This window comes from uncultured Oscillibacter sp. (genome assembly GCF_900544955.1).
In the GTDB taxonomy this organism is placed as follows: domain Bacteria; phylum Bacillota; class Clostridia; order Oscillospirales; family Oscillospiraceae; genus Oscillibacter.
In genome coordinates, this window is the sequence record NZ_UQXD01000013.1 from 1 (window position 1) to 52,917 (window position 52,917).

Sequence of the window (52,917 nt, forward strand, 5' to 3'; positions counted from 1 at the left end):
TCGCCGCCATCAGCCTGCTGGTGGGCGGCATCGGCATCATGAACATCATGCTGGTCTCCGTCACGGAGCGGACGCGGGAGATCGGCATCCGCAAGTCTCTGGGCGCCAAGCGCCGGGACATCCGCAGCCAGTTCATCATTGAGGCGGGCACCACCTCCGCCATCGGCGGGCTGCTGGGCATCCTCTTCGGCTGTCTCTTGGCCACGGGCATCGGCACGCTGTTCGGCGGGGTGCTGGCGGCCCAGATGGGCGGCAACGTCACCTTCAACGCCACTCCCACCTTTGAGGCCGTGGCCGTCAGCTTCTGCGTCAGCGTGGGCATCGGGATTCTCTTCGGCTACCTTCCCGCCAACCGGGCGGCGAAGCTGAACCCCATCGACGCCCTGCGGTACGAATAAGCGGGAGCGATATCTCCGCGGGCAGTCTCTGCCCGCGGAGATTTTTTGCGGGAATCCAAACTTTTCGCCCTCCGGGGCCGTCTGTAAGACAGAAACCAACAGAAAGGAACCCGATGGAATGAAGAAGCAACGGGAAGAGGCGCTGACGGCCCTCCTGGTGGAGGAACAGGCCCGGTTCTACCGGCTGGCGTACAGCTATCTCCACAACCGGGAGGAGGCGCTGGACGCGGTGCAGACCGCCGTCTGCCGGGCGCTGGAAAAGCAGGAGGAGCTCCGGGCAGCGGAGGCCGCGCGGACCTGGTGTTACCGCATTTTGGTCAACGCCTGCATGGACCAGCTGCGCCAGCGGCAGCGGACGGTGTTCCTGCCGCCGGAGGATCTGGACGCCGGCAGCTACGAGGACCCCCTGCCCGGGGACGAGAGCCTGGCCCGGCGGGTGGACGCCCTGCCCCCGGAGGTGGGGACCGTCGTGAAGCTGCGGTTTTACGAGGACCTGACGCTCCGGGAGATCAGCGCCGTCACCGGCTGGAACCTGAGCACGGTGAAGACCCGGCTGTACGGTGGCCTGCGGAAATTGCGGGTGGACATGGAAGGAGTGGATCACGCATGAACGAGATGAGAGACGCGCGGAGGGAGTACGAGGAGATCCCCATCCCCGAAGAGCTGGAGGGTCGGGTCCGGGTGGGCATCCGCCAGGGGCGGGCCAAGCGGGCCAAGCGGGCCTGGCGGCGGGGCCTGGGCACGGCGGCGGCCTGCTTCGCGGTGCTGGTGGGCACCCTGAACCTCAGCCCCACGGTGGCGGCGGCCGCCGCCGATGTGCCGGTGCTGGGCGGGCTGTTTCAGATTCTGACGGTCCGCAGCTTCACCGACGAAACCGGCGACCGCACCGTGGAGGTGAACCAGCCCGGCCTCACCGGCACGGACTTCGCCCAGGAGATCGACCGGGAGATTCAAAGCCGGGTGGAGGAGCGGCTGGCCCAGGCGGAGCAGATCGTGGCGGACGCCAAGGCGGCCTTCCTGGCCACCGGCGGCACCGAGGAGGAGTGGGCCCGGCGGGACACCGCTGTTTCCGTGGACTATGAGGTGAAGTCCCGGACGGACACCACCGTGTCCTTCGTGGTGTCCTCTTACGTCTCCGTGGCCAGCGCCTACCAGGAGCAGGTGTTCTACAACCTGGATTTGGCGGCGGTCCGGGAACTGACGCTGGCGGACCTGCTGGGACCGGACTGGGTGACGGTCTGCAACGACAGCATCCGCGCCCAGATGGCCGCCGCGGAGGACCCCAGCGTGTACTTTGAGGCGTCCATGGGGGGCTTTTCCACGGTGGATGCGCAGACGGATTTCTATATCAGCGAGACTGGGAACCCGGTGGTGGTGTTCCCCCGGGCCACCGTGGCCATCGGCGCCCTGGGCGCGGTGGCGTTTGAGATCGGGGCGTAAGGCCCCTCGGCACCGGAAGGCCGGCCGCCCCTAGGGCGGCCGGCCTTCCGGCTTGCGCAAGGGCGTTGCGTCCGGGGGAGAATGGGTGTATGATGGAGGCAATTGGAGAGAGGGAGGACTGTTTATGAACATTGCCCGCAGTATGCAGGAGCTGATCGGCCGCACACCGCTTCTGGAGCTGACGCGTTACGAGGCCGCCCACGGCCTGGAGGCGGTGGTGCTGGCCAAGCTGGAGTGCAGGAACCCCGCCGGCAGCGCCAAGGACCGGGTGGCGGCCCACATGATCGCCCGGGCGGAGGCGGAGGGCCGCCTGGCCCCCGGCGGCACCATCATTGAGCCCACCTCCGGCAACACCGGCATCGGCCTGGCCGCGGTGGGGGCCTCCCGGGGCTACCGGGTCATCCTCACCATGCCGGACACCATGAGCGTGGAGCGTCGGCGGCTCATCGCCGCCTACGGCGCGGAGATCGTCCTCACCCCCGGCGCCCAGGGGATGGCCGGCGCGGTGGAGAAGGCGGAGGCGCTGCACCGGTCCATTCCCGGCAGCATCGTGGCGGGGCAGTTTGACAATCCCGCCAACCCGGAGGCCCACGCCCTGACCACCGGCCCGGAGATCTGGGCGGACACGGCGGGCCGGGTGGACCTCTTTGTGGCGGGCATCGGCACCGGCGGCACCATCAGCGGCACCGGCCGGTATCTGAAGGGGCAGAACCCCGCCGTGAAGGTGGTGGGGGTGGAGCCCGCCGCCTCGCCGCTGCTGACGGCGGGCCGTGCCGGCCCCCACGGCCTCCAGGGCATCGGCGCCAACTTTGTCCCCGGCAACCTGGACCGGAGCGTGGTGGACGAGATCATGACGGTGGCGGACGGCGACGCCTACGCCGTCGGGCGGGAGCTGGCCCGCCGGGAGGGCATCCTGGTGGGGATTACCTCCGGCGCCGCCGTCTGGGCGGCGGCGGAGCTGGCCCGGCGGCCGGAGAACCGGGGCAAGGTGATCGTCGCCCTCCTGCCGGACTCCGGCGAGCGCTATCTCTCCACCCCCATGTTTCAGGAGTGACGCCCGAACGGGACGGACCCCCCGCAGGGAAAGCCAAGGCTTTCCCTGCGGGGGCTTTTTTGGGCCGCAGACCCGGAGAAAGCGCCGGATACCCGGCATTTATCACAAAACAGAGGCGAAAAATCTGCTGTTTGGGAGAAAATGCGCGGATGGCGTCGCGGGTCCTTGACAAGGAAACCGGATTGCGATATGGTTTGTTCGTAACTTGTACTCTAGTATTCAAGAGTTCTAGGGGACAAGATAGAGCGCAAAGGCCCCAATATTGATGGAAAGAGAGTGATCAAAATGAAACGGACCCTTGGGATTCTACTGACGGCAGTGCTCATGGTAGGGCTGGTTTCCGGCTGCGGAGGCGACACGGACCCCGGCACTTCCGGCGACGGCGGCGGGGGCGGAGAGGCCAAGACCATCACCATCAAGCTGGCCAACATCTACGGCGAGGACATGACGGAGACCAAATCCATGTACGAGTTCAAAAAGGCGGTGGAGGAGCGGTCCGGGGGGAGCATCCAGGTGGATGTCTATCCCAACTGCCAGCTGGGCAGCGAGGAGGCCCTGGGCGACGGCATCCGCCAGGGGACCGTTGAGATGGCGATCCTGGGCGGCGCCCTGCAGACCCACATGCCCTACGTGGGCCTGGCGGAGTTCCCCTTCCTCTTCCGGGACTGGGACCACGCCAAGAAGGCCCTCCACGACCCGGACATCATGGCGGCGCTGTCCACCGGGGCCGAGGACATCGGCATCACGCCGCTGGGCATCTGCCCCAGTGGATTCCGAGCCATCTCCTCCAACCAGGCGTTCCACAGCCTCAGCGACATGAAGGGGATGCGCCTGCGGGTTCCCAACATCCCGCTGTATGTCACCATGGCGGAGAACCTGGGCGTGAACGTGGTGGCCCTGCCGATGACGGAGCTGTTCACGGCGCTGGAGCAGAAGGTCTGCGACGGCCAGGAGGTCTCCCCCTCCATCTGCCGGGCCAACAAGTATTACGAGGTGCAGAGCGCCTATCTGGTCTCGCGGCACATGTTCACCGTGCACACCTGGTACATCAACTCCAAGTTCTTTGCCTCCCTGACCGCCGACCAGCAGGCGATTCTCTCGGAGTGCGCGGCGGACGCCATCGCCTTTGACTGGGGCATCGCCGAGCAGGAGGAGAACGACAACCTGAAATTCTTTGAGGAATACGGCCTGGAAGTGGTGTATCCCGACGAGGCCTTTGTCCAGGAGATGCGCGATTCCCAGATTCCCACCCGCGCCTGGGCGGAGGAGCAGTGGCCCGGCTGCCTGGAGATCATCGAGAAGATCGAAGTCGTCCAGTGAGTGCGTCCGCGTCCGCCCGCCGCCGTCGGGGCGGCGGGGCGGAGCGCCTCCGGCAGATTACGAATAGGGAGGGAATGCCGTGAAACCATCCGGTGTGATTACGAAAATCATCAACGGCCTGATGTGCTTTGCACTCCTGGCCATGGTGGTGCTGACCTTCTACAACGCCGTTCTCCGCTATGTGTTCAACTCCAGCATGGTGAGCTCCGAGGAGCTCTCCCGCTTCTGCTTCATCTGGATCAGCTACCTGGGCATCATGATGGCCTACCGCTCCGGCGAGCACGTGTCCGTCACCATTTTTACGGACTGCCTGAAGGGCAGGTGGAAGCTGTTCTTTACGATTCTGCGGGATGTCTGCGTGTTTGTCATCATGGCGCTGATCGTTGTGGGCGGCATCCAAAATACGATCAATTCCAACTACCCCTCCGTGGCCACGGGAATCAACTTCGCCCTGGTGGCCGTGTCCCTGCCCATTGCGGCGGCCGGGATTCTGGTCTTCTGGGCCGTGGATGTGGTGCGGCGCTATTTCAGGAAGGAGGGTTGACGATGGGCCTGCTTGTGTTCCTGGCGGCGCTGTTTGTTCTCCTGCTGATCGGCGTGCCCATCGCCATCGCCCTGGGCGGCTGCGCCATTGTGCTGATGCTGTTTTTGAACCAGTTCAACCCGCTGCTCCTGGCACAGCAGATGGTGGTGGGCGTCAACAGCTTTCCCCTGATGGCCATTCCGTTTTTCATGCTGGCGGGAGAGATCATGTCCAAGGGCGGCCTCTCCAAACGGATCGTGGATTTCGCCAACGTCCTCATGGGCCGGATCCGGGGCGGCCTGGGCTATACGGCCATCGTCGCCAGCATCATCTTCGCCGGCCTCTCCGGCAGCGCGGTGGCGGACGCCGCGGCGCTGGGCGGGATTCTGCTGCCGCTGATGACGGTGCAGGGCTACCGGAAGGAGCGGGCCAGCGGCTTCATCTGCGCCGGCGCCATCATCGCCCCCATCATTCCCCCCAGCATTCCCATGATCGTCCTGGGGACCAGCGTGGGACTGTCCATCTCCCGGATGTTCATGTCCGGCATCGTCCCCGGCGTGATCCTGGGCATCGCGCTGATGGTGGTGTGGTACTTTGTGGTCCGGATCGACGACTACCACGACGTGGTCCGCTTTACCCGGGAGGAGGGGCTGCGGACAATCGCCTCCTCGCTGCCGGCGCTGTTCATGCCCATTTTGATCGTCGGCGGCATCCGCCTGGGCATTTTCACCCCCACAGAGGCGGGCGCCTTCGCCGTGGTGTATGCCATTTTGGTGTGCATGTTCGTCTATAAGGAGCTGACCTGGAAGGGGCTGATGGAGAGCCTGGTGGCCGCCTGCAAGAGCACCGCCACCGTCATGTTCATCTGTGCAACGGCCTCCGCCGTGGCCTGGCTCATCACCATTGCCCAGGTTCCCGCCATGGCGGTGCAGCTCTTTGGGAACCTCATTGGCCACCCCATGCTGCTGATGCTGGTCATCAATGTGTTCCTGTTCCTCATGGGCATGGTCATGGACCTGACGCCCAACATCCTGATCTTTGCCCCGGTTCTGTTCCCGGTGATCACCGCCGCGGGCATCGACCCCTATTACTTCGCGCTGATTATGACCTTGAACCTGTGCATCGGAATGATCAGTCCGCCGGTGGGCACGGTGCTGTATGTGGGCTGCGGCGTCGCCAAGATCAGCTTTACCCAGATTGTGAAGGGTGTGTTCCCCTTCCTGATGGTGGAGCTGGTGACGCTGATTCTGTTCATTGCGTTCCCGTCGCTGGTGACGGTTCCCCTGAATCTGATCATGGGCTGATCGAAGTTGAAAAAGGCGGTGTTTCCATATGAAATCTTTTGATGTCATTGTCATCGGCGCGGGCCTCGGCGGTGCCGCCGTGGCTCGGGAGATGACAAAGTACGACCTGTCCGTTGCCGTTTTGGAGAAAAACGCCGAGGTGGCCTGCGAGGTCACCAAGGGCACCCATGCCATTGTCCACGTGGGCCTTTCCACCAACCCCCTGACCCCGCTGAAAAACCGGGGCGAGCTGATGGGCGCCGCGATGATGGAGCAGCTGTGCGCGGACCTGGATGTGAAGTACAAGCGGATCGGCAAGCTGCTGGTGGCCTTTGACCAGGGGCAGCTGGAGAGCCTGAAGGGACTGATGCTGGCGGCCAGGCGGCTGGGCCTTCTGGACGTGGAGCTGATCGAGGACCGGGAGCGGCTGCACGAGATGGAGCCGAACCTGAGCGGGGACGTGATCGCCGCCCTGTACACCAAAAACACGGCCATTCTCTCCCCCTGGGGCCTGGTGTACGGCCTGCTGGAAAATGCCGGGGAAAACGGCGCGGCGGTCTTCACCTCCTGCGGCGTGCGGAGCATCCGGTGGGACGGGTCGGCGCAGCGGTTCACCCTGGAGACCGACCAGGGCGCCTTCGAGGCCCGGTATGTGGTCAACGCGGCGGGGCCCTATGCGGACAAGGTGGCGGCCATGGTGGGGGACGACTCCTTCCAACTGGCCCTGATCCGGCAGGAAAAGGTCATCATCGACAAGAACTATGAGGGCGCCGTCCGGCATGTGATCCGGATGCTGAACAACGTGGGCGCCCCGGGGGACTTCATCTGCCCCACCGTGTACGGCGATTTGATGGCGGGGGTGGAGATCAAGCCCACGGACGATTTCGAGGCCTGCCACACCACCCAGGAGGGCATCGAGGAGCACGTCTTGCAGAGCAGCGGCAAGCTGGTGCCCTCCGTTCCCGCGGCGGCGGTGATCCGCCCCTTCAGCGGGGTGATGAGCCAGTGCACGGGGAGCGGGGAATTTGTGATCCGCTCCGCGCAGGGAATGCCCCGTTTCCTCCACTTCGTGCTGGGCGGCTCCGGCCTCACGGCCTGCTATGCCATGGCCCAGTATCTGGCGCTGGAGGTCTTTCCCGGCGTTGCCGATGGGGAGGATCTGCGGCCCCGCGCCGGATTCAACCCCTGCCGCAGGGACATGCCCCATGTGCACGACATGGCGCCGGAGGACCTGGCGGCTCTCATTGAGCAGGACCCCCGCTACGGCCACGTGATCTGCCGCTGCGAGACCGTGACGGAGGGGGAGATCGTGGAGGCCATCCGTCGGGGCGCCCGCACGGTGGACGGCGTGAAATTCCGCACCAGGGCGGGCATGGGCCGCTGTCAGGGCGGCTTCTGCGGACCGCGCGTCATCGCCATTTTGGCCCGGGAGCTGAACATCCCTCCCGAGGAGGTTACAAAGAAGGGCGGAGCGTCCTATATGGTGACCGCATTCCGGGAAGCGCATGCTGAAAAGGGAGGGACGGAACATGTCTAACGTGATGGTGCACGAGACCGATCTGGCGGTCATCGGCGGCGGCCCGGCCGGATTGGGCGCCGCCATCCGGGCCAAGGAGCAGGGCGTGAAAAACGTGCTGCTGATCGAGCGGGCGGAGGAGCTGGGCGGCGTGCTGCCCCAGTGCATCCACAATGGCTTTGGCCTGCACTATTTCAAGGAGGCCCTCACCGGGCCGGCCTATACCTACAAGATGCTGCAGGACGCCCAGCGGGCGGGGGTGGATTTCATGACCAAGACCATGGCCATCCGGGTGGACCGGGAGAACCGGATCACCGCCCTGAGCCACAGCAAGCTCCTGGAGATCCGGCCCAAGGCCACCGTGCTGTGCATGGGCTGCCGGGAGCGCTCCTTCGGGGCGCTGCGGATTCCCGGCACCCGCCCCGCCGGAATCTACACCGCCGGCACGGCCCAGCGGCTGATTAACATCGAGGGCAGGCTGCCCGGCAGGCGGGTGGTGATTCTGGGCTCCGGCGACATCGGCATGATCATGGCCCGGCGGCTGACCCTGGAGGGCGCGAAGGTGCTGGCGGTGGTGGAGATCATGCCCTTCATCGGCGGCCTGATCCGCAACGAGGTGCAGTGCCTGCGGGACTTCAACATCCCGGTGTACGTCAGCCACACCATCAAGGAGGTGCGGGGCACCGACCGGGTGGAGAAGATCGTCATCACCCGGGTGGACCAGAACCGCCGGTACATCCCCGGCACGGAGGTCACCTTCGACGCCGACACCCTGCTGATCTCCGCCGGACTGATTCCGGAGAATGAGCTGTCCAGAATGGCGGGCATCGCCATGAACCCCATCACGGGCGGGCCCGTGGTGGACAACCTCTGGCAGACCAGCACCCCGGGCTTCTTCGCCGGCGGCAATGTGGTCCACGTCCACGACCTTGCGGACTACGCCTCGGAGTCCGCCGGCATGGCGGCCGTCAACGCCGCCCGGTACATCGACGGGGACCGGAGCCCGGATTTGAACATCACGGTGCGGGCCGGAGAGAACATCCGCTACGTGGTGCCCAACAAGATCAGCAAGCAGCAGGAGACGGTCAGCTTCTACATGCGGGTCACCTGGCCGCTGGCCGACGCCACGGTGCATATCGGAGACATCTATCACCGGCATTTCCAGTTCGCGCGGCCCAGCGAGCAGATTCGGATTGACCTCCCCACCGCGGACCTGGCGGGGGTGCAGGGGACGCTGGTGGTAAGCTGTGAAGGAGAGAGGGCGGTATGATGAAGACCAGAGAAGTGATTTGCGTGGAGTGCCCGCTTGCGTGCAAGATCCAGGTGACCATGGAGGACGACGGCCGGATTGTCCGGATCGAGAACAACCGCTGCAAGCGGGGGGCCGCGTATGCGGCCCAGGAGGTGACCAATCCGGTCCGGGTGCTGACCAGCACCGTCTCCATCGTCACGGAGGACCAGGAGCACCCCATGCTCCCCGTGCAGACCAGCGACGCCATTCCGAAGAAGCTGCTGCTGGAGGCCATGGGGGTCATCGCAAAGACCACGGTGCAGGCGCCGGTGCGGTACGGCCAGGTGCTGATTCCCAATCTGCTGGGGACCGGCGTGGACGTGGTCAGCACGGCGGAAGTGAACCATTGACGGATTGCTGAAAGGAGCTTTTTATGTACTATATTGACGCGCATGCGCATTTGACGGACCTCTCCATCTCCGGTTTGAAGGAGATGGCGCTCCACAACATCGGGGGAATCGTCTCCCCGGTCCATCTGGGCACGTTCAAGCCGGTGAGCCGGGATACGGTGGTGGACATGTGGGACGTCCAGGTGGAAAAGCAGCTGGGCCGGGCCAGGCAGAACCTCATCGACGCCTGGGCGATGATCGGCATCAGCATGGTTTCCACCCCCAGGGACGGCCTGGAGGACCTGCTGGCCCTGCTGCCCGGCTACCTGGCCCGGCCGGAGGTGGTGGCCGTGGGCGAAGTGGGCTTTGAGCCCGGCTCCAGGACCAACAGCGACCCCGCCTATCAGCAGATGCTGCTGGAGCGGCAGGCGGACATCGTGCGGGAGGCCGGCGTCGTCATCGACATCCACGTGCCCAATCCCCCGGACCGGAAGATCGAGGCCACGAAGCGCTCCCTGGAGATCTGCCGGGAGCGGGGCGTGGAGATGTCCAAGGTGGTGATTGACCACTGCACGGAGGCCAATATCGACCTGGTGCTGGAGGCGGGCGCCCATGCGGCGATCTCCGTGCAGCCCTGGCGGGTGATGACGCCGGAGAACACCGCGGAGCTGATTTTGAAGGGGTACAGCGAGCGGGTGATGGTGGACAGCGACAGCTCCGATCTGATCTCCGATCCCCTGGCGGTGGCGAAGGTGGCCTTTGCCCTGCGGACCCGGGGCGCCGACGAGGCGCTGATCGAGAAGGTCTGCTGCACGAACTGCCGGGCCGCCTACGGTATCTGAATATCCTGCCGTGAAATTTATGCTGCCGGTTCCGGCAGCATAAATTTTGTCCTTGTCCTTCTGGGAATTTGTGCTATAGTATAGTCATCACGTTTGAATCAGAGGAAATGTATGGGAAAATATGGAATATCTAGCTATACCTCGGAGGACATCTACCAGCTTTTGAAGGGAGAGATTTTGTCGCTCCACCTGCTGCCGGGACAGAGGATCAGCGAGAATGAATTGGCCCAGCGGTTCAACAGCTCCCGCACCCCGGTCCACAGCGCGTTTATGCGGCTGAAGAGCGACGGCCTGGTCAACATCTTTCCGCAGAAGGGCTCCTATGTCTCCCTGATTGACCGGGAGGGCATTCAGCAGATCATCTTTCTGCGGGTGCAGCTGGAGCGGGCGATCTATAAAGAGGCGGCCAACACGTGGACGGCGGATTTCCTGCGGGACCTGGACGAGAATTTGGAACAGCAGCAGCGGGAGGTGGACAGGGGCCCCTCTGCCAATGACTTTTTTATGATCAGCAACCAGTACCACAAGCTGTACTACGCCTTTACCGAGAAGGAGAAGCTCTGGCACAACATGGAGGCCATGCAGTCCGATTACATCCGCTACCGGAAGCTGACGTACTCCATCCCGGGGCACTGCGCGCTGAAGCTGGAGCAGCACCGGCTGCTGCGCCGGCTGGTGGAGGAGCGGGACATGGAGGGGATCGAGCAGTTTGTCCCCGACCATATCAGCGGCGAAATGGAGTCCCTCCAGCAGCAGTCGGAGGATTTTCTCGATTTTTTTGTGGAGTGACCGTTTTCCTATAAAAAAAGTCCGTTGCAGAGATCTGCAACGGACTTTTTTGGGTTCCAAACCCGGTAGAGTCAACGGAAGCCGGCGCTCACACCAGCCCCTGGGCCAGCATGGCGTCCACCACCTTCTTGAAGCCGGCGACGTTGGCGCCCACCACCAGGTCGCCGTCCGCGCCGCACTCCACGGAGGCGTCGTAGGCGTTGTGGAAGATGTTCACCATGATCTCCCGCAGCTTGGCGTCCACCTCGTCGAAGGTCCAGCCGTAGCGCATGCTGTTCTGGCTCATCTCCAGGGCGCTGGTGGCCACGCCGCCGGCGTTGGCCGCCTTGGCAGGGGCGAACAGGAGGCCCGCCTGCTGGAACACCTGGATGGCCTCGGGGGTGGAGGGCATGTTGGCGCCCTCCGCCACGGCGACGGCGCCGCCCGCGACGATGTTCTTGGCGGCCGCCTCGTCGATCTCATTCTGGGTGGCGCAGGGGAGGGCGATGTCGCAGGGGATGGTCCAGATACCGCGGAAGCCCTCGGTGTAGGTGCTGCCGGGGACCCGGTCGGCGTACTCCTGGATGCGGCCCCGGTGGCCCAGCTTGATGTCCTTGACCACGTCCAGCCGGATGCCGTTGGGATCGTGGATATAGCCGTTGGAGTCGCTGAGGGCCACCACCTTGCCGCCCAGGGCCGTGGCCTTTTCCGTGGCGAAGATGGCCACGTTGCCGGAGCCGGAGATGACCACGGTCTTCCCGGCGAAGCTCTCGTTTTTCATGCACTTGAGCATTTCCTCGGTCAGGTAGCACAGGCCGTAGCCGGTGGCCTCGGTGCGGGCCAGGGAGCCGCCGTAGGTCAGGCCCTTGCCGGTGAGGACGCCGGCCTCGTGGGCGTTGCGCAGGCGGCGGTACTGGCCGAACAGGTAGCCGATCTCCCGGGCGCCCACGCCGATGTCCCCGGCGGGGACGTCGGTGAACTGGCCGATGTGGCGGTACAGCTCCGTCATGAAGCTCTGGCAGAAGCGCATCACCTCGTTGTCGCTCTTGCCCTTGGGGTCGAAGTCACTGCCGCCCTTGCCGCCGCCGATGGGCAGTCCGGTGAGGCTGTTCTTCAGAATCTGCTCAAAGCCCAGGAACTTCAGGATGGACAGGTTCACGGACGGATGGAACCGCAGGCCGCCCTTGTACGGGCCGATGGCGGAGTTGAACTGGACCCGGTAGCCCCGGTTCACCTGGACCTTGCCCTGGTCGTCCATCCAGGGGACCCGGAAGGAGACGACGCGCTCCGGCTCCACGAAGGACTCGATGACGCCGCCCGCCTCGTACTCGGGGTGCTTCTCCACGATCCGGTCCAGGCTCTCCAGAACCTCCAACACGGCCTGGTGAAACTCTTTCTGGTCGGGGTCCCGGGTGACGACCTGATGGTAGACGCGCTGCAGGTACTCACTTTTCAACATAATTGTGTGCCCCTTTTCTTTCCTTTTCGAGTTTAACGCGATAAATTTTCCTACCTACTTAGGATAACGAACTTGCGGGAATTTGTACAGAATACAATATCACCAAAATCTCTTGGAAAAATACGGCGAAATGCTGGTATTCCGAACAAAAAACCGGCCAAATCGACACTTCACGGACGATTTGGCCGGTTTTTGATTGCGATTTCCGCTCCCTCAGTCCGGCTGCATGGCGCTGCGGAGCCGGTCGGTGACGGCGCCCTCGAACAGGCGGGTGCCGTGGGCGTGGAGGGTCTCCAGCCCGGCGGCGGACAGGGTGCAGGGCACGTTGCCGCTCATGGACAGGTCCATGTCGAAAATATACTTCACCTCCGGGTCCTCGGGGATGTTGGGGCCGGGCTTCAGGCGGCCGGGGCCGGCGTGGATCTTGGCCTGGCAGCTGGAGTCCAGCTTGAGCACCAGGTCGCAGCCGCAGTTGAGGACGTTCTCCTCCACGGCGTCCGGCTCCTGGAGGGGGCCGGTGTAGGCCGGGGCGATCAGCTCCGCCCAGGGCGTTCCCTCCAGCCCCAGCTTGGCCCGGGAGAAGAGGTTCAGGTACCGCAGGCCCACCCGCTGGAAGTAGGCGGGCTGGTAGAGGCGGATGAAGGCGGCCAGGGGCTTGTCCAGATGGTTGGCAAAGGTCTCCCACCCGGGATAGCGGAGGGTGGACAGGGCGATGAAGTCCCGGGTCAGGTTCAGCTTCCAGCGCCCGTCGGCGGAGAGGAAGGTGTAGTTGGAGATGGGGGGCTGCTGCTCCACCTGGGGGTTGGGCCCGCCCAGACCGGTGACCTTGGGGGGCACGGTGTCCTGGCGGCGGGCGTACTGGGGGAAGTCCTCCCGGATGGCCTCCTGAAAGTCGGCGGGCTCCGTGGTGTTGATGGAGAGGATGGTGGGAAAGCGCAGCTGGCAGATGACCTCATGCACCGGGGCGTTTTGATAGAGGCTTCTGGAATGATCGGAAAACAGCATGGTTTCAATGCTCCTTTGTCTGAAGGATACTGCTATTGTAGCCCCGGACGTGCAAAAAGTCAATCAGAGGTAGAAGCGGTGGCAGCCGATGGTGGTGAAATAGGGCCGGTTGGCGTTGATCCAGACGCCCTGGGAGAGGGCGGGGGCGTAAAAATACAGCGCGTCCGCCACGGTCTCCTCCCCGTCCAGCACCCGCTTGGCCGCCTCCACGGACTGGGCGGCGGGGGTGTTGTACACGGTGCCGTTGTCCACCGGCTCGAACTGGGTGGCGTAGGACTGGTCAAAGACGACGGCGGGGATGGTGTCCGGGAACTCGTCGCTGGCCACCCGGTTTAAAACCACGTTGCCCACGGCGATCTGGCCCTCCATGGGCTCGCCCCGGCTCTCGGCGCTGATGATCCGGGAGAGCCAGTACAGCTCCACCGCGTCGTAGTCCGCGCCGGCGGAGGTCACCGCCGCGCCGTCCAGATAGGGGTCCCATACCGCCGCGCCCCCCAGCAGGTTGGCTACCAGCCGCAGCGGCACGTAGGTCCGGCCGTCCGACACGTAGACCAGGCCCGGGTAGGCCATGCCGTCCAGGGTCACGGTGCCCGCCGCCGGGCTCGCCGTCAGACGGCGCTCGCCGGACTGGGCTACCGCCTGGGCGGAGGCGCTGTCCCAGTGCAGCTCCCAGCCGCCCAGGGTGTCCAGCAGGCTGCGCAGGGGGACGTATGTAACGCCCTGGTCCAGGTGGGCGGCGCCCGGCAGGAGGTCCCCGTCCACCTGGACCGGAACCGTCCTGGCCGCCTGGGCCGTCGCGGAGAGGGTGGCGGCGGCCAGCAGACCGCACAGAAGTGTTCGTTTCATGGTGTTTCTTCCTTTCTGTGGTGTAGATGCTATTCCAGCATACAAAAAACCAGGGAGAGGAAGCAACCCTCAAAACCTGCCAGGGCAGGAAACCCCTGGCTCCGCCAAAATCTGGGTTGACAATATCGTAAGACGATATTATACTGAGGACAGAGGATATCGCGTTTCGATATTGGAGGTGGCCGGATGGCGAGGGAACCGCTGAAAGTCCTGACGGAGAGCATGTTTTATGTGCTGCTGAGTCTGCTGCGCCGGGAGCGCTGCGGCACGGAGATCGTCCAGTATGTGGACGACACCACGGCGGGCCGGGTGGCCCTGGGGCCGGGGACGCTGTACACCATCCTGGCAAAATTTGAAGAGGAGGGCCTCATCCGGGAGACGGCGGTGGAGGGGCGGAAGCGGACCTACGCCATCACGGACCGGGGCCGGGGGCTGTACCGGCAGGAGTTGAGCCGCCTACGGCTGTGCGTGGCGGACGGAGAACGGGAGGCGCTGTTATGAACGAGGAGCGAAGGGATAGCCTGGAGACCTGCCCCGCCTTCCCCTACGATGTGGCGGCCACGGAGACCTGGCTGGAGGACCGGGCCCGGGAGGGCTGGCTGATGTCGGGCGTCCGCCGGGGGAAGGCGGTTTTCGAGCAGGGGGAGCCTGTGGCCTGCCGCTACCGGCTCCAGCCCCTGGCCCGGAGGAAGGAGACCCTGGACCCGGAGCGGGAGGCGCTGTACGGCGAGATGGGCTGGCGCTGCGCCGGGGTGCTGCGGGGAATATTTTGGGTGTGGCGGTGCGACGATCCCGCCGCGCCGGAGCTGGACACGGACCCGGTGGTGCAGGCGGAGGGCTACCGGTATTTGAAGCGGCGGATGGTCCGCTCCACGGCGGAGATGGCGCTGTTGCTGCCGGTGCTGCTGGGGCTGTCCGTCTGGAGCTGGCGCTGGAGCGGGACGCCCCTGATGGACCTCCTGGCGGACATGCCGGGGCGGCTGGCGGTGTGGCTGGCGCTGTTTCCGCTGCTGGCGGCGCTGGTGGTGCAGGACGTGCGCAGTATGCGGCGGCTGCTGCGGTCCCTGTCGGCGGGGGTGGCCCTGGAGCGGCCCCGGCCCTACCGGGGCCAGCTGTGGCTGGGGCGGCTGGTCACGGCGCTGGTGTGCGTCATGCTGGTGCTGCCGCTGCTGAATGGGCGGAACATCGAGGGCTCCAGCCTCTCCGGCGGCTGGCAGGCCCGGGACCGGCAGACGGGGGCGCCCCGGGCGGAGGCGGTCTATCTGGACCTGCGGGCGCTGGAGACGGGGGGCGGCGAGCCGGAGTATTTCCGCGTGAAGACCAAGGTCCACGAGCTGGCGCCCCGGATGTATGAGGTGCGGCAGTTCCTGCCCCTGCCGGATGGCGGCGGCGCCTGGGCCGGGAGCACCTACTACCGGATGCTGACGCCCACCCTGGCCCGCCGCCTGGCGGCGGAGCTATGCCTGTCCCGGCCCGGGTCCCTGGGGGTCTCGCCCCATGGGGCGCTGGAGCCGGTGGCCGCGCCGGAGCTGGATGCCCTCTGGTGGAGCCGGGAGGGCGGGGAGCGGCAGTACGCGGTGGCGGTGCTGGGGCGGCAGGTGCTGGCGGTGGAGTACGAGGGCCCCACGGACCTGCGGACCGCCGGGCGGGTCCTGGCGGACTGCCTGGGGGAGAAGTAGGGGCGCCGGTTTCGCGGCCCGCCCGCCGGGACAGCCCGCCCCGGCGGCGGATCGCTCCCGCCCCGCCGGATGTCCGGAATTGCGCAAGCCGTCCCCCGCCCCTGCATAGACTTGCAGGGAGAGGAGGGGGAGGCCGTGGATGCGCTGGAACAGAGCACGGGGGTCTATGCCCTGGCGGCGGCGATGGCAAAGTGCATGAAGCCGGAGGACCTGACCCGGGTGGCCCTGCTGTTCACTCAGCTGGGCACCACGCTGTCGGTCATCGCCGCGCTCCAGAATCTGGATTCCGGCAACGCGGCGGCCGCCGCCGATGATCTGACCGGCGCGGTGTGAAAAACCGTCCCGTGAGCGGCAGCTCACGGGACGGTTTTTTCTCGATCAGGCGCCTGCGCCCAGCTTTTCCGCCAGGCGATCCGCCACGGCGTCCAAAAACGCCTCACTGGTGACGGCGGTGGCGGGGAAGCCCGGCTCCACCAGGCCCACCAGGTCCTTGGTCATGATGCCGGCGTTCAGGGTGTCGAAGCAGGATTGCTCCAGCTTCTCGCCGAAGGCGGTCAAATCCGCCAGGCCGTCCAGCTGACCCCGCTTTTTTAGGGCGCCGGACCAGGCGAAGATGGTGGCCATGGGGTTGGTGGAGGTCTGTTCCCCCGCCTGGTAGCGGTAGTAGTGGCGGGTGACGGTACCGTGGGCGGCCTCGAACTCCGTGGTGCCGTCGGGGGCCACCAGCACGCTGGTCATCATGGCCAGGGAGCCGAAGGCGGTGGACACCATGTCGCTCATCACGTCGCCGTCGTAGTTCTTGCAGGCCCAGATATAGCCCCCCTCGCTGCGGATGACCCGGGCCACGGCGTCATCGATGAGGGTGTAGAAATAGGTGATGCCCAGCGCGTCGAACCGGTCCTTGTAGGACAGGTACTCCTCCTCGAAGATGCGCTTGAAGGCGCCGTCATAGACCTTGGAGATGGTGTCCTTGGTGGAAAACCACAGGTCCTGCTGGGTGTCTACGGCGTACTGGAAGCAGGCTCGGGCGAAGGAGCGGATGGAGGCGGCCTTGTTGTGGGCCCCCTGCCACACGGCGGGGCCGTCTACGGTCTGCACGGTGAGGGTCTGGGTCCGGCCGCTCTCCCCGGTGAAGGTCAGGGTGGCGGTGCCGGGCTCCGTGGTCTCCAGGTCCACCGCCTTGTAGACGTCGCCGTAGGCGTGGCGGGCGATGGTGATGGGCTTTTTCCAGTTCTTCACCACCGGCTTCACCGCGTCGATGCAGATGGGGGCGCGGAACACCGTGCCGTCCAGAATGGAGCGGATGGTGCCGTTGGGACTCTTCCACATCTCCGTCAGCTGGGGGTACTCCTCCATCCGCGCCCGGTTGGGGGTGATGGTGGCGCATTTCACCGCCACGCCCAGCCGCTTGGCGGCGTAGGCGGCGTCCACCGTCACCTGGTCCGCCGTCTCGTTGCGGTGCAGCAGGCCCAGGTCGTAGTACTCCGTTTTCAGCGCCACGAAGGGCAGCAGCAGCTTCTCCTTGATCATGGCCCACAGCACCCGGGTCATCTCGTCGCCGTCCATCTCCACCAGGGGCGTGGTCATCTGAATCTTTTCCATGTCAGTTCCCCCTCTTTGCATAGTAATTCATGAGGCAGCCGTCCAGAAGGATCTGCTTCTCGTCCTCCGTCAGGCCACGCACGTGGAGCAGCAGCTCCGACTGGCCGCCGTCGGCGCGGAGGACCGTGGCGGGGATGTCCTCCGTCCCGCGCCGGATGGCCTCGCGGATGCCGGGGATGAACAGGCAGTCGCCGTTCTGGCAGTCAAAGGGGGTGTCCGGGTCCAGGGTGAAGGGCAGGATGCCCCAGTTGATGCAGTTGGAGCGGTAGCGCTTGGTGGCGAAGGCGTAGCAGATGTTGGCCAGGCCCCCCAGCACCTTCTGGCAGGAGGCGGCCTGCTCCCGAGCGGAGCCGTCGCCGGGCTTGTTGGCGAAGATGCAGGAGCCGAACTGGGTGCGCTCCAGCAGCGCCTCGCCGCCCACCCGGCTCAGCAGGGCCTTCAGCGCCGCCGGGGCCCTGCCCGCCAGGCGCTCCGCCTCCAGGGCGGCGGCGGCCTTGGCCCGGCCCACGTAGGCGGGCTCCCGGCGGGAGAGGGTGAACTCCGCCAGGCGCAGGGGGTTGGAGCGGTAGGAGGAGGTCTCGCCGGAGGGGATCAGCTCGTCGGTGGTGGTCACGTCGTCCCGGAGTACCGCCGCCAGCTCCACCAGCAGATTCTCCGCCAGGGGCTGGACCTGGGGCCAGTCGGTGATGTTGGGGCCCATGATGAGAGCCGTCTCCGGCTCCGCCTTGCCGAAGCCGTTGTACACCCGCCGGCCGTAAATCCCGTCGTCAAAGTGGTACTCCCGCCGCACCGGATCGTAGTCGATGTCCGTGGCGGCGGTGATTCTGCCGCCGTTGCGGGCGGTGGCGGCAATGGACCGGGCGTCCATCAGGCACACCCCGGCAAACTGGCCCTCGGCGGGCTTGGAGCCCTCCCGGTTGGGGAAGTTCCGGGTGGTGTGCCGCAGGGAGAGGCCGTTGTTGGCGGGCACGTCCCCGGCGCCGAAGCAGGGGCCGCAGAAGCTGGGCTTGATGAGGGCGCCGCTCTCCAGCAGGGCCGCCGTGGCGCCGGTCTTCGTCAGCTCCAGGCTGACGGGCACGCTGGTGGGGTACACGTCCAGGGAGAAGTAGCCGTTGCCGCAGCTGCCCCCGGCGAGGATGTCCGCCGCCTCGGTGATGTTGTCGAAGAGGCCGCCGGCGCAGCCGGCGATCACGCCCTGGTCCGCCCACACGCCGCCGTCGTGGATTTTGTCGGTGAGGCGCACCTTCGCCTTGGGGAACCGGGCCTGGGCGTCCGCCTCCACCTGGGCCAGGATGTCCGGCGCGTTTGCCAGGAACTCCCGGATGGTCCAGGCGTTGGAGGGGTGGAAGGGCAGGGCGATCATGGGCTCCACCGCGCCCAGATCGATTTCGATGTACTTGTCGTAGTAGGCGCCGTCGCCGGGGTGCAGCGCCTGGTACTCGCTCCCCCGCCGGTGGGTCTCATAAAATGCCCGGGTCTCCCCGTCCGTCTCCCAGATAGAGGAGAGGCAGGTGGTCTCGGTGGTCATCACGTCGATGCCGTTGCGGAAGTCGATGGGCAGGGCGGCGATGCCGGGCCCGGCGAATTCCAACACGCAGTTGTTGACAAAGCCGCTTGCAAAGGTGGCCTTCACCAGGGCGATGGCCACGTCGTGGGGCCCCACGCCCCGCCGGGGGGCGCCGGTGAGATAGACCAGCACCACCTTGGGGTATTTGGCGTCCCAGGTGTTTTTCAGCAGCTGCTTGGCAAGCTCCGGCCCGCCCTCGCCCACGGCCATGGTGCCCAGGGCGCCGTAGCGGGTGTGGGAGTCGGAGCCCAGAATCATCTTTCCGCAGCCTGCCAGCTGCTCCCTTGCATAGGAGTGGATGACGCTCTGGTTGGCGGGGACGTAGATGCCGCCGTATTTTTTGGCGGCGGAGAGGCCGAACACGTGGTCGTCCTCGTTGATGGTGCCGCCCACGGCGCAGAGGCTGTTGTGGCAGTTGGTCAGGGCGTAGGGGAGGGGGAATTCCCGCATCCCGGAGGCCCGGGCCTGCTGGATGATGCCGACGTAGGTGATGTCGTGGGACACCATGGCGTCGAAGCGAATGTGCAGCTGCTCCGGGTCGCCGGAGACATTGTGGGCCTGGAGGATGTTCCAGGCCATGGTGCGCCGCCGGCCCTCCTCCGCAGAGAGGGGGGCGGCGCTGGGCGCGCCGTTTACCAGGAACACACCGCTGTCGTGGAGAGTGATCATAGGGGACCTCCTGCAATCCCGGCCGGGGGCCGGCGTTTCTTGCCCATCAATATAGCACAGATTTTCCCGCTTGCAAAGTCATTTTGCAAGAAAAGGAGGGTCAACTTGCAAATTTGGGAAACTCGCCCAGAAAGGGGCGGGAAAAGCCCCGCGGTTTTGCCGCGCCCGTATCAACGCAGCGTTGCTTGCAAACCCGCCGCCTGTGGGGTATCCTAGGGGAGAGGTGAGCGGGATGAACAGCAAGGAAATCGGCGCGCTGCTGCTGCGGCTGCGGCAGGAGCGGGACATGACCCAGCGTCAGGTGGCGGAGCACCTGTGCGTCAGCACCCAGGCGGTGAGCAAATGGGAGCGGGGGCAGGGGTGCCCGGACGTGAGCCTGCTGCCGTCGCTTGCCCGTCTGTTCGGCGTCAGCGTGGTGCGGCTGCTGGCCGGGGACCTGGCGCCGGAGAAAGCGGAGGTTGGAAATATGAAACGTGTCAAATTCTATGTGTGCCCGGACTGCGGCAACATCCTCACCGCCACGGGCGGCGGGGAGCTCCACTGCTGCGGCCGGAAGCTGGAGCCCCTGGTACCCCGCCCGGCGGACGGGGACCACGCCGCCTGCGTACAGGAGGTGGAGGAGGACTGGTATGTGACCTTCCGCCATCCGATGGAGAAGGGCCACTTCATCCGCTTTGCCGCCTGCACCGCCGCGGACCGGGTGGTGCTGGTGCGGCTGTATCCGGAGCAGGGCGGGGAATTCCGCATGCCCCAGCTCCGGGGCGGCGGGCGGCTCTATCTCTGCTGCAGCCGGGACGGGCTGTTTGAAGTGCCGCTGTAAGCGGCGCACGCAATCAAAAGAGGGGGACGAGTATTTCTCGTCCCCCTCTTTTTGCCCCTTTACGGCCGGCGTCTGGGTTTTACCTTTACCTGCACCTCGGTTTTGTACTCCTTGGAGTCGTTGGTCTCGTGGGCGTCGATGCGGTACAGCTCCAAGGGGGCGCCGTCGGTGCACAGCCCCTGCTCCTCCACAAATTGCAGCAGCCGCGGCAGCATCCGGGCCAGATTTTCGTATTCCCCGCTGTAGATGGTGGAGGCATAGCAGCCCCCCGGCAGAACGGCGTCGCACTGTTCCAGCTCGCTCACAATGAAAAACACGGAGGAGAAGTGGTTGTAGATGCCCTTTTGGACGTAGTTCATGTCCACCACGGCGCCGATCTGCTGGCTGCCGCCCACGATGTGGAGCACGTTCTCGTGCTTCTTTTCCAGTTTTTTCAAAATGAAATCGATTTCCTTCTCCAGGATCAGGTCCTCTTTGAGCACGAAGTAGGCGCGCGGGGGGAGCTGCAGCAGCTCGAAGGACTCCACCTGCCGGCGCAGCGTGGTCTGGATCTTTTTGGCCCGCTTGAGCACCTCTTTCCGCTGCTCCGTCAGATCGCTGATCCGCCTGTCGATGAGCGCCACCTCCATGTCCAGCAGCTGGAGGGTGGAGTCCACGGTTCGGGTGTTGATGTACCTGCTGATTTTCTCCATGGGCATGGCCAGATTCCGCAGGCTGCGGATGATGTTCAGGTTGCAGATGTCCTGAATGCTGTACATGCGGTAGTTGTTTTCCCCGCGCAGGGGATTGAGGGCCTTTTGCTCCTCGTAATAGCGCAGCGTGTCCGTGTGCAGGTTGTACAAGCGGGAGAGTTCGGAGATCTTGTAGAAATCTTTCAAAAAAATCGCCTCCGCCTATTGACATTCGGATTGTACGAGGGTTTATACTCGACTCACAAGTACAAAATATTCCAAAAACAAAGCTAATTTTTGTAGAAATTAGCTAATTTCGGCGAGGGAGGCGTCCTATGGAACAAGGGAAACAGTTTGTGAAGTTTGTCGTCCCCTCCATCGTCTCCATGTGGATTTTCTCGTTATACACCATTGTGGACGGCATTTTCGTGGCCCGCGGCGTGGGGGAGGCGGCCCTTGCCTCTGTGAACCTGTCCATCCCCTACGTGCAGTGCATTTTCGCGGTGGGCCTGCTGTTCGGCACCGGCACCTCCACGGTGGTGGCCATCTGCCTGGGGAGGGGAGAGCAGAAAAAGGCCCTTCAATATTTCAACCAGAACCTGTTTTTGCTGATCTGCTTCTCCCTCTGCCTGACGGCCTTCACGCTGCTGGAGCTGGAGCCCATCGCCCGGTTTCTGGGCGCCTCCGGCGACACCCTGAACTATACCATGGAGTACGTCCGCACCATCTCCGTCTTTGCCGTGTTTTTTATCGTCTCCTACAATCTGGAGGTGCTGGTCAAAACCAACGGCGCGCCCCATGTCTCTGCCATTGGGGTGGCCTCCTGCGGCATCATGAATGTCCTGCTGGACTACGTGTTTGTGATGCACTTTCACTGGGGGATCCGGGGGGCGGCGTTTGCCACCGGCCTCTCCCAGCTGACGTCCACGGCCGTGTTCGTGTGCTACTTTCTCCGCCACCGGGAAAAGCTGCACTTCGGCCGGTTCTCCTTCGACCTGTCCATCTACCGGCGGATTCTGCCCATCGGCCTGGCCGACGGCATGACGGAGCTCTCCGCGGGGATTACCACCTTTTTGTTCAACCAGATGATCCTCCGGGTCATCGGCTCGGTGGGCATTGTGAGCTACACCATCGTCTCCTACGTCAACACGCTGGTGCTCATGACCATGACGGGCCTCACCCAGGGGATGCAGCCGCTGGTGAGCTATCACTATGGACGGGAGCAGCCGCAGGTCTATCTCCGGTTTTTGCGGGACGGCCTGGTGGTCAGCAGCTGCCTTGCGGTGCTCTCCTTCGTCCTGGTGCTGCTGGGGGCGGACCGCATCACGGGCATTTTCATCAAAGACCCGGACAGTGCGCTGTTCCGCTACTCCGCCCATGCGCTGCGGGTGTACGCGAGGGCCTTTTTGCTCATGGGGGCGAATGTGGTGATGGCCGGCTTTTTCGCGGCGGTGGAGCGCCCCCGCTACTCCCTGGCCATCTCCCTTGGCCGGGGCCTGGTCATCATCACCCTCTCGCTTCTGCTCATGGCCGCGCTGTTCGGGGAGGCGGGCATCTGGAACAGCCCGCTGGTGTCGGAGGCGCTGTGCCTGGTGGTCACGGGCCTGCTGGCCCGCCGCCACTTCCGGCAGGAGCGCCTGCGCACCTGAGGGAGATTTTCTTCTACTTATAGAGCATCTCCGCGGAAAAAGCAAGGTTTTTGCACCTTTTTTGCGGAACTGTATGATACTGCCTTCAAAAGATACCGGTATTTTTGATATGGAGTCACAATGCGGCGGCGGGGCCGCCCAGTTCGATCGACAGGGGAGGGAGACGCGCATCGGAAACGGACGACAACGAGAGCAAACAAATGAATAGGAGGTAGTTATGGATCACTACGGTATCATTTCCTTGCTTCCCATGGCGGTGGTCATCATTCTCGCGCTGACCACCAAACGGACGCTGGAGAGCTTCATTTTCGGAAGCCTGCTGGGCTTCATCATCCTGGAGAAGGGGAACTTTTTCTTTGCCTGGTACGCTGCCTTGCAGGAGGTCATCGCGGAGCAGGTGTGGTTCATTCTGCTGCTGGCGGTCTTCGGCATCATCATCGCGCTGTTCGAGCGGTCGGGCGGCGCCATCGGGTTTTCCAACATTGGCACCAAGCTGGCAAATTCACGCACCAAATCGCTGCTGGTCACCTTCTTTTTGGGCGTTGTCATCTTTGTGGACGACTATTTGAACAACCTGGCCATCGGCGTCTCCATGCGCAACGTCACGGACAAGTTCAAGATCTCCCGGGAGTTTTTGGCCTACGTCATCAACACCACCGGCGCGGCAGTGTGCGTGCTGATCCCCATCTCCACCTGGGGCGTCTACATGACCCAGCTGGACGAGGCGGAGGGGTTGGTGGTCAACGGCAGCGCCATGAGCGCCTACATCCAGTCCATTCCCTACATGTTTTATCCCTGGTGCGCACTGATCTGCGTGCTGCTCACCATCTTCAAGGTCCTGCCCCTGTACGGGCCCATGAAAAAGGCGGAGCTGCGGGCACAGGGCGGCGACGTCTTCCCCGCCAGCTACCATCAAAAGGCGGAGGGCCAGTCCGCGGACCTGACCGCCAACGTCCCGGAGAATCCCCGCGCCATCAACTTTATCCTGCCCATCATGGTGCTGGTGGCGGTCACCATCATCAACGGCGACGTGATTGTGGCGGCCTTCGCCTGCATCGCGGTCTGCGCCGTCATGTACCTGCCCCAAAAGCTGATGAAGCCCAGCGAATTCGGCGACTGCATCGTGAAGGGCGTGGAGAGCATGGTGTTCATCACCATTCTGGTGCTGATCTGCTTCACCCTGCTGAAAGCCAACGAGCGCCTGGGCCTTGCAAACTTTGTGATTGAGACGGTGCAGCCCTACCTCAACCCCTCTTTGCTGCCGGTCATCACCTTTGCCATCGCCTGCTTCATCACCTATGCCACCGGCTCTCTCTGGCAGACGGCCGCCATCCTGTTTCCCATCGTGCTGCCGCTGGCCTTCGCCCTGGGGACCAACCCCTTCCTCACCAGCGCGGCGGTGGTCTCCGGCACGGTCTTCTCCAGCCATGTGTGCTTCTATGTGGATGCCGTGATCATGGCCTCCTCTGCAACGGATATCCAGACCATCGACTACGCGGAGACGGTCACGCCGCTGGCGGTGATCCCGGTGGTGCTTTCCGCGCTGCTGTATCTGGTGTTCGGCTTTATCGTCTAGTCCATCGCACCCAATCATCCTGGCCGCCGGGCCAATCAAAGGAGGAATTGCAAATGGCACAGACTGCAACGGTTATTTTGAAGAGCAACCATATTTTCGACTCGGTGAGAGACGAGCCCTTTGCCGGGTTTGTCGCAGTGGCGGGAGACACCATTCTGGCCGTGGGCGAGGGCGAGGCGTACGCCCAGTACGTGGGGCCGGACACCCGGGTGGCGGACTACGGCGACCGGATGATCATGCCCGGCTTCATCGACTCCCACGGGCACCTGTTCTTTACCATGCAGATTGACAACGGCGTGAACCTTATCTCCTCCCGATCGGAGGAGGAGGCGGCGCAGATGGTCTATGCGTATGCCAAGACCCTGCCGGCGGACATGCCCGTGGTGATGGGCTATGACTACGACCCGGCCCGGTGGCCCTACGTCTACCCCACCAAAGCCTCCCTGGACCGGCTGATCCCCGACCGGCCCGTGGTGATTCAGCGGATTGAGGGGCACGGCTGCTGGCTCAACTCCAAGGCGCTGGAGCTGTTCCACCTCAACCGGGACACGCCGGACCCCAAGGGCGGCAAGTACTTCAGGGACGAGCAGGGGGAGCTCACCGGCTACGTGGACGAGTACGGCCAGCACTACGTCAGCGCCATGACCACGGCGGCCCTGCTCAACTACGGGGACTTCGCAAAGAACTGGGTCAAGATGATGATCGAGCGGCTGAACGGCTGGGGTGTCACCAGCGTCAGCGACATGGCCTTTGATTACACGGACCCGCTCCGCATTCTGGAGGAAATCCGCGCCGAGGGCGGCCTGACCCTCAAGTTCTCCCTGGGGCTGTATGCCAGTTTGCTGAAGGGGGACTGGCGCATCGTGCATGAGCTGCAGGAGAAGTATACCGACCCCTATCTCAAGTACACCACCCTCAAGTTCATGTACGACGGCTCCATCATGAGCAACACCGCCGAGATGTGCGAGCCCTACCACGACATGCCCGAGACCTGCAATCTGCTGCCGGTGGACTATGAGGACATGAAGGCGCAGATGCTGCGGGCCAATGCGGAGGGCTTCCGCATCCGGGTCCACTGCATTGGGGACGGCGCGGTAAAAGCGTGTCTCAATATTGCGGAGGCGTGCCGCGAGAGCGGCGGAAACCAGGGCGCCCGGTTCGCCATCGCCCATATCGAGTGCATCCACCCCGAGGACATCCCCCGGTTCCGCGAGCTGGAGGTCATTGCGGACATCCACCCCGCCCACTGCACGCTGGGGTGCGACACCGCCGCGGACAACGTATACCCCAAGAAGGTGGGGCCGGAGCGGGAGAAGTACTGCTTCAACTACCGCTCCCTCTGGGAGAGCGGCGCAAGGCTGGCCGCCGGGTCCGACAGCCCCGCCGTCATCTACAACCCCATGCTGGGCGTATACCGCGGGGTGACCCGCCGCTTCGGCAACGACCAGCCGGCGGACGGCTGGATTCCGGAGCAGCGTCTGCCCCTGCCGGTGGTGCTCAAGGCCTATACCATCGGCTCGGCCTATCTGGACTACCGGGAGGAGGAGACGGGTTCCCTGGAGGCTGGGAAAAAGGCCGATATCATCGTGCTGGACCAGAACCTGTTTGGGATCGACCCCAGCGATATTCTGAAGACCAAGGTGGAGCTCACCATGGTCGATGGAAAGATCTGCCACGGCCGGCTGCCGTAACGGGGCGCCGTCTGCCGCAAAGAGGAGCGGGACTGCTTTTGCAGTCCCGCTCCTCTTTGCGGGTGGGAGGGCGTGTCCCGCCCGGGCCGGGGGAGTGATCACGAGAGGGTGGCCAGCCGCCGGTACTGGCCCAGGGTGTAGCCCTCCGCATACTTGAAAAACCGGTTCAGGGCGTACTCGCTGGAAAAGCCGGACATGGCGGCAATCTCCGCGAAGGAGAGGGTGGAGGTGCCGATGAGCTCCTTGATGAAGTTCAGCTTCTCCGCGCCGATGAGCTGGTTCAGGGTTTTTCCGGACTGGCTGCGGCAGATGCGGTTGAGCTGCCGGGAGCTGCGGTTCAGGCTGGCGGCCACGTCCTCCACCGTGATGCCGTCGCCGATGTGGTCGGCGATGTAGGTTTGGATCTCCGCCATCATCTGGGCGGCCCGGCCGGGCTTGATGTCCCGCTGGGCGATGGGGCCGCCTTCGGGCAGCACGGAGTTCATCAGCCGGAGGAGCAGGCATTGCAGCAGATTGGAGATCTCCCGAGCGGCCCAGGGGGAGCCGCCCCGGGACGCCGCCAGCATCAGCTCCACATAGGTGTCCGCCGCCTCCGGGGCGGGGAAGACGGCGATCCGGCGGATTTCCTCCAGCGCCGAGAGCACATAGGGGTCCGTGCTCTCAATCTGAAAGGCCACGCTAAAGCGGATGCCGGTCTGGGAGGCCTCAATCACCTGGTGGTAGTGGTTGGGCGGCACGATCATGAAGTTTCCCTGCTCCACGGTGTAGAGCTGGAGGGAGCCGCCCACCTCCGCACTCTGGCGGATATAGCCCTCCAGCATGAGCTGCAGCTCGTAAAAGGAGTGTTTGTTCCGCTCGGAGAGCAGAATGTCGCTGCGGCCGGAGCGCAGGAAAATCCAGTAGACGTGGAGGCGCATATGGGGGTCGTCGATGCGGATGATCTGCCGGTTCAGGGGCTGGTTGCTGTTCAAAATGGCAGTGCTGATCTTCTGCTGCACGGCGGCGGTCCTCCTTTCCAAAGCGGCGTTGCCGGCGGGGGGAGCAAATTGTCCGATTCTGGGGCGTCCCTCCGGAGGCCCGGACTGTGTCCGCGGTCGGGGGAGGGGACCGGGGCGGGCGGGAAAACTTCCCGGAAAAAACTTGTAAAACGGGGGATTTCAGAAAAAAATTGGGGAACTTTTCCCGGTTGAACGGGAAAACCGGCTGTTTTCATCATATCAATTTCCCGCCGCGGGCGCAAGGCGGCGGCGAAAAAAATGTCTGAAATTGTTCCTTTTGTGACCGTGCCCGCGATTGACCCTGACCGGGGTGGACTGTTATAGTTAAATTGTAGCAATCACCCGGGGGCATTCCGGAGATTTTCGTGATTGTGACCGCTTTGGAGACGTGGATGCGTCGAGATCAGGAATGGAGGAAATGATATGAAAAGAATGTGCGCGCTGTTGCTGGCTCTGGCGATGGCTCTCTCCCTGGCCGCCTGCGGCGGGAAGGAAGCGGCCCCGGCGGAGGGCGGCTCTGCGGCGGCGCCTGCCGCCGACCCCATCACCATCAAGCTGCCCCACTGCTATTCCGAGGGCCATCCCCTGACGGACACCCTGGAGAACTTCTTCAAGACGGAGCTGGAGAGCCGCTCCGGCGGCCGGCTGCTGGTGGAGCTGTACCCCAACTCCACGCTGGCTACCGAGGAGCAGATTTATGAGGGGCTTCGGAACAACACCTATGAGATGGGCGTGGTGGGCACCATTTTCCAGGACCGGATTCCCTCCGTGGCCACCTTCCAGCTCCCCTTCCTCTTCAGCGACTTCGACCAGGCCCGCCAGGCGCTGTACGAGGGGGACTATGGCCAGCAGCTCATCGGCGACGTGGGGTCCCTGGGCTTCACCGTCAACGGCATCGTCCCCGACGGCTTCCGGGTGATGACCCTGAACCGCAAGGTGGAGAGCCTGGCGGACATGAAGGGGCTGAAATTGCGGATGCCCAACCTGGAGGTCATGGTGAACATCGGCAACTGCCTGGGCTGCGCCGTCACCCCCATGGCGATGACGGAGGTCTTTTCCGCCCTGGAGCAGAAGGTCATCGACGGACAGGAGAATCCCCCCTCCACCATCCGCACCCAGGGCTGGTATGAGATTCAGGATTACCTGATGGTCTCCAACCACGTGTTCACCTGCCTGTTCCTGTGCGTGGGCAGCGATTTCTACAACTCTCTGGACAGTGAGCTCCAGGGCATTCTGGACGGGGTGATCGACGAGACCGCCGCCCGGATTTGGGACAGCGCCAAGGATCAGGCCCAGGAGGATCTGGACTTTATGGCCCAGGAGGGCGGCATCGAGGTCTATGAGCCCTCCGCGGCCTTCAAGCAGGAGATGATCGACGCCACGGCCTCCATGTATGCGGATATGTACGCCAAGTGCCCCGAGGTGGAGGGCATTGTGACGGCCATCCGGGCCCTGTCGTGACGGCGTCTGAGCGGAGCGTATCATGAGAGCGATTCGAACGGTTTTCAAATGGGTGGACCGGGTTACGGCCTGGCTGGCGGTGCTGGCACTGGTGGTCACCTTTGCCCTGGTCTTCCTGAACGTCATCATGCGCTATGTTTTCGGCACGGGCTTTGCCTGGTCCGAGGAGGGCGCCCGCTACGCGCTGATGGCGGTCATCATCCTGGGCGTGCTGGAGGTGACCCATCTGCGGGGCCACTTCTGCGTGGACCTGCTCACCAACGCAGCGCCTAAGCCGGTGCTGCGGGGGATGCAGATTGTGCAGGACGCGGTGATGCTGGCGGTGATGGCGGTGCTGATCCGGGGAAGCTGGCAGATGATGCTGCTGAACTGGGAGAACACCACCCCCGCCATGGGAATGCCCTCCTGGCTGCCCTACGGGCTGATGCTGGCGTCCTGCTTTTTCAGCCTGCTCTATCTGCTGGGCCATCTGCTGGAGGACTGCGGACTGCACCTGGGTGCGGAGGAAGGGGGGGACACGCCGTGCTGATGCTGTTTCTGCTCTCGCTGTTCATCCCGCTGCTGGTGGGGGTGCCGGTGGCCTTCTCGCTGATCGTCAGCGCGGTGGTGCTGATGGCCTCCAAGGGCCTCTTCACCTCCCAATTGGTGGTGCAGCAGTTCATCGGCGGCATCAACAGCTTCTCGCTGCTGGCGGTGCCCTTCTTCATGCTGGCGGGCGAGCTGATGAACAAAGGAGGCATCACCCGGAAGATCGTGGACGTGGTGTACATCTGGGTGGGCCGCTTCCGCGGGGGACTGGGCTATGTGTCCATCCTGGCCAGCATGATCTTTGCCGGCCTCAGCGGCAGCGCCCTGGCGGACACCGCCGCCCTGGGCGGCGTGCTGATCCCCATGATGAGCGAGCGGGGGTACAGCAAGGGCCGGTCCACCGGCATCGTCATCTCCTCGGCCATCATCGCCAACATCATCCCGCCCAGCATCGGCTTCATCCTCTTCGGCGTGGTCAGCGGCGCCTCCATCAGCCGCATGTTCATGGGCGGTTTGGTTCCGGGCATCCTCCTGGGCTGCGCGCTGATGATCACCTGGTTTTTCACCGCCCGGAAAGACGGGCTGCAGGCGGACCCCAGCACCATTCCCTCCGCGGAGAAATGGCGCATCTTCCGCCAGGCCATCCCGGCGCTGATCCTGCCCCTGTTCATCATTGTGGGCCTGCGGGGCGGCATCTTCACCCCCACGGAGGCCGGGGCCATCGCCTGCGCCTACGCGCTGGTGGTGGGCATGTTCGTCTACAAGGGCCTGCGGCCCAGCGACCTGCCGGGAATTTTGCTGGACACCGTGCGCTCCACGGGCAAGGTCCTCTTTATCGTGGGCGGCTCGCTGACGGTCTCCTGGATCATCACCGCCAGCAACCTCTCCAAGGAGCTGGTCAGCTCCTTCCACGGCCTGGTGGCCCACCCGGTGCTGCTGGTGATCTGCTGCCAGCTGCTGTTCATCCTGTTCGGCATGGTGCTGGACATTGTGCCCATCATCATGATCCTGGTGCCGGTGATGCTGCCGCTGGTGAAGGCGGCGGGGGTGAATCTGGAGTACTTCGGCATCCTCTCCATCATCACCATGACCTTCGGCCTCATCACCCCGCCGGTGGGCACCGTGCTCTATGTGGGCAGCGGCATCTCCAAAATCAGCATCGCCGAGGCTGTGCGGGGCGCCCTGCCCTTCATGGCGGCGGAGGTGGCGGTGATTCTGGTGCTGTCTTTCTTCCCCCAGGTCATCACGGTTCCCCTGTCCATCATTATGTAAAGGAGGCGCGGGCTTGAAAATCACAGGCTTGACCATTCACTGCATGGAGTATCAACAGGCGTTCTGGATGTCCTCCGCCAGTGCCAACCAGGTGTACAACAACCGCTTTTGCATCGTGGTCCAGATCGCCACGGACGCGGGCATCGTGGGCATCGGGGAGTCGGACTACCCCGGCGGCCCGCCTTCCAGCGTGGTGGCGGTGCTGGAGAAAGAGCTGGGCCCCGCCCTCATCGGCAAGGACCCGCTGGACATCCAGGCCATCTGGGACGAGATGTATTACATGCACATCCAGCACAGCCGGGTGGGCATTCACATGCACGCCATCAGCGGCATCGACATCGCCCTGTGGGACATCGCCGGAAAGGCGGCGGGGCTGCCCTGCTACCGGCTGTGGGGCGGGCACCACAGCGTGATCCCCGCCTACGCCAGCGGCGGCATGTACTACGGCCTGCCCGGGGAGAACCCCGACGGGCTGCTGGGCATGGAGGCGGAGTTGGAGCTGACGAAGCGGATGGGCTTCCGGGGCTACAAGATGAAGGTGGGCAAGCCCACGCTGACCCTGGAGCAGGACGTCGCCCGGGTCCGCTTTGCCCGGGAGCACCTGGGGCCGGAGACGGACTTGATGGTGGACGCCAACTGCACCTGGGACATCCTGCGGGCCTATGCGTACCTGCCCTATCTGGAGGAGCTGGGGGTGAAGTTTCTGGAGGAGCCCTTCCAGCTCAACAGCCCCCAGTCCTACCGGACCCTGGCCCGGCAGACCCGCATCCCCCTGGCGGGATCGGAGAACGAGTCCTCCCTCTACGGCTTCCGGGAGCTGATGGACGCCGGCGTGTACTTTGTGCAGCCCAACGTGTGCCGGGTGGGCGGCCCCACCAACATGCGCCGGATCATGACGCTGATCGACCTGGAGGAGCGGGTGTTCGCCCCCCACTCCTGGTCCTCCATCATCTGCATGACCGCCAACATGCACCTGATGGCCACCACCCGCCGCCACTACATGCTGGAATACGACATCAACCCCAGCGCCTTCCGGGAGGACCTGATCCAGGAGCCCTATCCCTTCCGGGACGGTTGCTACACCATTCCAGACCGCCCGGGCCTGGGCCTGGCGCTGAATATGGACACCGTGGACCGGCACACCGTTTACCGCGCGGAGGTCCGCTGACACCTCTCCCCGCCCGCAGCGCGCTGCGGGCGGGGAAGATTTTCCTTGACATATATCGGATGTCGATATAATATATAGACACTCGATACAAACGGAGGGATTGCGGATGTCCATTGACAAGACCCTGCTGGCGGGCAGCACGTCGCTGCTGCTGCTGAAGCTGCTGGCAGACGGGGACAAGTACGGCTACCAGATGATTGAGGAGCTCCGCCGCCGGTCGGACAGGACCTTTGAGCTGAAGGCGGGGACGCTGTACCCCCTGCTGCACAGTCTGGAGCAAAAGGGGCTCATCACCGCCTGGGAGTCCGCCGCCGAAACCAGGCCCCGGCGGTACTACCACCTGACGGACAGCGGCCGGCGGCAGCTGGAGGAGAAGGAGACGGAGTGGCGGGCCTATGCCGGGGCGGTGCTCCGGGTGCTGGAGGGGGGTGCCTGTCTTGCCTGAGCGTTTTGCAGCGTATCTGGCGGCGGCGGGGGAGCAGATTCGCTGGCGGCGGGCCCGGCCGGTGCTGCTGCGGGAGCTGCGGACCCACCTGATGGACCAGCGGGACGATTGCGCGGCGGCGGGGCTGGACGAGGAGGCCGCCCAGGCGGAGGCCCTGCGGCAGATGGGGGACCCGGTGGCCGTGGGCACGGAGCTGGACCGGGTCCACCGGCCCCGGCCCCAGTGGGGCCTGCTGGCGTTTGTGTGGCTGCTGGCGCTGGCCTGCGGCTTGTTGCGGGTGTGGCTCACCCGGGGCGTGGTGTATGGGGGCGTCCGGCCGGAGCCCACGGTGCTGGCGCTGCTCCAGGGGACGGCGGTGTTCCTGGGCGCGTATTTTCTGGACTACACCTTCCTGGGCCGCCACGGCAGGGCGCTGTACGTCGCGGCCCTGGCGGCGGGGCTGCTGTCCCTGTGGCTGTCGCCGCGGGTGAACTACGCCTCCTACTTCACCCGGTATGTGGTGTTGTTCTATCCGGTGGTGTACGCCGCCTGGGTGTATCTCTGGCGGGGAAGGGGCGTGAAGGGCCTGCTGGCGGCCATCGGGGGCGGCGTGCCCCTGGCGTGCATCGGACTGCTGGCGCCGTATGTGCTGGGCATGGCGGTGCTGGCGGTGACCGGCCTGTGTCTGCTGGAGGTGGCGGGCTGGCGGGACTGGTTCGGCGCCGGACGGCGGCTCTCCATGCTGCTTCCGGCAGGGGTGGCGGCGGTTGCCGCCGGCGGGCTGTTTTTCGGCGGGTTCGGGGCCCAGCGGTTCCGGCTGCTGCTGCACCCGGAGCTGGACCCGCTGGGGGCGGGCTATCAGGCCCTGACCGTCCGCTCCGCCCTGGAGGGCGCCAACTGGCTGGGCGAGGGCGTCCTGGAGGGGACCTTTGCCGGATACGGCTACTGGGACGTGATTCCGGCGGGGGGGAGCGACTTCCTGCTGACCACGCTGATCCACGCCCTGGGCTGGCTGCCCTTTTTGCTGCTGCTGGCGGCCTTTGGAGCGCTGGTGGCGTGGCTGCTGGTCAAGGCCCTGCGCCAGCAGAACCAGCTGGGACGGATGGTGGCAGTGGCCGTGGTGCTGACCCTGGGGCTCCAGGGGCTGTGCAGCGTGGTGCTGAACCTGGGCCTGGTGCTCATCAGCGCGTCCTTTCCCCTGCTGGTGGGGAACCTCCACACGGTGGTGACGATGGCCTTGATCGGACTGGCCCTCTCCGTGTTCCGGCAGGAGCGGATTCCGGAGGAGAACCCGGAGCCGCATCCCCCGGTGTTCCGGCGGCCCCGGGTCTCCTGGCGGGACGGGGAGCTGGTGATCGCCCTGGGCAGGCGGGAATAAGAGAGAGACCCCGGCAGCGGTTTTCCGCTGCCGGGGTCTCTGCCGTTCAGGATTCTGCCGGGGTGAGTTGGGAGAGCTCCAGCCACGTGCCGCCGATACACACCGCCTCCACGGCGGCGGGGTCCACCACCGTGCGGAAGGGGCCCTGGCTGGCAGAGCCCTGGATGCGCCCGTCCTCCAGATGCTCCAGCCGCCCTCTGTAGCCGCTGGCGGAGCCAACCTCCTGTCCGTCGCTGTCCCGCAGAGGACCCGCCACCGGAAGCGTGTAGTCCTCCGGCACCGCCTCCAGGGTTTCGAAGTCCACCGTCACCTGGAAGGCGGTCACGGTGACGCCGGTGACCCGCAGGGCGGGACCCTCCTCCGGCTGGAGAACCGCATCGCCGGTGTAATCCGCCCGGAGGGGCTTGCGCTCCACGGTGAAGGTGAAGTCAAAGGGGCCGGGGAGGGTGGTGTCCTGAATGGTCAGATTCTCCAGGTGGAGATGCAGCTCTGCCTCGTCGGCCTGGGCGGTGTACTCCCGCTGAATCTGAAGGGAGCAGGTGTCGGTCTCCCCCTGGCGGTTCCAGAGCAGGGAGAGGTCCATAGAGCGGTTCCAGGTGTGGTAAAATTCCAGATATTCTTGAAGCTCCTGGTCCGTGAGATCGGGATACTGCTCCCGGAACTCCCGCTCGATTTGGGCGTCGGAGCTGCGGAGCCAGGAGTCCTCCGTGGAGACGGAGGACCAGTACCGGAGGTCTGAGTTGTCGCCGGAGAGGGACAGGGACAGCATCAGATAGTCCCCGTCCCACAGCGCCCCCTCCAGCGTCACGGTGGTGCCGTCCGCCGTCTGGCTCTGGTCGATGACGGTGCCCATGCGGGAGAGCAGGTCCTCGGACCCCTCCGGCGCCCGGGGGTCGGCGGCTACGTTCCAAAACCAGCTGGAAAACTGGCCGGTGGCCACGGCGTAGCCGCAGGCGGAGAGGACCAGCACCGCCGCGATGGCCGCCGCCACGCGCCAGTGCCTGCGGCGGGGCAGGGCGGACCGGACACGGCCGCGGATGCGTGCGCTGCTTATTTCGTCCAGAGGCGGCGTGTCCGTCTCCAATTCGTTGGTCAGTTCATACCATTCCTTCATCGCGGGACCTCCTCTCGCAGCGTGGTCCGCATCCGGTGGAGCCGAGCGCGGACGGCGGATTCCGTCAGGCCGAAGCGGCGGCCGATCTCCGCCGCCGTCTCCAGCAGCAGGTAGTGGCGGAGGAAGATCTCCCCATCCGGCGGGGAGAGGGCGCGGATCTGCTCCGCCAGCACCCGGCCCAGGGCCTCCTGCTCCAAAAAGGCGGAGTCGCCGGCGTCGTTGTCGAACAGGGGCACCTCCGCCCGCCGCCGCAGGATCCGCCAGCGGTCGATGGCCAGATTCCGGGCGGTGGTGATGACGAAGCCCCGCAGCGTCTCCGGCCGCAGCGCTCCGCCGGACTGCCACAGGCGGATCATGGTGTCCGCCGCCACCTCCTCGATGTCCGGCCCCCGGCCCGGCAGGACACGGCCCGCAATGGCCGCCGCCAGGGGTGCGTAGCGGTCCATCAGCTCCGCCATGGCCTGTTCCGGCCGGTGCTTCAAATGGGCCAGCAGCTCCTGGTCTGTCATAACGCCACCTCCTTTACCTGGTATACGACGGAAACGGTGGAAACGGTGCAAAAAAACTCCGCGATGAGTGAAAAGAGGAAAAAACAGGACGGCAGTGCTGCCGTCCTGTTGGGAGGGGCTTTCAGGTGCGGGCCACGCCGGAGTCGTAGGCGGCCTGCTTCACGGCGGCGGCCACCGCGTCCCGCACCCGGGGGTCGAACGCCGCGGGGATGATGCAGTCGGCGGAGAGCTCCTCATCGGAGATCAGCGCCGCCAGGGCCTTGGCGGCGGCGATCTTCATCGCGTCGTTGATGTCGGAGGCCCGGGCGTCCAGCGCCCCGCGGAAGATGCCGGGGAAGGCCAGCACGTTGTTGATCTGGTTGGGATAGTCGCTGCGGCCCGTGGCGATGACGGCGGCGCCGCCGGCCCGGGCGTCGTCGGGGAAGATTTCCGGCGTGGGGTTGGCGCAGGCAAAGAGCACCGCGTCCTTGGCCATGGTCCCGACCATCTCCGTGGTGACCACCCCGGGGGCGGACACGCCGATGAACACGTCGGCCCCTGCCAGCGTCTCCGCCAGGGTGCCGGGGCGCCGGTCCCGGTTGGTGCACTGGGCCATCTCCTCCTTGATCCAGTTCATCCCCGCCGTCCGTCCGGCGTAGATGGCGCCGTGGCGGTCGCAGAGGGTGATGTCCGGATAACCGGCGGACAGCAGTAGCTTCGTGATGGACACGGCTGCCGCGCCGGCGCCGTTGATGACCACCCGGACATCCCCGGGCTGCTTGCCCACCACCTTCAGCGCGTTGGTGAGGCCCGCCAAGGTGATGACGGCGGTGCCGTGCTGGTCGTCGTGGAAGATGGGGATGTCGCACCGCTCCTTCAGCTTCCGCTCGATCTCAAAGCACCGGGGAGCGGAGATATCCTCCAGATTCACGCCGCCGAAGGAGCCCGCCAGCAGCGCCACGGTGTTCACAATGTCGTCCACCTCTTTGCTGCGCACGCACAGGGGCACGGCGTCCACGCCGCCGAAGGCCTTGAACAGCACGCACTTGCCCTCCATCACGGGCATGCCCGCCTCGGGGCCGATATCGCCCAGGCCCAGAACGGCGGTGCCGTCGGTGACCACCGCCACCGTGTTCCAGCGCCGGGTCAGCTCGTAGCTCTTGCTGGCGTCCTTCTGGATTTCCAGGCAGGGCTGCGCCACGCCGGGGGTGTAGGCCAGGGACAGGGCCTCCTTGGAGTCCACCGCCGCCCGGGGGGTCATCTCCAGCTTTCCCTTCCACTCGTAGTGCAGACGCAGGGATTCCTTTGCGTAATCCATGTACCGTGCTCCTTTCATTTCTTGAGAAGAATTTTCACCTTCCGGAAACTGATACAATTATATAAAAAAAGGCCGCTGGTGTCAATTCCCGGCGGGAAATACTTGAAATCCCAGATTTCCTATGGCAAAATAGGAGAACAAGGGGGTGGCACGATGAAGATTTCAACCCGGGGGCGCTACGCCCTGCGGCTGATGATGGATATTGCATCCCACGACGGGGAGGGATACGTCTCCTTGAAGGATGCGGCGGCCCGGCAGGAGATCTCCGTGAAGTATCTGGAGCAGATCGCGGGGCTGCTCTCCAAGGCGGGGCTGCTGCACAGCGGTCGGGGCGCCCAGGGGGGATACCGCCTGGTGAAGGCGCCGGAGGCGTACACCGTGGGGAGCATCCTGCGGCTGACGGAGGGGAATTTGGCGCCTGTGGCCTGCCTGGAGGGGCCGGAGAACCGGTGCCAGCGGTGCGGCGAGTGCGCCACCCTGGATTTTTGGACGGGGCTTTACGCGGTGGTGAATGAGTATATCGACCGCTACACCCTGGCGGACCTGCTGGCGGAGCAGGCGCGAAAACAGTAAAATGCGGGGGACCGGCGCACAGCCGGTCCCCCGTTTGTTCCAGCGGGAAGTTACAGGGACTTCTCGTAGGACTCGATCATCTTCTTGACCATCTGGCCGCCGACGGAGCCGGCCTCGCGGGAGGTCAGGTCGCCGTTGTAGCCTTCCTTCAGGTTGACGCCAACCTCGGAAGCGGCCTCCATCTTGAACTTATCCATAGCGGCACGGGCCTCGGGAACGTTGATCTTGTTGTTGTTCTTGCTAGACATAATGGTGTTCTCCTTCTCATCAAATCATTTTTTGTGTTTGGGTTCACTGGGTATCGCGAGCATAGTTTGACTCGAAAGAGGGGGAATATGCTTGCTTTTTGCCGGAAATTTTTACAAGCGCGGCGCAAGGGCGCTGCCCTGCTCCACATCGTCCCGCACAAAGGCGGCGCGGATGGCGTTCAGCACCCGCTTTTTGTCGCCGCTCCACAGCGGCGCGAGGAGGTCCCGCTTGGCGCCGTCGCCGGTGAGGCGGTGGACCACCGTCTCCCGGGGGATGTTCCGCAGGCACTCCTCCAGGGCCGCGATATACGCCTCCAGTTCCAGCGTGCGGAAGCGGCCCGCCTGCCAGTCCGCCGCCAGGTCCGTGCCCCGGAGGACATGGAGCAGGTGGAACTTGACGCCCCAGGCGCCGGAGGCGCCGATATACCGGGCGGTTTCCGCCATCTGCGCCTGGGTTTCCCCGGGGAGGCCCAGGATCTGGTGGACCACCACGGCGATGCCCATGTCCGTCAGGCGCCGGACCGCCTCGTCGAAAACCGGAAGATCGTACCCCCGGCGGAGGTAGGCGGCGGAGGCGGGGTGGATGGTCTGAAGGCCCAGCTCCACCCACACCGGCTTGACGCGGTTTTGCTCCGCCAGGAGGGTGAGGACCTCCTCCGGCAGGCAGTCCGGCCGGGTGGCCACGGACAGCGCCACCACCTCCGGCGGCGCCGCGGCGGCGGCGTACAGCGCCCGGAGGCGGTCCGCCGGGGCATAGGTGTTGGTGAAGGATTGGAAGTAGGCGACGTAGCGGGCGTCCGGCCCCGCCTTTGCCGCCACCCGGGCCTTGGCCGCGGCCAGCTGGGCGGGAATATCGCCCGTTTCCGCAAAGGCCCCGGCGCCGTCGCAGAAGATGCAGCCCCGGGTGCCCAGGGTGCCGTCCCGGTTGGGGCAGGAGCAGCCGGAGGACAGGGCCAGCTTGTAGACCTTGCCGCCGTATCTCCGTCTGCAATCCTCGTTCAGGCTGTTCCAGTACACGGTGCGCCTCCATCTTTTTTTCAAAATCCCCTTTTGTCCGCCGGGGTTCTGCGCTATAATACCATCTATTGAGCAAACTGTCCGCGGCCCGGGGCCGCGCAGGATATCCGTTTTACACAGGAGGTTTTCCTATGGTCACAATGGCACAGCGCATTGAAGCGCTCCGCACGGAAAAGGGGCTGAGCCGCCCCGCGTTGTCCGCCGCTCTGGGCCTGCCCAAGAGCGCGGCGGAAAAGTTTGAAACCGGCCGTCAGACGCCCAGCCAGGACCAGCAGAAGAAGCTGGCGTCCTTTTTCGGCGTGTCGCTGTTCTACCTCCGGGGGGAGAGCGACGACCGCACCCAGATGGAGAATTGGCTGAACTCGTCCTTCTCCGACGACGCCCCCGCACCCGCCCCGGCGCCCCGCCGGAGCGCGGCGCCCCAGACGGTGGCCCAGTCCGCCGGCGGGCGGGAGGACGGCCCGATGCTGGCGGCCTTCCTGAAGAGCAAGTCCTTTCAGGACATGGTCCGCGCCACGGTGACGGAGGTCCTCCGCTCCCCCGAGGGGCAGGAGCTGCTGGCAAAAGCCGTCCGCCGGGAGCTGGAGCGCCGCTGAGGCCATTCCGGGGAGGGAGACCGCCGGTCTCCCTCCTCTCTTCTGCTGATTGTACCCCCTCCGCCGGAAAAACGCCAGACCCAGGTTTCCGCGGCCAAGGGAGCGGCCGGATTTCCGGCGTTTTCTGTGAAAAATCCCTATGGACTTTCCGGCGGGAGTTTGGCAGAATGGTGACTTGCGCGTGGCCGGCGGGCGCCGCCGCTTTTTTCGCGGATAGTGGCAAATGTCACTTGATGCACAACATCTTGTGCATTATACTGGGAATGAAACCGAATATATTGTGGCGCTGTCACAGAAAAACATACAGGGGGAATTTGCATGAAAGTCATCAAGCGCAACGGGACCGAGGTTGTCTTCGGCATTGAAAAGATCATCTCCGCCATCACCAAGGCCAACGGGAGCGTGGAGGAGTCCGCCCGGATGACGCCCATGCAGATTCAGCGGATTGCGGAGTTTGTGGAGCTGAGCTGCCTGAAAATGAACCGCTCCCCCTCGGTGGAGGAGATTCAGGACCTGGTGGAGGTCCAGATCATGGCCCACGGCGCCTACGAGGTGGCGAAGAACTACGTCACCTACCGCTACACCCGCTCTCTGGTCCGCCGCAGCAACACCACCGACGAGAAGATTCTGAGCCTCATCGAGTGCTGCAACGAGGAGGCCAAGCAGGAGAACTCCAACAAAAATCCGGTGGTGAACTCCACCCAGCGGGACTACATGGCCGGCGAGGTCTCCCGGGATTTGAGCGAGCGGCTGCTGCTGCCCAAGGACATTGTGGAGGCCCACAAGGAGGGCATCATCCACTTTCACGACTCGGATTACTACGCCCAGCACATGCACAACTGCGATCTGGTGAACCTGGAGGACATGCTGCAAAACGGCACCGTCATCACCGGCACCCTCATCGAGCGGCCCCACAGCTTCTCCACCGCCTGCAACATCGCCACCCAGATCATCGCCCAGGTGGCCTCCAACCAGTACGGCGGCCAGTCCATCTCCCTGGCCCACCTGGCCCCGTTTGTGGACGTGAGCCGGCGGAAGATCCGCAAGGTGGTGGAGCAGGAGATGGTGGCCATCGGCGTGGAGATCGGCGCGGACAAGCTCTCCGAGCTGGTGGAGGCCCGCCTGCGGGACGAGGTGCGCCGGGGCGTCCAGACCATCCAGTACCAGGTGCTGACGCTGCTGACCACCAACGGGCAGGCCCCCTTCGTCACCGTGTTCATGTACCTGGGGGAGGCGCGGGACGACCAGGAGCGCCGGGACCTGGCGCTGATCATCGAGGAGACGCTGGAGCAGCGCTACCAGGGCGTGAAAAATGAGGAGGGCGTGTGGATCACCCCCGCCTTCCCCAAGCTGATCTACGTGCTGGAGGAGGACAACATCCGGGAGGATGCCCCCTACTGGTATCTCACCCGGCTGGCGGCCAAGTGCACCGCCCGCCGCATGGTGCCAGACTACATCTCCGAAAAGAAGATGCTGGAGCTGAAAATTGACAAGAACGGGGAGGGCCACTGCTACACCTGCATGGGCTGCCGCAGCTTCCTCACCCCCTATGTGGACCCGGAGACCAACCGGCCCAAGTATTACGGCCGGTTCAACCAGGGCGTGGTCACGTTGAACCTGCCGGACGTGGCCCTCAGCTCCGGCGGGGACGAGGAGAAGTTTTGGCGGATTTTCGACGAGCGGCTGGAGCTGTGCCACCGGGCGCTGCTGTGCCGCCACCAGCGGCTCAAGGGCACGCCCTCCGACGTGGCCCCCATTCTGTGGCAGTACGGCGCCTGCGCCCGGCTGAAGAAGGGGGAGACCATCGACAAGCTGCTCTACGGCGGCTACTCCACCATCTCCCTGGGCTATGCGGGCCTCTACGAGTGCGTGAAGTACATGACCGGCAAGAGCCACACGGACCCCGCCGCCACCCCCTTTGCCCTCAGCGTCATGGAGCGGATGAACGATGCCTGCCGGGCCTGGAAGGCGGAGCACAACATCGACTTCTCCCTCTACGGCACGCCGCTGGAGTCCACCACCTATAAATTCGCCAAGTGCCTCCAGCGCCGGTTCGGCGTCATCGAGGGCATCACCGACAAGGGCTATATCACCAACAGCTATCACGTCCACGTCTCGGAGAACATCAACGCCTTCGACAAGCTGAAATTCGAGGCCCAGTTCCAGCACCTGTCCCCCGGCGGCGCCATCAGCTACGTGGAGGTGCCGGACATGCAGAACAACCTGGAGGCGGTGCTCCAGGTGATGAAGTTCATCTACGACAACATCATCTACGCCGAGCTGAACACCAAGAGCGACTACTGCCAGGTCTGCGGCTGGGACGGGGAGATTCAGATCGCGGAGGAGAGCGGCAAGCTGATCTGGCGGTGCCCCAAGTGCGGCAACACGGACCAGGACAAGATGAACGTGGCCCGGCGGACCTGCGGCTACATCGGCACCCAGTTCTGGAACCAGGGCCGGACCCAGGAGATCCGGGACCGGGTTCTGCACCTGTGAGCGCGCGCCATGTACTACGGTGAGATCAAGGACTGCGACATCGCCAACGGCGAGGGCGTCCGGGTGACACTGTTCGTCTCCGGCTGCACGAACCGCTGCAAAAACTGCTTTCAGCCCCAGACCTGGGACTTTGCCTACGGCCAGCCCTTCACCGGGGAGACGGAGGAGCGGCTGCTGGAGCTGCTGGCCCCCGGCTATATCAGCGGCCTGACGCTGCTGGGGGGCGAGCCCTTCGAGCCGGAGAACCAGCGGGCGCTGCTGCCCTTCCTCCGCCGGGTCCGGGCGGCGTATCCGGAAAAGACCATCTGGGGCTTCTCCGGCTTCACCTATGAGGAGCTGACTGCGGGGGGCGGCCATCCCCGCTGCGAGGCGACGGAGGAGCTGCTGTCCCTTCTGGACGTGCTGGTGGACGGCCGGTATGTGGAGGAGCTGAAGGACATCTCCCTCCGCTTCCGGGGCAGCGCCAACCAGCGGCTGATCGACCTGAATGAAAGCCGGCGGGCGGGAACCCTGCGGTTCCTGCCGGACCGGAGATGAGAGGAAGCTATGGAATACAACAAGCCCATTTCCGACATGCGCCCCGGCGACGGGGTGGAGGGATTTTACATCCTGAAAAGCGCCGCGGTGAAGAGCAGCGCCAACGGCAAACCCTTCCTCAGCGCCGTGCTGTGCGACAAGGACGGCGCCATCGAGGCCAAGGCCTGGGACTACGCCGGCCCCGTCTCCACGCCGGAGGAGGGGAAGGTGGTGAAGGTCCGGGGCGCGGTGTCTGAGTACCGGGGCAGCCTCCAGCTGGTCATTGACCGCATCCGCCTGGCGGAGCCGGGGGACCCGGTGGACCGGAGCGCCCTGGTGCCCACGGCCCCCGTGGACCTGGAGGCCGCCTTCCGGGAGGTGGAGGCGCTGGTGGACTCCATGGCCGACGGGGACTACCGGGCGGTGTGCCGCCTGCTGCTGGACCGCCGCGCCGGGGCGCTTCGCACCCTGCCCGCCGCCAAGAGCGTCCACCACAGCTTTGTGGGGGGCCTTTTGATGCACACGGTGTACATGCTGCGCCTGGCGGATTTCCTGGCGGGGCAGTACGGCGGCGTGGTGAACCGGGATTTGCTGCTGGCGGGGACGCTGCTCCACGACTTTGCCAAGGAGGAGGAGTTCACCTGCTCGGAGCTGGGGCTGGTGACGGACTACTCCGTGAAGGGCCAGTTGCTGGGCCATCTGGTGATGGGCGCCCAGGCGGTGGCCCGGGCGGCGGAGGAGGCCGGCGTGCCGGAGGAGAAGTCGGTGCTGCTCCAGCACATGATCCTCTCCCACCACGGGGAGCCGGACTTCGGCGCGGCGGTGCGGCCGGTGTGTGCGGAGAGCGAGCTGCTCTCCTGTATCGACCTCATTGACAGCCGCATGGAGATTTACCGGGAGACCCTGGCGGAGGTGCCGGAGGGCGCCTTCAGCGGCCGGATTTTCGCCCTGGAGAAAAGAATTTACCACCATCCCTGAGGGAACAGGAAAGGCCCCCGCTGCGGACTGGTCCGCGGCGGGGGCCGGGTGCTCCAAAGACCTTGGGGCACGGCAAACTGGAGAGGGGAGAGGCCGGGCACGCCCGCGGCAAAGCGGGGGCTTTCGGCAGCGGAACATGGAGGAAGGAAGAAAATGATCGAACTGCACACGTGGATGGACGGCTTTCTGCGGGGGCTGCGGGAGACCTTCGGCGACAGGATTTACTTTGTGGGCCTACAGGGGAGCTATGGGCGCGGCGAGGCCACCGAGGCCAGCGACATCGACCCGGTGGTGATTCTGGACGAGCTGTCCTGCGCGGACATCCGGACCTATCACCGCCTGCTGGACACGCTCCCCCACCGGGAGCGCATCTGCGGGTTCCTCTCGGGGCGGGAGGAGCTGCTGCGCTGGGAGGCGTCGGACCTCTTCCAGTTCTACTATGATACGAAGCCGGTGCAGGGCAGCCTTGCGGCGCTGCTGCCGCGGATTGACGGCCCCGCCGTGGAGCGGGCCATCCGGCTGGGGGTCTGTAATATCTACCACGGCTGCGTCCATAATATGCTGTATGAGCGGGACGAGGCGCTGCTGCGGGGGCTGTACAAGTCCGCGTCCTTTGTGGTGCAGGCGATTTGCTTTCAGCAGACGGGGCGCTATCCCGGGCGCCAGGCGGAGCTGCCTGCGGTGGCGGAGGGTGCGGAACGGGCGGTGATGGAGACCTTCCTCGCCCTCAAGCGGGGCGGCCCGGTGGAGTTTGACCGCATGTCCGAGCAGCTCTTCCGCTGGGCGCAGGGCCGGATCCAGAGCTGAGCCGCCCTTTCCCCGGCGCGGAGCGCGCCGCGAAGAGACTATCCGCCTTCGGGCGGAGAAACGGAGGAGACTATGGAACAGGACCTTTCCCGGCGGCTGCTGGACTTTCTGGACGGCAGCTCTAGCTGTTACCACGCGGTGGAGAATGTGAGGAGGGCGCTGGAGGCGGCGGGCTACCGGCAACTGTGGGAGTTTCAGCCCTGGCGTCTGGAGGCGGGAGGGCGGTACTTCGTCATCCGGGGGGACTCCACCCTGGCGGCCTTCCGCGTCCCCCGGGGGACGGCCCGGGGCTTTCTGATTGGGGCTGGGCACAGTGACTCCCCCACCTTCAAGCTCCGGGACGGGGGCGAGCTGCTCTCCCCCGGCGGGAGCGTGCGCCTTGCGGTGGAGCCCTACGGCGGCGGGATTTACCGCTCCTGGCTGGACCGGCCCCTGTCCGTAGCGGGCCGGTGCCTGGTGCGGGAGGGGACGCACCTGGCGTCCCGGCTGGTGCAGGTGGACCGGGATCTGCTGGTGATCCCCAGCGTGGCCGTCCACATGGACCGGAACGTGAATAAGGGCACGGCGCTGGACCCCGCCGTGGACCTGCTGCCCCTGTTCGGCCTGGGGGAGCCGGGGGCCTTCCGCCGCCTGATCGCCGAGACGGCGGGGGTCGGGGAGGAGGACCTCCTCTCCACGGAGCTGTTTCTCTATCCCCGGACGCCGGGGACGCTGCTGGGGACGGAGGAGGAGCTGGTGGCCGCCCCCCGGCTGGACGATCTCCAGTGCGTCTTTGCCTGCCTCCGGGGCTTTCTGGCGGCGGAGGAGGGGGAGAGCGTGCCGGTGCTGTGCGTGTTCAACAACGAGGAGGTGGGCAGCGGCACCCGGCAGGGGGCGGACTCCACCTTTCTGGCCGACACGCTGGAGCGGATCAGCGGTGCCCTGGGCAGGGACCGGGAGGGCCACCTCGCGGCGGTGGCGGAGAGCTTCCTGGTGTCGGCGGACAACGCCCACGCCGTTCACCCCGCCCACCCGGAGTACGCGGACAAGCGGGACTTCCCGGTGCTGAACGGCGGCGTGGTCATCAAGTACAACGCCAACCAGCGCTACACCACCGACGCCCTCTCCGACGCCCTGTTCCGCCAGGTCTGCCGGGAGGCGGCGGTGCCGGTGCAGCGCTACAGCAACCGGGCGGACCTGCCCGGCGGCTCCACCCTGGGCAACATCTCCACCGCCCACCTCTCCGTCCCCACGGTGGACGTGGGACTGCCCCAGCTGGCCATGCACAGCTGCTACGAGGTGGCGGGGGCCAGGGACACCGCCTATCTGGCAAGGGCCATGGCCCGGTACTACGGCGGCAGCCTCCGGTACCGGGAGGGCGGCAGCCTGGAGTTTCAATAGGACGCAGCACCCCGGAACGCGAAGCGTTCCGGGGTGTTTTTTTTTGCGAAAAGGGTTGACAGATGCGGCGGGCGGTGTATAATATGAAGCATCCTTCATGTGAAGGGTGCTTCATATTCTGGAGGGGGCAGGGGGGAGACGGGTGCAGAACCGGGTTCGGGAGCTGCGGACGGCGGCGGGACTGACCCAGCAGCAGCTGGCGGAGCGGGTCCATGTGTCGTCCCGGACCATCATCTCCCTGGAGAAGGGGCAGTACAACCCGTCGCTGCTGCTGGCCTACCGGATGGCGCTGGTGCTAGGCACCAGCATGGAGACGCTCTATTGTCTACCAGAAAATAAAGAGTGGGAGGACCGGCAGTATGCGGAAGAGGATCTACTATAAGAAGAATTTTTACGGCGGCCTGGCGGCGCTGGCCCTGGGGCTGCTGAACCCGCTGACCTGCCTCTGGCGGGGCTGGGAGCGCTTCGGCCTGAAAGACGGCCTGATCGCCCTGTTCCTGGTCCTCACCGGGCTGAGCATGCTCCTGCGGAGCCTGGACCGGGAGGCCGCCCGGGCGGATCGGACGGAGGACCAAGACGAGCGCAGCCGCTGGATAGAGCTGCGCAGCCGGGCGGCCTGCTACCGGGCGGGCTTCTGGCTGGTGCTGGCGGGGATGGCGGGCTGCGTGGCCGGTTACGGGCTGACGGAGAACCCGGCCTTCGTCCACATGATGCTGCCGCTGCTGGCGCTGTATCTGGCCGCCGGTCTGGCCCGGCTGGCCACCCTTCTGCACTTTGAACGGCGGGGATGAGAGGAGAACACGAGATGAAGATCTACAATCGGCGAAACTTTGCCGTGGGGCTGGTCTGCCTGGGTCTGGCGGCAGTCTGCGGTATCCTGATGGCGGTCCAGGGCGTCTCCGTCAAGCTGCTGGTGAGCACGGTGCTGCTGGCGGCCCTGGGGTGGGCGGACCTGGCGTGGGCCGTGGACAAGTCCATGGGGATGCCCCTGCCGGACGAGCGGGACCGGCAGGTGGTGCAGCGGAGCGCCTGGCGGGCCTACCGGCTGCTGACCGACGGGTGCCTGCTGGCCGCCGGAGGGATGCTGATCGCCTACGGCGTCTGGCGCTCGCCGCTGGTGCTGGCGGCGGGGACAACACTGGTGGGCGTGGTGCTGGCGGCGTTTTTGCTGCTGCTGGGCGCCAACGTCTTCTATGAAAAGAGGCTGTGACCATGGAGCGGGTGGGACGGCGGCCCCGGAAGGACGAGCGGGACGTCCAGCTGGAGAAGGAGGCCCGGAGCTGTGCGGCGGAGGGCATGGTGGCGCTGGGCGAGGTGTTTTTGGTGGTCTGCGCGGTGCGGGGCGACCCGGCCTGGCGGGGGTTTCTCAGCCTGATCCTGGAGGGGACGGCGGCGCTGCTGCTCCACCGCTACGGCGGGGACCGGGAGCGGCCCTGGCTGTATGCGGGACTGGCCTTTGCCGCCGGGGCCCTGGGGACGGGGCTCTGGTTTTTGCTGGGATAAGGAAACAGGACCGGCCCTAGGGCCGGTCCTGCTGGCTTTTTTGGAAGGTGAGGTATCCCTCCAGAATCAGGGACGCCGCCACGGCGTCCACCACTTTTTTTCGCTTTTTCGCGTTTTTTCCCCCGGTCATCAAAATCCGGTGGGCGTCGATGGTGGTGCGCCGCTCGTCCCAGAGGACCACCGGCAGCGCGGTGACGGCGCGCAGCAGCTCCGCCATGGCGGCGGCCTTCTCCGCCCGGGGGCCCAGAGTGCCGTCCATGTTCTTGGGATAGCCCAGCACCAGCTCCTCCACCCCGTGCTCCGCAGCCAGGGCGGCCACCCGGTCTGCCACGGCCTCCGGGCGGTAGGCGTCGATGGTGGTGGTGAAGCCGGCCAAAAAGCCGGTGGGGTCGGAGATGGCAATGCCGGTATGGGCGTCGCCGTAGTCGATGGCCATGATGCGCATAAAACCGTCCTCGCTTGTCCGTTTTGCCCCATCATAGCACACCGGCGCCCCCGGCGCAAGGGGCGGTGCGTCCCCGCCGGAGACGGGAAAAAAGAAAGAGAAATGATGGAAAAAACAGTTGACCTTCGGTTTGACCTGTGGTACAATCTTTCTTACCTGTGAAAAAGGGCTTTTTTGTCGTGCGCGTTTTTCGCTTTTCAGCCGCGGCGGGAAGGACCTGAGACAAAGGCAGGGAGGCAGTCGGTATCCCCGGCAAGCCGGGAACGATACCAATAATAAGGAGGTGCCGTTAGATGCGCGTTAAAGTCACTTTGAGATGCAACGAGTGCAAGCAGAGAAACTACAATACCATGAAGAACAAGAAGAACACCCCGGACAAGCTTGAGCTGAACAAGTATTGCCCCTTCTGCAAGAAGCACACGCTCCACAGCGAAACCAAGTAATGGCGACGAATTTGAGAAAGGGCGTGTAACGAAGAATGGCAGAAGAAGCGAAGAAGAAAAAGGATCGCGGACTCTGGTTCCGCGAGATGAAAAGCGAGCTGAAAAAGGTCGTCTGGCCTGACCGGAAGACCGTTGTGAAAAACACCGGCACCGTGCTGCTGTGCTCTCTCGTGATCGGCGCCTGCATTTGGATTTTCGACGGCGTGGCCTATTCCGCCGTGCAGATGATCCTCAGCGTGTTTGGCGCTTAAGGAGTAGAATATGTCAGACAGCGCGAAGTGGTATGTCATCCATACCTATTCCGGCTATGAAAATGCCGTCAAGAGCAGCATCGAGAAACTCGTCACCGGCCGCAACATGGAGGACAAAATCCTGCGGATTGAGATCCCCCTGGAGACCGTGACGGAGGTCACCGAATCCGGCACCAGCAAAGAGGTGGAGCGGAAGGTGTTTCCCGGCTACGTGCTGATCAAGATGGTCATGACCGACGATACCTGGCACTTGGTGCGGAACGTCCGCGGCGTCACCGGCTTTGTGGGCTCCGCCAACAAGGCCATCCCCCTCACCGAGGAGGAGGTGCTGGCCATGGGCATGGAGAAGCACGAGATCGTTGTCCGGTATCAGGTGGGCGACCACGTGAAAATCGTGGACGGCCCGCTGGCGAGCTTCACCGGCATTGTCGAGGAGATCGAGCCCGAGAAGAACCGGGTCAGCGTGATGGTCTCCATGTTCGGCAGAGAGACGCCCGTAGAGCTGGAACTGGACCAGGTCGAGGTCCAGGGCTGAACACGCGCCGCCCGGCAGGGCGGAGATTGCCGGAGGCTTCCGGCACAAGTGGGAGGGGCTCTTCCGGCCCCGCCAAGAACGGACCCTCCCGGGTCCGCCACCACATTTATATTTTAGGAGGTGCTACTCCGTGGCACAGAAGATTACTGGTTATGTAAAGCTGCAGATCCCCGCAGGCAAGGCGACTCCCGCCCCCCCCGTCGGCCCCGCTCTGGGCCAGCACGGCGTGAACATTGCCGCTTTCACCAAGGAGTTCAACGAGCGTACCAAGAATGAGATGGGCATGATCATCCCCGTGGTCATCACCGTGTACTCCGACCGCTCCTTCTCCTTCATCACCAAGACGCCCCCCGCGGCCGTCCTGATCAAGAAGGAGTGCAACATCGAGTCCGGCTCCGGCGTGCCCAACAAGACCAAGGTCGCCACCATTTCCAAGGCCTCCGTTCAGAAGATTGCCGAGCTGAAAATGCAGGACCTGAACGCCGCCAGCCTGGAAGCCGCCATGAGCATGGTTGCCGGCACCTGCCGCTCCATGGGCGTCGTCGTCGGCGACTGACATCTATTATCATCAGCCGAGCGGCTGAAAAGGCCGCTCCATACAGTGGGAGGATTGGATTCCGAAGAACCACTATGAGGAGGAAGTAACATTGTTTAGAGGCAAGAAATATCAGGAGAGCGCGAAGCAGATCGACAAGAACGCCCAGTACGAAGCTGCCGAGGGCCTGGCCCTGATCTGCAAGACCGCCAGCGCCAAGTTTGACGAGACCGTGGAACTGCACGTGAAGCTGGGCGTGGATTCCCGGCACGCCGACCAGCAGGTCCGCGGCGCCATCGTGCTGCCCCACGGCACCGGCAAGACCGTCCGCGTGCTGGTCTTCGCCAAGGGCGACAAGGCCGACGCCGCCCGTGAGGCCGGCGCCGACTACGTGGGCGACATGGACCTGGTGGAGAAGATCCAGAAGGAAAACTGGTTCGACTTTGACGTGGTGGTTGCCAGCCCCGACATGATGGGCGTGGTGGGCCGCCTGGGTAAGGTCCTGGGCCCCAAGGGCCTGATGCCCTCCCCCAAGGCCGGCACCGTCACCCCCGACGTGGGCAAGGCCGTCAAGGAGGTCAAGGCCGGTAAGATCGAGTACCGTCTGGACAAGACCAACATCATCCACTGCCCCATCGGCAAGGTGTCCTTCGGCGCCGAGAAGCTGACCGAGAACTACAACGCCCTGATGGGCGCCATCGTCAAGGCCAAGCCCGCCACCGCCAAGGGCCAGTATATCCGCAGCTGCGTGGCCGCTTCCACCATGGGCCCCGGCGTCAAGATGAGCACCGCGAAGCTGGTCTGAGTCCCGCGGGGAAGCGCGCTTCCCCTTTCAACCCCGTATATTTGGGTATTGACTTTTGTCGGATACTTGAATATAATATCAGATGCGTTCCAAAGACAGCAGGTGGGCCTAGCCCGTAAATCCTGCCGAGGGCGGCAAATCGAAAGATTGCTATCCGTCCTTGTGTCTTTGCGGCACAAGGACGGTTTCCTTTTTTGAACGCACCTATAAATTTCCTGGAGGTGAAAACAAGAATGCCTAACGCAAAGGTCTTATCTGAAAAGCAGGCCATCGTGGCCGGGCTGACCGAAAAGATTCAGAAGGCCACCGCCGGTGTGATTGTCGACTACAAGGGTATTACCGTTGAAGAAGACACCGCCCTGCGCAAGGAGTGCCGCGAGAGCAACGTGGATTACGCGGTTGTGAAGAACACCCTGCTCCGCTTTGCCTTCAACAACACCGGGCTGAGCGAGCTGGACGGTCTGCTGAACGGCACCACGTCCCTGGCCCTGTGCGATGATCCCGTGGCGCCCGCCCGGGTCATGGCTAACTACGCCAAGAAGCTGGACGGCAAGTTTGAGATCAAGGGCGGCTTCATGGACGGCAAGCCCGTGGACCTGGCCACCATCAACTCCCTGGCTTCCATCCCCGCGCTGCCCGTCCTGCAGGCGCAGGTCCTGGGCACCATGCTGGCGCCCATCACCGGCCTGGCCGTCGTTCTGAAGCAGATCGCCGAGAAGAACGGCGCCCCCGCCGAAGAGGCTGCCCCCGCTGCCGAATAAGCGTTTCGACAGCACTACTTTTATTAAATTTACAATTAGGAGGCACATCACATGTCTGAGAAAGTTACCGCTATGATCGAAGAGATCAAGGGCCTGACCGTTCTGGAGCTGAGCGAGCTGGTGCACGCTCTGGAGGAGGAGTTCGGCGTTTCCGCCGCCGCCATGGCCGCTCCCGCTGCCGCCGCCGCTCCCGTTGCCGAGGAGAAGACCGAGTTTGACGTGGTCCTGACCGGCTTCGACGCCGCCGCCAAGATCAAGGTCATCAAGGCCGTCCGCGAGATCACCGGCCAGGGCCTGGCCGAGGCCAAGGCCACCGTCGAGGGCGCTCCCGCCACTCTGAAGGAGGGCGCTTCCAAGGACGATGCCGAGGCCATGAAGAAGCAGCTGGAAGAGGCCGGCGCCAAGGTCGAGCTGAAGTAAGACCGCCGATTCAACCGGTTACAAAAAATCCCTGTCCGCCTGGACAGGGATTTTTTTCTTGCCGTGGGATATTTCGCCGGTTGGCGCCGTATTCCGGTTGACACGATGGGAAGGGAGCAGGGCCATGACGGAGGAGCAGTTTACAAACGCGGCGGCGGAACATCTGGACATGGTGTACCGGATCGCCCTCAACTGGTTTCGGAACGCCGCCGACGCCGAGGACATCGCCCAGACCGTGATGCTGCGGCTGTGGCAATCCGACAGGGACTTCGGGGAGGCGGCGTACCTGCGCCACTGGCTGGTGCGGGTGACCCTCAACGCCTGCAAGGACCTGTCCCGGACGCCTTGGCGGCGGCACACGGTGTCCCTGGAGGCGTGCCGGGAGGCGGCCTTCTCCTCCCCGGAGGGGGGGATGCTGTTCCGGGAGGTGATGGCCCTGCCCGCCAAGTACCGCCTGCCGCTGTACCTCTACTACTACGAGGGATACTCCGTGAAGGAGGTGGGGGAGCTGCTGGGACTGAACCCCTCCACGGTGCAGACCCGGCTGGCCAGGGCCAGAGACAGACTGCGACAGAGCTTGGAGGAGGTGTGAGCCGTGGAGGAACAGTACCGGGCGGTGTTTGACGAGGTTCGGGCTTCCGAGACCTTGCGAAAGAAGGTGGCGGATATGACGAAACAGGAGCGGCGGAAGGTGCGGCGGAAGGTCTCCCGGGCCGCGCTGGCGGCGGCGATTTTGGCGGCGGTGCTGGCGGGCACGGTGGCGGCGGCGACGGTGGAGACGCCGATCCGGCGGTGGCTGGGCTTCGCGCCCCCGGCCGGGGCGGAGACGGAGGAGATGGCACCGGTGGAGGCGCCGCCTGCACCGCCCAAGCGGCCGGAGCCGCCCGCTCCCCCGCCGGAGGCACCGGAGGAGGCGCCGGAGAAGACGCCGGAGCCGGTGCTGGAGACGGCCCAGGCGTGGCACGCGGAGGCGTGGGAGAGGCACACGGCGCAGACGGCCCTGCCGGAGGAACAGGAGCGGATTGTGGAGTCTCTGACGGTTCCGGTGGGAGCCAGCGCCGTGGAGGACGGCGTCACGGTGACGGTGGATTCCGTCACCGTGGGGGACAACACCCTTTGGACGCTGGTGAAGGTGGACGGCGCCGCCGCCTTTGGGGCGGAGGAGCGGCTGGACCGGCGGCTGTTCCAGTCGGTGGAGATCGCGTTTTTCTCTCCGGAGGGGGCGCCGCTGGAGACGACGCAGAAGGGGTATGCCTCGGACTTTGCCGGCGCGGACGGCCAGGGGCATCTGGCCACCATGCTGCGGGTGTTCGCGGAGTTTCTGGACCCGGCGGTGACGCTGCGGGACGGCTGCACCGTGGAGCTGACCTTCTGGGGCCTGAGCTGCGGAGACGAGGTGCTGGAGGGCGGGCCGTGGGCGCTGCGGTTTGACCTGGCGCCCATGGGGCAGGCGCTGCCGGTGCGGACGGCGGAGCGGGCTCAGGTGACGGCGCTGGAGGGCGGCGAGGAGCGCACGGTCGTCATCCGGAACGTGCGGGTCACCCCCGAGGAGGTCCGCTTTGTGGTGGACGGGACAGTTCGGCCGTTGGTGGAGAGCGTGGTGCTGGCGGACGGGATGGAGATCGAGGTGGAGAACTACGGCGCCGGAACTCCGGCGGCGGGGGAGACGGAGGCCACGGAGTGGATCTTCTACTGGAGCCTGCCCATCGACCTGACGCAGGCGGAGGCCCTGCGGTTCGGGGACGTCCTAGTGCCCCTGACATGAAAGCAAGCCCGGCGGACCACAGGTCCGCCGGGCTTGCTTTCCGTTTTCACATCACCAGGCACAGCAGAATCGGCCAAAAAATGGCGGGCACCAGGTTCATCACCTTGATCTTCGTCAGGCCCAGCATGTTGAAGGACAGGGCCACGATCAAAAGGGAGCCCACACAGGTCATCTCCGCGATGACCGCGTCCCCCAGGTAGGGCTGGAGGAAGGAGGCCAGCAGGGCGATGGAGCCCTGATAGAGAAAGATGGCCACGGCGGAGAAGGCCACCCCCAGGCCCAGAGAGGCGCCGAAGACCACGGAGCTGATGCCGTCCAGCAGGGATTTGGCGAAGAGGGTGGCGTGGTCGCCGGTGAGGCCGTCCTGGAGGGCGCCCACGATGGCCATGGCGCCCACGCAGAAGAGGAGGCTGGCGGTGACGAAGCCCTCGGAGATGGAGGCCTGTCCGCCGCCGCGGACCAGATGCTCCGTCCGCTTCTGCACCCAGTCGCCCAGGGAACGCATCCGCCGGTCCAGGTCCAGCAGCTCTCCGATGAGGGCGCCCAGCACCATGGAGAGAATGGCGATGAGGGAGTTGCTGCCCTTCAGGCAGCCGCTGATGCCCAGGAACAGCACGCACAGGGCCACGCCCTGCATGACGATGGTCTGCAGCCGCTGGCCCAATGCGGCGCTGCCGGCGGGGAGGACGGCGGAGA

The 52,917-nt window shown here is 64.9% G+C and carries 59 protein-coding genes and 1 other annotated feature; of the genes, 45 read left to right on the forward strand and 14 right to left on the reverse strand.

Annotation, left to right across the window (positions count from 1 at the left end):
- The 12 genes from QZS21_RS04685 to QZS21_RS04740 form a co-directional block, all read left to right on the forward strand.
- On the forward strand, nt 1-398 hold a 398-nt coding region (locus tag QZS21_RS04685; protein WP_295580813.1), incomplete at its 5' end, for an ABC transporter permease.
- A gap of 118 nt (nt 399-516) precedes the next feature.
- Entirely contained in the window at nt 517-1,008 is a 492-nt protein-coding gene (locus tag QZS21_RS04690) for an RNA polymerase sigma factor (RefSeq protein ID WP_295580815.1), read from the forward strand.
- Entirely contained in the window at nt 1,005-1,838 is an 834-nt protein-coding gene (locus QZS21_RS04695) for a DUF4179 domain-containing protein (RefSeq protein WP_295580817.1), read from the forward strand. Before QZS21_RS04690 ends, QZS21_RS04695 begins: the two co-directional genes overlap by 4 nt.
- A 124-nt stretch (nt 1,839-1,962) precedes the next feature.
- Nucleotides 1,963-2,892: a cysteine synthase A gene (cysK, locus tag QZS21_RS04700; RefSeq protein ID WP_295580819.1), complete on the forward strand. Its 930-nt coding sequence runs from the start codon at nt 1,963-1,965 to the stop codon at nt 2,890-2,892.
- Between the two features lie 324 nt (nt 2,893-3,216).
- Entirely contained in the window at nt 3,217-4,212 is a 996-nt protein-coding gene (locus QZS21_RS04705; protein WP_295580821.1) for a TRAP transporter substrate-binding protein, read from the forward strand.
- A 79-nt stretch (nt 4,213-4,291) separates the two neighbouring features.
- The gene (locus QZS21_RS04710) at nt 4,292-4,756 is read left to right on the forward strand and encodes a TRAP transporter small permease (RefSeq protein WP_295580823.1); all 465 of its coding nucleotides are present in this window, start codon (nt 4,292-4,294) and stop codon (nt 4,754-4,756) included.
- Between the two features lie 2 nt (nt 4,757-4,758).
- Entirely contained in the window at nt 4,759-6,039 is a 1,281-nt protein-coding gene (locus QZS21_RS04715; protein WP_295580825.1) for a TRAP transporter large permease, read from the forward strand.
- A gap of 28 nt (nt 6,040-6,067) precedes the next feature.
- Complete coding sequence (locus QZS21_RS04720) at nt 6,068-7,555, forward strand: NAD(P)/FAD-dependent oxidoreductase (protein ID WP_295580827.1); 1,488 nt, start codon at nt 6,068-6,070, stop codon at nt 7,553-7,555.
- A complete protein-coding gene (locus tag QZS21_RS04725) occupies nt 7,548-8,804 on the forward strand; it encodes an NAD(P)/FAD-dependent oxidoreductase (RefSeq protein ID WP_295580829.1) in 1,257 nt (418 codons plus the stop codon). Before QZS21_RS04720 ends, QZS21_RS04725 begins: the two co-directional genes overlap by 8 nt.
- Nucleotides 8,801-9,175, forward strand: a complete 375-nt coding sequence (locus tag QZS21_RS04730; protein ID WP_295580830.1) for a DUF1667 domain-containing protein — start codon at nt 8,801-8,803, stop codon at nt 9,173-9,175. The genes QZS21_RS04725 and QZS21_RS04730 overlap by 4 nt, the downstream gene beginning before the upstream one ends.
- A 23-nt stretch (nt 9,176-9,198) precedes the next feature.
- Complete coding sequence (locus QZS21_RS04735; protein WP_295580832.1) at nt 9,199-9,996, forward strand: TatD family hydrolase; 798 nt, start codon at nt 9,199-9,201, stop codon at nt 9,994-9,996.
- 111 nt (nt 9,997-10,107) lie between these two features.
- Nucleotides 10,108-10,785 carry a GntR family transcriptional regulator gene (locus tag QZS21_RS04740; RefSeq protein ID WP_295580834.1) on the forward strand — a complete coding sequence of 226 codons (678 nt, stop codon included), beginning with the start codon at nt 10,108-10,110 and terminating at the stop codon, nt 10,783-10,785.
- Nucleotides 10,786-10,873: 88 nt separating this feature from the next.
- Here QZS21_RS04740 and gdhA read toward each other — a convergent pair whose 3' ends face one another.
- The 3 genes from gdhA to QZS21_RS04755 form a co-directional block, all read right to left on the reverse strand.
- The gene (gene gdhA, locus QZS21_RS04745; RefSeq protein ID WP_295580836.1) at nt 10,874-12,223 is read right to left on the reverse strand and encodes an NADP-specific glutamate dehydrogenase; all 1,350 of its coding nucleotides are present in this window, start codon (nt 12,221-12,223) and stop codon (nt 10,874-10,876) included.
- A 213-nt stretch (nt 12,224-12,436) separates the two neighbouring features.
- Nucleotides 12,437-13,228, reverse strand: a complete 792-nt coding sequence (locus QZS21_RS04750) for a TIGR04255 family protein (RefSeq protein WP_295580838.1) — start codon at nt 13,226-13,228, stop codon at nt 12,437-12,439.
- Between the two features lie 63 nt (nt 13,229-13,291).
- Complete coding sequence (locus tag QZS21_RS04755) at nt 13,292-14,074, reverse strand: cell wall hydrolase (RefSeq protein WP_295580840.1); 783 nt, start codon at nt 14,072-14,074, stop codon at nt 13,292-13,294.
- A 186-nt stretch (nt 14,075-14,260) separates the two neighbouring features.
- Here QZS21_RS04755 and QZS21_RS04760 point away from each other — a divergent pair, with 186 nt between their 5' ends.
- From QZS21_RS04760 to QZS21_RS04770, 3 genes are all read left to right on the forward strand, one after another.
- The gene (locus tag QZS21_RS04760; protein ID WP_295580842.1) at nt 14,261-14,575 is read left to right on the forward strand and encodes a PadR family transcriptional regulator; all 315 of its coding nucleotides are present in this window, start codon (nt 14,261-14,263) and stop codon (nt 14,573-14,575) included.
- A complete protein-coding gene (locus QZS21_RS04765; protein WP_295580844.1) occupies nt 14,572-15,753 on the forward strand; it encodes a DUF2812 domain-containing protein in 1,182 nt (393 codons plus the stop codon). The genes QZS21_RS04760 and QZS21_RS04765 overlap by 4 nt, the downstream gene beginning before the upstream one ends.
- 135 nt (nt 15,754-15,888) lie before the next feature.
- The gene (locus QZS21_RS04770; protein ID WP_295580846.1) at nt 15,889-16,086 is read left to right on the forward strand and encodes a DUF6774 domain-containing protein; all 198 of its coding nucleotides are present in this window, start codon (nt 15,889-15,891) and stop codon (nt 16,084-16,086) included.
- Nucleotides 16,087-16,131: 45 nt separating this feature from the next.
- Here the strand turns inward: QZS21_RS04770 and QZS21_RS04775 are convergent, their stop codons facing one another.
- A complete protein-coding gene (locus tag QZS21_RS04775) occupies nt 16,132-17,355 on the reverse strand; it encodes an NADP-dependent isocitrate dehydrogenase (RefSeq protein ID WP_295580848.1) in 1,224 nt (407 codons plus the stop codon).
- A 1-nt stretch (nt 17,356) separates the two neighbouring features.
- The gene (locus QZS21_RS04780; RefSeq protein WP_295580850.1) at nt 17,357-19,591 is read right to left on the reverse strand and encodes a hydratase; all 2,235 of its coding nucleotides are present in this window, start codon (nt 19,589-19,591) and stop codon (nt 17,357-17,359) included.
- A 232-nt stretch (nt 19,592-19,823) separates the two neighbouring features.
- On the opposite strand from QZS21_RS04780, the gene QZS21_RS04785 reads away from it, so the two are divergent.
- Nucleotides 19,824-20,411 (forward strand): helix-turn-helix domain-containing protein, encoded by a 588-nt coding sequence (locus QZS21_RS04785; protein WP_295580852.1) that lies wholly within the window; start codon nt 19,824-19,826, stop codon nt 20,409-20,411.
- A 59-nt stretch (nt 20,412-20,470) separates the two neighbouring features.
- Here the strand turns inward: QZS21_RS04785 and QZS21_RS04790 are convergent, their stop codons facing one another.
- A complete protein-coding gene (locus QZS21_RS04790) occupies nt 20,471-21,289 on the reverse strand; it encodes a MerR family transcriptional regulator (RefSeq protein WP_295580854.1) in 819 nt (272 codons plus the stop codon).
- 128 nt (nt 21,290-21,417) lie between these two features.
- Between QZS21_RS04790 and QZS21_RS04795 the strand changes: the two genes are divergently transcribed.
- The 3 genes from QZS21_RS04795 (at nt 21,418) to QZS21_RS04805 (ending at nt 25,998) form a co-directional block, all read left to right on the forward strand.
- Nucleotides 21,418-22,731 carry an MATE family efflux transporter gene (locus tag QZS21_RS04795; RefSeq protein ID WP_295580856.1) on the forward strand — a complete coding sequence of 438 codons (1,314 nt, stop codon included), beginning with the start codon at nt 21,418-21,420 and terminating at the stop codon, nt 22,729-22,731.
- Between the two features lie 217 nt (nt 22,732-22,948).
- Entirely contained in the window at nt 22,949-24,307 is a 1,359-nt protein-coding gene (locus QZS21_RS04800; protein ID WP_295580858.1) for a Na+/H+ antiporter NhaC family protein, read from the forward strand.
- A gap of 53 nt (nt 24,308-24,360) precedes the next feature.
- Nucleotides 24,361-25,998, forward strand: a complete 1,638-nt coding sequence (locus QZS21_RS04805; protein WP_295580860.1) for an amidohydrolase — start codon at nt 24,361-24,363, stop codon at nt 25,996-25,998.
- Between the two features lie 98 nt (nt 25,999-26,096).
- Here QZS21_RS04805 and QZS21_RS04810 read toward each other — a convergent pair whose 3' ends face one another.
- Nucleotides 26,097-26,996: a helix-turn-helix transcriptional regulator gene (locus QZS21_RS04810; protein ID WP_295580862.1), complete on the reverse strand. Its 900-nt coding sequence runs from the start codon at nt 26,994-26,996 to the stop codon at nt 26,097-26,099.
- Nucleotides 26,997-27,419: 423 nt separating this feature from the next.
- On the opposite strand from QZS21_RS04810, the gene QZS21_RS04815 reads away from it, so the two are divergent.
- From QZS21_RS04815 to QZS21_RS04840, 6 genes are all read left to right on the forward strand, one after another.
- The gene (locus QZS21_RS04815; protein WP_295580864.1) at nt 27,420-28,457 is read left to right on the forward strand and encodes a TRAP transporter substrate-binding protein; all 1,038 of its coding nucleotides are present in this window, start codon (nt 27,420-27,422) and stop codon (nt 28,455-28,457) included.
- A 22-nt stretch (nt 28,458-28,479) separates the two neighbouring features.
- On the forward strand, nt 28,480-28,986 hold the full coding sequence (locus QZS21_RS04820; RefSeq protein ID WP_295580865.1) for a TRAP transporter small permease: 507 nt from the start codon (nt 28,480-28,482) through the stop codon (nt 28,984-28,986).
- Nucleotides 28,986-30,257 (forward strand): TRAP transporter large permease, encoded by a 1,272-nt coding sequence (locus tag QZS21_RS04825; RefSeq protein ID WP_295580918.1) that lies wholly within the window; start codon nt 28,986-28,988, stop codon nt 30,255-30,257. The genes QZS21_RS04820 and QZS21_RS04825 overlap by 1 nt, the downstream gene beginning before the upstream one ends.
- Before the next feature lie 13 nt (nt 30,258-30,270).
- Complete coding sequence (locus QZS21_RS04830) at nt 30,271-31,425, forward strand: mandelate racemase/muconate lactonizing enzyme family protein (RefSeq protein WP_295580866.1); 1,155 nt, start codon at nt 30,271-30,273, stop codon at nt 31,423-31,425.
- Nucleotides 31,426-31,531: 106 nt separating this feature from the next.
- Nucleotides 31,532-31,870: a PadR family transcriptional regulator gene (locus QZS21_RS04835; RefSeq protein ID WP_295580868.1), complete on the forward strand. Its 339-nt coding sequence runs from the start codon at nt 31,532-31,534 to the stop codon at nt 31,868-31,870.
- A complete protein-coding gene (locus QZS21_RS04840) occupies nt 31,863-33,227 on the forward strand; it encodes a permease prefix domain 1-containing protein (RefSeq protein ID WP_295580870.1) in 1,365 nt (454 codons plus the stop codon). The genes QZS21_RS04835 and QZS21_RS04840 overlap by 8 nt, the downstream gene beginning before the upstream one ends.
- A 46-nt stretch (nt 33,228-33,273) precedes the next feature.
- On the opposite strand, the gene QZS21_RS04845 is transcribed toward QZS21_RS04840, so the two are convergent.
- The 3 genes from QZS21_RS04845 to QZS21_RS04855 all read right to left on the reverse strand — a co-directional run bounded on the left by QZS21_RS04845 (nt 33,274) and on the right by QZS21_RS04855 (nt 36,147).
- Nucleotides 33,274-34,341, reverse strand: a complete 1,068-nt coding sequence (locus QZS21_RS04845) for a DUF4179 domain-containing protein (protein WP_295580873.1) — start codon at nt 34,339-34,341, stop codon at nt 33,274-33,276.
- A complete protein-coding gene (locus tag QZS21_RS04850; protein ID WP_295580875.1) occupies nt 34,338-34,850 on the reverse strand; it encodes an RNA polymerase sigma factor in 513 nt (170 codons plus the stop codon). The genes QZS21_RS04845 and QZS21_RS04850 overlap by 4 nt, the downstream gene beginning before the upstream one ends.
- Before the next feature lie 121 nt (nt 34,851-34,971).
- Complete coding sequence (locus QZS21_RS04855) at nt 34,972-36,147, reverse strand: NADP-dependent malic enzyme (protein WP_295580877.1); 1,176 nt, start codon at nt 36,145-36,147, stop codon at nt 34,972-34,974.
- 153 nt (nt 36,148-36,300) lie between these two features.
- Between QZS21_RS04855 and QZS21_RS04860 the strand changes: the two genes are divergently transcribed.
- The gene (locus tag QZS21_RS04860) at nt 36,301-36,720 is read left to right on the forward strand and encodes an Rrf2 family transcriptional regulator (RefSeq protein WP_295580879.1); all 420 of its coding nucleotides are present in this window, start codon (nt 36,301-36,303) and stop codon (nt 36,718-36,720) included.
- Between the two features lie 50 nt (nt 36,721-36,770).
- Here the strand turns inward: QZS21_RS04860 and QZS21_RS04865 are convergent, their stop codons facing one another.
- Together QZS21_RS04865 and QZS21_RS04870 are read right to left on the reverse strand one after the other, a co-directional pair.
- Nucleotides 36,771-36,968 (reverse strand): alpha/beta-type small acid-soluble spore protein, encoded by a 198-nt coding sequence (locus QZS21_RS04865; RefSeq protein WP_295580881.1) that lies wholly within the window; start codon nt 36,966-36,968, stop codon nt 36,771-36,773.
- Between the two features lie 111 nt (nt 36,969-37,079).
- Nucleotides 37,080-37,985 carry a TIGR01212 family radical SAM protein gene (locus tag QZS21_RS04870; protein ID WP_295580883.1) on the reverse strand — a complete coding sequence of 302 codons (906 nt, stop codon included), beginning with the start codon at nt 37,983-37,985 and terminating at the stop codon, nt 37,080-37,082.
- Between the two features lie 131 nt (nt 37,986-38,116).
- Here QZS21_RS04870 and QZS21_RS04875 point away from each other — a divergent pair, with 131 nt between their 5' ends.
- From QZS21_RS04875 to QZS21_RS04920, 10 genes are all read left to right on the forward strand, one after another.
- Nucleotides 38,117-38,581 carry a helix-turn-helix domain-containing protein gene (locus tag QZS21_RS04875; RefSeq protein WP_295580885.1) on the forward strand — a complete coding sequence of 155 codons (465 nt, stop codon included), beginning with the start codon at nt 38,117-38,119 and terminating at the stop codon, nt 38,579-38,581.
- A gap of 318 nt (nt 38,582-38,899) precedes the next feature.
- A complete protein-coding gene (gene nrdD, locus QZS21_RS04880) occupies nt 38,900-41,077 on the forward strand; it encodes an anaerobic ribonucleoside-triphosphate reductase (protein ID WP_295580887.1) in 2,178 nt (725 codons plus the stop codon).
- A gap of 9 nt (nt 41,078-41,086) precedes the next feature.
- Nucleotides 41,087-41,614, forward strand: a complete 528-nt coding sequence (gene nrdG, locus QZS21_RS04885) for an anaerobic ribonucleoside-triphosphate reductase activating protein (protein WP_295580889.1) — start codon at nt 41,087-41,089, stop codon at nt 41,612-41,614.
- 9 nt (nt 41,615-41,623) lie between these two features.
- Entirely contained in the window at nt 41,624-42,571 is a 948-nt protein-coding gene (locus QZS21_RS04890) for a 3'-5' exoribonuclease YhaM family protein (protein ID WP_295580891.1), read from the forward strand.
- Between the two features lie 153 nt (nt 42,572-42,724).
- Nucleotides 42,725-43,378 carry a nucleotidyltransferase domain-containing protein gene (locus QZS21_RS04895; protein WP_295580893.1) on the forward strand — a complete coding sequence of 218 codons (654 nt, stop codon included), beginning with the start codon at nt 42,725-42,727 and terminating at the stop codon, nt 43,376-43,378.
- A gap of 72 nt (nt 43,379-43,450) precedes the next feature.
- Nucleotides 43,451-44,758, forward strand: coding sequence for a M18 family aminopeptidase (locus QZS21_RS04900; protein WP_295580895.1), 1,308 nt, complete (start codon nt 43,451-43,453; stop codon nt 44,756-44,758).
- 142 nt (nt 44,759-44,900) lie between these two features.
- Nucleotides 44,901-45,140, forward strand: coding sequence for a helix-turn-helix transcriptional regulator (locus QZS21_RS04905; protein WP_295580896.1), 240 nt, complete (start codon nt 44,901-44,903; stop codon nt 45,138-45,140).
- Nucleotides 45,118-45,549: a hypothetical protein gene (locus QZS21_RS04910; RefSeq protein ID WP_295580898.1), complete on the forward strand. Its 432-nt coding sequence runs from the start codon at nt 45,118-45,120 to the stop codon at nt 45,547-45,549. The genes QZS21_RS04905 and QZS21_RS04910 overlap by 23 nt, the downstream gene beginning before the upstream one ends.
- A 14-nt stretch (nt 45,550-45,563) precedes the next feature.
- Nucleotides 45,564-45,968, forward strand: coding sequence for a hypothetical protein (locus QZS21_RS04915; protein WP_295580899.1), 405 nt, complete (start codon nt 45,564-45,566; stop codon nt 45,966-45,968).
- A 2-nt stretch (nt 45,969-45,970) separates the two neighbouring features.
- A complete protein-coding gene (locus QZS21_RS04920) occupies nt 45,971-46,261 on the forward strand; it encodes a hypothetical protein (RefSeq protein WP_295580900.1) in 291 nt (96 codons plus the stop codon).
- 16 nt (nt 46,262-46,277) lie between these two features.
- Here QZS21_RS04920 and ruvX read toward each other — a convergent pair whose 3' ends face one another.
- On the reverse strand, nt 46,278-46,706 hold the full coding sequence (gene ruvX / locus QZS21_RS04925) for a Holliday junction resolvase RuvX (RefSeq protein ID WP_295580901.1): 429 nt from the start codon (nt 46,704-46,706) through the stop codon (nt 46,278-46,280).
- Nucleotides 46,707-46,999: 293 nt separating this feature from the next.
- Here ruvX and rpmG point away from each other — a divergent pair, with 293 nt between their 5' ends.
- The 9 genes from rpmG (at nt 47,000) to QZS21_RS04970 (ending at nt 52,221) form a co-directional block, all read left to right on the forward strand.
- Nucleotides 47,000-47,149, forward strand: a complete 150-nt coding sequence (gene rpmG / locus QZS21_RS04930) for a 50S ribosomal protein L33 (protein ID WP_213038240.1) — start codon at nt 47,000-47,002, stop codon at nt 47,147-47,149.
- 86 nt (nt 47,150-47,235) lie between these two features.
- The gene (gene secE / locus QZS21_RS04935; RefSeq protein WP_295580902.1) at nt 47,236-47,400 is read left to right on the forward strand and encodes a preprotein translocase subunit SecE; all 165 of its coding nucleotides are present in this window, start codon (nt 47,236-47,238) and stop codon (nt 47,398-47,400) included.
- A gap of 10 nt (nt 47,401-47,410) precedes the next feature.
- Nucleotides 47,411-47,935 (forward strand): transcription termination/antitermination protein NusG, encoded by a 525-nt coding sequence (nusG, locus tag QZS21_RS04940; RefSeq protein ID WP_295580903.1) that lies wholly within the window; start codon nt 47,411-47,413, stop codon nt 47,933-47,935.
- Between the two features lie 130 nt (nt 47,936-48,065).
- Complete coding sequence (rplK, locus tag QZS21_RS04945) at nt 48,066-48,491, forward strand: 50S ribosomal protein L11 (protein ID WP_295580904.1); 426 nt, start codon at nt 48,066-48,068, stop codon at nt 48,489-48,491.
- A gap of 91 nt (nt 48,492-48,582) precedes the next feature.
- Entirely contained in the window at nt 48,583-49,275 is a 693-nt protein-coding gene (gene rplA, locus QZS21_RS04950) for a 50S ribosomal protein L1 (protein WP_295580905.1), read from the forward strand.
- A 71-nt stretch (nt 49,276-49,346) separates the two neighbouring features.
- Nucleotides 49,347-49,475 (forward strand) — a sequence feature (ribosomal protein L10 leader region).
- 33 nt (nt 49,476-49,508) lie between these two features.
- Entirely contained in the window at nt 49,509-50,036 is a 528-nt protein-coding gene (gene rplJ, locus QZS21_RS04955) for a 50S ribosomal protein L10 (protein WP_295580907.1), read from the forward strand.
- 51 nt (nt 50,037-50,087) lie between these two features.
- Nucleotides 50,088-50,456, forward strand: a complete 369-nt coding sequence (rplL, locus tag QZS21_RS04960; protein WP_295580909.1) for a 50S ribosomal protein L7/L12 — start codon at nt 50,088-50,090, stop codon at nt 50,454-50,456.
- Between the two features lie 124 nt (nt 50,457-50,580).
- Nucleotides 50,581-51,048 (forward strand): sigma-70 family RNA polymerase sigma factor, encoded by a 468-nt coding sequence (locus QZS21_RS04965; protein WP_295580911.1) that lies wholly within the window; start codon nt 50,581-50,583, stop codon nt 51,046-51,048.
- A 3-nt stretch (nt 51,049-51,051) separates the two neighbouring features.
- On the forward strand, nt 51,052-52,221 hold the full coding sequence (locus tag QZS21_RS04970) for a hypothetical protein (protein ID WP_295580913.1): 1,170 nt from the start codon (nt 51,052-51,054) through the stop codon (nt 52,219-52,221).
- Nucleotides 52,222-52,267: 46 nt separating this feature from the next.
- On the opposite strand, the gene QZS21_RS04975 is transcribed toward QZS21_RS04970, so the two are convergent.
- A partial coding sequence (locus QZS21_RS04975) for a DUF554 domain-containing protein (RefSeq protein ID WP_295580915.1) occupies nt 52,268-52,917 on the reverse strand: 650 nt, incomplete at its 5' end.

Bases quoted from the DNA above. Each gene is read 5' to 3' on its own strand.
- QZS21_RS04725 (WP_295580829.1), top strand. From the start codon at position 7,548: ATGTCTAACGTGATGGTGCACGAGACCGATCTGGCGGTCATCGGCGGC.
- QZS21_RS04690 (WP_295580815.1), top strand. From the start codon at position 517: ATGAAGAAGCAACGGGAAGAGGCGCTGACGGCCCTCCTGGTGGAGGAA.
- cysK (WP_295580819.1), top strand. From the start codon at position 1,963: ATGAACATTGCCCGCAGTATGCAGGAGCTGATCGGCCGCACACCGCTT.
- QZS21_RS04865 (WP_295580881.1), bottom strand. From the start codon at position 36,968: ATGTCTAGCAAGAACAACAACAAGATCAACGTTCCCGAGGCCCGTGCC.
- QZS21_RS04850 (WP_295580875.1), bottom strand. From the start codon at position 34,850: ATGACAGACCAGGAGCTGCTGGCCCATTTGAAGCACCGGCCGGAACAG.
- QZS21_RS04735 (WP_295580832.1), top strand. From the start codon at position 9,199: ATGTACTATATTGACGCGCATGCGCATTTGACGGACCTCTCCATCTCC.
- QZS21_RS04740 (WP_295580834.1), top strand. From the start codon at position 10,108: ATGGGAAAATATGGAATATCTAGCTATACCTCGGAGGACATCTACCAG.
- QZS21_RS04895 (WP_295580893.1), top strand. From the start codon at position 42,725: ATGATCGAACTGCACACGTGGATGGACGGCTTTCTGCGGGGGCTGCGG.
- QZS21_RS04705 (WP_295580821.1), top strand. From the start codon at position 3,217: ATGGTAGGGCTGGTTTCCGGCTGCGGAGGCGACACGGACCCCGGCACT.
- rplJ (WP_295580907.1), top strand. From the start codon at position 49,509: ATGCCTAACGCAAAGGTCTTATCTGAAAAGCAGGCCATCGTGGCCGGG.
- QZS21_RS04910 (WP_295580898.1), top strand. From the start codon at position 45,118: ATGCGGAAGAGGATCTACTATAAGAAGAATTTTTACGGCGGCCTGGCG.
- QZS21_RS04890 (WP_295580891.1), top strand. From the start codon at position 41,624: ATGGAATACAACAAGCCCATTTCCGACATGCGCCCCGGCGACGGGGTG.
- gdhA (WP_295580836.1), bottom strand. From the start codon at position 12,223: ATGTTGAAAAGTGAGTACCTGCAGCGCGTCTACCATCAGGTCGTCACC.
- rpmG (WP_213038240.1), top strand. From the start codon at position 47,000: ATGCGCGTTAAAGTCACTTTGAGATGCAACGAGTGCAAGCAGAGAAAC.
- QZS21_RS04835 (WP_295580868.1), top strand. From the start codon at position 31,532: ATGTCCATTGACAAGACCCTGCTGGCGGGCAGCACGTCGCTGCTGCTG.
- nrdG (WP_295580889.1), top strand. From the start codon at position 41,087: ATGTACTACGGTGAGATCAAGGACTGCGACATCGCCAACGGCGAGGGC.
- QZS21_RS04875 (WP_295580885.1), top strand. From the start codon at position 38,117: ATGGTCACAATGGCACAGCGCATTGAAGCGCTCCGCACGGAAAAGGGG.
- QZS21_RS04720 (WP_295580827.1), top strand. From the start codon at position 6,068: ATGAAATCTTTTGATGTCATTGTCATCGGCGCGGGCCTCGGCGGTGCC.
- QZS21_RS04765 (WP_295580844.1), top strand. From the start codon at position 14,572: ATGAACGAGGAGCGAAGGGATAGCCTGGAGACCTGCCCCGCCTTCCCC.
- QZS21_RS04800 (WP_295580858.1), top strand. From the start codon at position 22,949: ATGGATCACTACGGTATCATTTCCTTGCTTCCCATGGCGGTGGTCATC.
- QZS21_RS04795 (WP_295580856.1), top strand. From the start codon at position 21,418: ATGGAACAAGGGAAACAGTTTGTGAAGTTTGTCGTCCCCTCCATCGTC.
- QZS21_RS04780 (WP_295580850.1), bottom strand. From the start codon at position 19,591: ATGATCACTCTCCACGACAGCGGTGTGTTCCTGGTAAACGGCGCGCCC.
- QZS21_RS04760 (WP_295580842.1), top strand. From the start codon at position 14,261: ATGGCGAGGGAACCGCTGAAAGTCCTGACGGAGAGCATGTTTTATGTG.
- QZS21_RS04755 (WP_295580840.1), bottom strand. From the start codon at position 14,074: ATGAAACGAACACTTCTGTGCGGTCTGCTGGCCGCCGCCACCCTCTCC.
- rplL (WP_295580909.1), top strand. From the start codon at position 50,088: ATGTCTGAGAAAGTTACCGCTATGATCGAAGAGATCAAGGGCCTGACC.
- QZS21_RS04915 (WP_295580899.1), top strand. From the start codon at position 45,564: ATGAAGATCTACAATCGGCGAAACTTTGCCGTGGGGCTGGTCTGCCTG.
- QZS21_RS04805 (WP_295580860.1), top strand. From the start codon at position 24,361: ATGGCACAGACTGCAACGGTTATTTTGAAGAGCAACCATATTTTCGAC.
- QZS21_RS04900 (WP_295580895.1), top strand. From the start codon at position 43,451: ATGGAACAGGACCTTTCCCGGCGGCTGCTGGACTTTCTGGACGGCAGC.
- nusG (WP_295580903.1), top strand. From the start codon at position 47,411: ATGTCAGACAGCGCGAAGTGGTATGTCATCCATACCTATTCCGGCTAT.
- QZS21_RS04920 (WP_295580900.1), top strand. From the start codon at position 45,971: ATGGAGCGGGTGGGACGGCGGCCCCGGAAGGACGAGCGGGACGTCCAG.
- QZS21_RS04750 (WP_295580838.1), bottom strand. From the start codon at position 13,228: ATGCTGTTTTCCGATCATTCCAGAAGCCTCTATCAAAACGCCCCGGTG.
- QZS21_RS04730 (WP_295580830.1), top strand. From the start codon at position 8,801: ATGATGAAGACCAGAGAAGTGATTTGCGTGGAGTGCCCGCTTGCGTGC.
- QZS21_RS04860 (WP_295580879.1), top strand. From the start codon at position 36,301: ATGAAGATTTCAACCCGGGGGCGCTACGCCCTGCGGCTGATGATGGAT.
- QZS21_RS04820 (WP_295580865.1), top strand. From the start codon at position 28,480: ATGAGAGCGATTCGAACGGTTTTCAAATGGGTGGACCGGGTTACGGCC.
- secE (WP_295580902.1), top strand. From the start codon at position 47,236: ATGAAAAGCGAGCTGAAAAAGGTCGTCTGGCCTGACCGGAAGACCGTT.
- QZS21_RS04815 (WP_295580864.1), top strand. From the start codon at position 27,420: ATGAAAAGAATGTGCGCGCTGTTGCTGGCTCTGGCGATGGCTCTCTCC.
- ruvX (WP_295580901.1), bottom strand. From the start codon at position 46,706: ATGCGCATCATGGCCATCGACTACGGCGACGCCCATACCGGCATTGCC.
- nrdD (WP_295580887.1), top strand. From the start codon at position 38,900: ATGAAAGTCATCAAGCGCAACGGGACCGAGGTTGTCTTCGGCATTGAA.
- QZS21_RS04695 (WP_295580817.1), top strand. From the start codon at position 1,005: ATGAACGAGATGAGAGACGCGCGGAGGGAGTACGAGGAGATCCCCATC.
- QZS21_RS04965 (WP_295580911.1), top strand. From the start codon at position 50,581: ATGACGGAGGAGCAGTTTACAAACGCGGCGGCGGAACATCTGGACATG.
- QZS21_RS04775 (WP_295580848.1), bottom strand. From the start codon at position 17,355: ATGGAAAAGATTCAGATGACCACGCCCCTGGTGGAGATGGACGGCGAC.
- QZS21_RS04855 (WP_295580877.1), bottom strand. From the start codon at position 36,147: ATGGATTACGCAAAGGAATCCCTGCGTCTGCACTACGAGTGGAAGGGA.
- QZS21_RS04845 (WP_295580873.1), bottom strand. From the start codon at position 34,341: ATGAAGGAATGGTATGAACTGACCAACGAATTGGAGACGGACACGCCG.
- QZS21_RS04785 (WP_295580852.1), top strand. From the start codon at position 19,824: ATGAACAGCAAGGAAATCGGCGCGCTGCTGCTGCGGCTGCGGCAGGAG.
- QZS21_RS04825 (WP_295580918.1), top strand. From the start codon at position 28,986: ATGCTGTTTCTGCTCTCGCTGTTCATCCCGCTGCTGGTGGGGGTGCCG.
- QZS21_RS04715 (WP_295580825.1), top strand. From the start codon at position 4,759: ATGGGCCTGCTTGTGTTCCTGGCGGCGCTGTTTGTTCTCCTGCTGATC.